Annotated in this window: 54 protein-coding genes (1 of these 54 running past the window's edge); 36 read left to right on the forward strand and 18 right to left on the reverse strand. The window is 71.3% G+C overall.

The annotated features are described in order from the left end of the window. From msrA to AB0878_RS08765, 3 genes are all read right to left on the reverse strand, one after another. A partial coding sequence (gene msrA, locus AB0878_RS08755; RefSeq protein WP_366578704.1) for a peptide-methionine (S)-S-oxide reductase MsrA occupies nt 1-344 on the reverse strand: 344 nt, incomplete at its 3' end. Nucleotides 345-398: 54 nt separating this feature from the next. Beyond that, on the reverse strand, nt 399-863 hold the full coding sequence (gene msrB / locus AB0878_RS08760; RefSeq protein WP_366577930.1) for a peptide-methionine (R)-S-oxide reductase MsrB: 465 nt from the start codon (nt 861-863) through the stop codon (nt 399-401). Nucleotides 864-954: 91 nt separating this feature from the next. Then, the gene (locus tag AB0878_RS08765; RefSeq protein ID WP_366577932.1) at nt 955-1,881 is read right to left on the reverse strand and encodes a LysR family transcriptional regulator; all 927 of its coding nucleotides are present in this window, start codon (nt 1,879-1,881) and stop codon (nt 955-957) included. A gap of 199 nt (nt 1,882-2,080) precedes the next feature. Between AB0878_RS08765 and AB0878_RS08770 the strand changes: the two genes are divergently transcribed. Then, entirely contained in the window at nt 2,081-3,256 is a 1,176-nt protein-coding gene (locus AB0878_RS08770) for an MFS transporter (RefSeq protein ID WP_366577934.1), read from the forward strand. Here the strand turns inward: AB0878_RS08770 and AB0878_RS08775 are convergent. From AB0878_RS08775 to AB0878_RS08800, 6 genes are all read right to left on the reverse strand, one after another. Next, nucleotides 3,228-3,647, reverse strand: coding sequence for an ATP-binding protein (locus AB0878_RS08775; RefSeq protein WP_366577936.1), 420 nt, complete (start codon nt 3,645-3,647; stop codon nt 3,228-3,230). The genes AB0878_RS08770 and AB0878_RS08775 overlap by 29 nt on opposite strands. After that, on the reverse strand, nt 3,644-5,209 hold the full coding sequence (locus tag AB0878_RS08780) for a GAF domain-containing SpoIIE family protein phosphatase (protein ID WP_366577938.1): 1,566 nt from the start codon (nt 5,207-5,209) through the stop codon (nt 3,644-3,646). Before AB0878_RS08780 ends, AB0878_RS08775 begins: the two co-directional genes overlap by 4 nt. After that, nucleotides 5,206-5,586, reverse strand: coding sequence for an STAS domain-containing protein (locus tag AB0878_RS08785; protein WP_366577940.1), 381 nt, complete (start codon nt 5,584-5,586; stop codon nt 5,206-5,208). Before AB0878_RS08785 ends, AB0878_RS08780 begins: the two co-directional genes overlap by 4 nt. Nucleotides 5,587-5,688: 102 nt before the next feature. Further along, complete coding sequence (locus AB0878_RS08790) at nt 5,689-6,135, reverse strand: hypothetical protein (RefSeq protein WP_366577942.1); 447 nt, start codon at nt 6,133-6,135, stop codon at nt 5,689-5,691. A gap of 222 nt (nt 6,136-6,357) precedes the next feature. Next, nucleotides 6,358-6,540, reverse strand: coding sequence for a CsbD family protein (locus tag AB0878_RS08795; RefSeq protein WP_360595731.1), 183 nt, complete (start codon nt 6,538-6,540; stop codon nt 6,358-6,360). 61 nt (nt 6,541-6,601) lie between these two features. Next, entirely contained in the window at nt 6,602-6,757 is a 156-nt protein-coding gene (locus AB0878_RS08800; protein WP_326834498.1) for a hypothetical protein, read from the reverse strand. A 311-nt stretch (nt 6,758-7,068) separates the two neighbouring features. Between AB0878_RS08800 and AB0878_RS08805 the strand changes: the two genes are divergently transcribed. Then, complete coding sequence (locus tag AB0878_RS08805; protein WP_366577944.1) at nt 7,069-8,430, forward strand: PLP-dependent aminotransferase family protein; 1,362 nt, start codon at nt 7,069-7,071, stop codon at nt 8,428-8,430. Nucleotides 8,431-8,434: 4 nt separating this feature from the next. On the opposite strand, the gene AB0878_RS08810 is transcribed toward AB0878_RS08805, so the two are convergent. After that, on the reverse strand, nt 8,435-8,722 hold the full coding sequence (locus AB0878_RS08810) for an antibiotic biosynthesis monooxygenase family protein (RefSeq protein ID WP_366577946.1): 288 nt from the start codon (nt 8,720-8,722) through the stop codon (nt 8,435-8,437). Between the two features lie 116 nt (nt 8,723-8,838). Here AB0878_RS08810 and AB0878_RS08815 point away from each other — a divergent pair, with 116 nt between their 5' ends. Then, nucleotides 8,839-9,588 carry a polysaccharide deacetylase family protein gene (locus tag AB0878_RS08815; protein WP_366577947.1) on the forward strand — a complete coding sequence of 250 codons (750 nt, stop codon included), beginning with the start codon at nt 8,839-8,841 and terminating at the stop codon, nt 9,586-9,588. Here the strand turns inward: AB0878_RS08815 and AB0878_RS08820 are convergent. Then, complete coding sequence (locus AB0878_RS08820) at nt 9,548-10,648, reverse strand: histidine kinase (protein WP_366577948.1); 1,101 nt, start codon at nt 10,646-10,648, stop codon at nt 9,548-9,550. The two genes, AB0878_RS08815 and AB0878_RS08820, sit on opposite strands and share 41 nt — an antisense overlap. A 22-nt stretch (nt 10,649-10,670) precedes the next feature. Between AB0878_RS08820 and AB0878_RS08825 the strand changes: the two genes are divergently transcribed. Beyond that, on the forward strand, nt 10,671-11,267 hold the full coding sequence (locus AB0878_RS08825; RefSeq protein WP_366577950.1) for a response regulator transcription factor: 597 nt from the start codon (nt 10,671-10,673) through the stop codon (nt 11,265-11,267). A gap of 64 nt (nt 11,268-11,331) precedes the next feature. Then, nucleotides 11,332-12,327 carry an NAD-dependent epimerase/dehydratase family protein gene (locus AB0878_RS08830; protein WP_366577952.1) on the forward strand — a complete coding sequence of 332 codons (996 nt, stop codon included), beginning with the start codon at nt 11,332-11,334 and terminating at the stop codon, nt 12,325-12,327. An 87-nt stretch (nt 12,328-12,414) separates the two neighbouring features. Here AB0878_RS08830 and AB0878_RS08835 read toward each other — a convergent pair whose 3' ends face one another. Then, nucleotides 12,415-12,774, reverse strand: coding sequence for a hypothetical protein (locus AB0878_RS08835; RefSeq protein WP_366577953.1), 360 nt, complete (start codon nt 12,772-12,774; stop codon nt 12,415-12,417). Nucleotides 12,775-13,159: 385 nt separating this feature from the next. Here AB0878_RS08835 and AB0878_RS08840 point away from each other — a divergent pair, with 385 nt between their 5' ends. Further along, nucleotides 13,160-13,483, forward strand: a complete 324-nt coding sequence (locus AB0878_RS08840; RefSeq protein WP_366577955.1) for a hypothetical protein — start codon at nt 13,160-13,162, stop codon at nt 13,481-13,483. 569 nt (nt 13,484-14,052) lie between these two features. Here the strand turns inward: AB0878_RS08840 and AB0878_RS08845 are convergent. Next, a complete protein-coding gene (locus AB0878_RS08845) occupies nt 14,053-14,703 on the reverse strand; it encodes an XRE family transcriptional regulator (protein ID WP_366577957.1) in 651 nt (216 codons plus the stop codon). Between the two features lie 216 nt (nt 14,704-14,919). Between AB0878_RS08845 and AB0878_RS08850 the strand changes: the two genes are divergently transcribed. The 11 genes from AB0878_RS08850 to rpmG all read left to right on the forward strand — a co-directional run bounded on the left by AB0878_RS08850 (nt 14,920) and on the right by rpmG (nt 26,499). After that, nucleotides 14,920-15,915, forward strand: a complete 996-nt coding sequence (locus AB0878_RS08850; protein WP_366577959.1) for a 2-oxoglutarate and iron-dependent oxygenase domain-containing protein — start codon at nt 14,920-14,922, stop codon at nt 15,913-15,915. 56 nt (nt 15,916-15,971) lie between these two features. Beyond that, nucleotides 15,972-16,973: a 2-oxoglutarate and iron-dependent oxygenase domain-containing protein gene (locus AB0878_RS08855; protein ID WP_366577961.1), complete on the forward strand. Its 1,002-nt coding sequence runs from the start codon at nt 15,972-15,974 to the stop codon at nt 16,971-16,973. Beyond that, entirely contained in the window at nt 16,970-17,386 is a 417-nt protein-coding gene (locus AB0878_RS08860; protein WP_366577963.1) for a VOC family protein, read from the forward strand. The genes AB0878_RS08855 and AB0878_RS08860 overlap by 4 nt, the downstream gene beginning before the upstream one ends. Continuing rightward, the gene (locus tag AB0878_RS08865; protein WP_366577965.1) at nt 17,383-18,138 is read left to right on the forward strand and encodes an SDR family oxidoreductase; all 756 of its coding nucleotides are present in this window, start codon (nt 17,383-17,385) and stop codon (nt 18,136-18,138) included. The genes AB0878_RS08860 and AB0878_RS08865 overlap by 4 nt, the downstream gene beginning before the upstream one ends. Nucleotides 18,139-18,210: 72 nt before the next feature. Continuing rightward, nucleotides 18,211-19,389 (forward strand): sugar ABC transporter substrate-binding protein, encoded by a 1,179-nt coding sequence (locus tag AB0878_RS08870; protein WP_366577967.1) that lies wholly within the window; start codon nt 18,211-18,213, stop codon nt 19,387-19,389. Then, nucleotides 19,386-20,987, forward strand: a complete 1,602-nt coding sequence (locus AB0878_RS08875) for a sugar ABC transporter ATP-binding protein (RefSeq protein WP_366577968.1) — start codon at nt 19,386-19,388, stop codon at nt 20,985-20,987. The genes AB0878_RS08870 and AB0878_RS08875 overlap by 4 nt, the downstream gene beginning before the upstream one ends. Before the next feature lie 20 nt (nt 20,988-21,007). After that, nucleotides 21,008-22,003, forward strand: a complete 996-nt coding sequence (locus AB0878_RS08880; RefSeq protein WP_366577969.1) for an ABC transporter permease — start codon at nt 21,008-21,010, stop codon at nt 22,001-22,003. A 13-nt stretch (nt 22,004-22,016) separates the two neighbouring features. Continuing rightward, on the forward strand, nt 22,017-23,339 hold the full coding sequence (locus AB0878_RS08885) for an amidohydrolase family protein (protein WP_366577971.1): 1,323 nt from the start codon (nt 22,017-22,019) through the stop codon (nt 23,337-23,339). Nucleotides 23,340-23,457: 118 nt separating this feature from the next. Next, nucleotides 23,458-25,011, forward strand: a complete 1,554-nt coding sequence (locus AB0878_RS08890; RefSeq protein ID WP_366577973.1) for an amidase — start codon at nt 23,458-23,460, stop codon at nt 25,009-25,011. Next, on the forward strand, nt 25,008-26,078 hold the full coding sequence (locus AB0878_RS08895) for an acetamidase/formamidase family protein (RefSeq protein WP_366577974.1): 1,071 nt from the start codon (nt 25,008-25,010) through the stop codon (nt 26,076-26,078). Before AB0878_RS08890 ends, AB0878_RS08895 begins: the two co-directional genes overlap by 4 nt. 256 nt (nt 26,079-26,334) lie before the next feature. After that, nucleotides 26,335-26,499: a 50S ribosomal protein L33 gene (gene rpmG, locus AB0878_RS08900; protein ID WP_220239238.1), complete on the forward strand. Its 165-nt coding sequence runs from the start codon at nt 26,335-26,337 to the stop codon at nt 26,497-26,499. Nucleotides 26,500-26,578: 79 nt separating this feature from the next. Here rpmG and AB0878_RS08905 read toward each other — a convergent pair whose 3' ends face one another. Continuing rightward, nucleotides 26,579-28,087: a sialidase family protein gene (locus AB0878_RS08905; RefSeq protein WP_366577975.1), complete on the reverse strand. Its 1,509-nt coding sequence runs from the start codon at nt 28,085-28,087 to the stop codon at nt 26,579-26,581. A gap of 280 nt (nt 28,088-28,367) precedes the next feature. Between AB0878_RS08905 and AB0878_RS08910 the strand changes: the two genes are divergently transcribed. Then, nucleotides 28,368-31,217 carry a tetratricopeptide repeat protein gene (locus tag AB0878_RS08910; RefSeq protein ID WP_366577977.1) on the forward strand — a complete coding sequence of 950 codons (2,850 nt, stop codon included), beginning with the start codon at nt 28,368-28,370 and terminating at the stop codon, nt 31,215-31,217. A 4-nt stretch (nt 31,218-31,221) separates the two neighbouring features. On the opposite strand, the gene AB0878_RS08915 is transcribed toward AB0878_RS08910, so the two are convergent. Next, entirely contained in the window at nt 31,222-31,839 is a 618-nt protein-coding gene (locus AB0878_RS08915) for a LuxR C-terminal-related transcriptional regulator (RefSeq protein WP_366577979.1), read from the reverse strand. 206 nt (nt 31,840-32,045) lie between these two features. Between AB0878_RS08915 and AB0878_RS08920 the strand changes: the two genes are divergently transcribed. The 13 genes from AB0878_RS08920 to fgd all read left to right on the forward strand — a co-directional run bounded on the left by AB0878_RS08920 (nt 32,046) and on the right by fgd (nt 46,001). After that, nucleotides 32,046-33,077, forward strand: coding sequence for a hypothetical protein (locus tag AB0878_RS08920; RefSeq protein WP_366577981.1), 1,032 nt, complete (start codon nt 32,046-32,048; stop codon nt 33,075-33,077). Nucleotides 33,078-33,170: 93 nt separating this feature from the next. Next, on the forward strand, nt 33,171-34,856 hold the full coding sequence (locus AB0878_RS08925) for a sulfatase-like hydrolase/transferase (protein WP_366577983.1): 1,686 nt from the start codon (nt 33,171-33,173) through the stop codon (nt 34,854-34,856). Between the two features lie 94 nt (nt 34,857-34,950). Continuing rightward, nucleotides 34,951-35,577 (forward strand): TetR/AcrR family transcriptional regulator, encoded by a 627-nt coding sequence (locus AB0878_RS08930; protein WP_366577985.1) that lies wholly within the window; start codon nt 34,951-34,953, stop codon nt 35,575-35,577. Nucleotides 35,578-35,728: 151 nt separating this feature from the next. Next, on the forward strand, nt 35,729-36,568 hold the full coding sequence (locus AB0878_RS08935; protein ID WP_366577987.1) for an alpha/beta hydrolase: 840 nt from the start codon (nt 35,729-35,731) through the stop codon (nt 36,566-36,568). Nucleotides 36,569-36,867: 299 nt separating this feature from the next. Beyond that, nucleotides 36,868-37,587: a class II aldolase/adducin family protein gene (locus AB0878_RS08940; protein WP_366577989.1), complete on the forward strand. Its 720-nt coding sequence runs from the start codon at nt 36,868-36,870 to the stop codon at nt 37,585-37,587. A 207-nt stretch (nt 37,588-37,794) separates the two neighbouring features. Further along, nucleotides 37,795-38,658 (forward strand): ABC transporter permease, encoded by an 864-nt coding sequence (locus tag AB0878_RS08945; RefSeq protein ID WP_366577990.1) that lies wholly within the window; start codon nt 37,795-37,797, stop codon nt 38,656-38,658. Nucleotides 38,659-38,686: 28 nt separating this feature from the next. Then, nucleotides 38,687-39,469 carry an ABC transporter ATP-binding protein gene (locus tag AB0878_RS08950; RefSeq protein WP_366577991.1) on the forward strand — a complete coding sequence of 261 codons (783 nt, stop codon included), beginning with the start codon at nt 38,687-38,689 and terminating at the stop codon, nt 39,467-39,469. A 112-nt stretch (nt 39,470-39,581) separates the two neighbouring features. Beyond that, complete coding sequence (locus AB0878_RS08955) at nt 39,582-40,628, forward strand: ABC transporter substrate-binding protein (RefSeq protein WP_366577993.1); 1,047 nt, start codon at nt 39,582-39,584, stop codon at nt 40,626-40,628. Nucleotides 40,629-40,791: 163 nt separating this feature from the next. Then, a complete protein-coding gene (locus AB0878_RS08960) occupies nt 40,792-41,565 on the forward strand; it encodes a GntR family transcriptional regulator (RefSeq protein WP_366577995.1) in 774 nt (257 codons plus the stop codon). 109 nt (nt 41,566-41,674) lie between these two features. Further along, nucleotides 41,675-42,619 carry an alpha/beta fold hydrolase gene (locus tag AB0878_RS08965; RefSeq protein WP_366577997.1) on the forward strand — a complete coding sequence of 315 codons (945 nt, stop codon included), beginning with the start codon at nt 41,675-41,677 and terminating at the stop codon, nt 42,617-42,619. Next, complete coding sequence (locus tag AB0878_RS08970) at nt 42,616-44,007, forward strand: dihydroorotase family protein (protein ID WP_366577999.1); 1,392 nt, start codon at nt 42,616-42,618, stop codon at nt 44,005-44,007. Before AB0878_RS08965 ends, AB0878_RS08970 begins: the two co-directional genes overlap by 4 nt. After that, nucleotides 44,004-44,987, forward strand: a complete 984-nt coding sequence (locus AB0878_RS08975; RefSeq protein ID WP_366578001.1) for an LLM class flavin-dependent oxidoreductase — start codon at nt 44,004-44,006, stop codon at nt 44,985-44,987. The genes AB0878_RS08970 and AB0878_RS08975 overlap by 4 nt, the downstream gene beginning before the upstream one ends. A gap of 15 nt (nt 44,988-45,002) precedes the next feature. Continuing rightward, on the forward strand, nt 45,003-46,001 hold the full coding sequence (gene fgd / locus AB0878_RS08980) for a glucose-6-phosphate dehydrogenase (coenzyme-F420) (RefSeq protein WP_366578003.1): 999 nt from the start codon (nt 45,003-45,005) through the stop codon (nt 45,999-46,001). 52 nt (nt 46,002-46,053) lie between these two features. Here fgd and AB0878_RS08985 read toward each other — a convergent pair whose 3' ends face one another. Continuing rightward, nucleotides 46,054-47,217 carry an MFS transporter gene (locus AB0878_RS08985; RefSeq protein ID WP_366578004.1) on the reverse strand — a complete coding sequence of 388 codons (1,164 nt, stop codon included), beginning with the start codon at nt 47,215-47,217 and terminating at the stop codon, nt 46,054-46,056. 117 nt (nt 47,218-47,334) lie between these two features. After that, entirely contained in the window at nt 47,335-48,624 is a 1,290-nt protein-coding gene (locus AB0878_RS08990; RefSeq protein WP_366578006.1) for an FAD-binding protein, read from the reverse strand. A 121-nt stretch (nt 48,625-48,745) separates the two neighbouring features. On the opposite strand from AB0878_RS08990, the gene AB0878_RS08995 reads away from it, so the two are divergent. From AB0878_RS08995 to AB0878_RS09015, 5 genes are all read left to right on the forward strand, one after another. Continuing rightward, on the forward strand, nt 48,746-49,606 hold the full coding sequence (locus tag AB0878_RS08995; protein WP_366578007.1) for an NAD(+)/NADH kinase: 861 nt from the start codon (nt 48,746-48,748) through the stop codon (nt 49,604-49,606). 180 nt (nt 49,607-49,786) lie between these two features. Next, a complete protein-coding gene (locus AB0878_RS09000; protein ID WP_366578009.1) occupies nt 49,787-52,633 on the forward strand; it encodes an AAA family ATPase in 2,847 nt (948 codons plus the stop codon). A gap of 89 nt (nt 52,634-52,722) precedes the next feature. Beyond that, a complete protein-coding gene (locus AB0878_RS09005) occupies nt 52,723-52,911 on the forward strand; it encodes a hypothetical protein (RefSeq protein WP_366578011.1) in 189 nt (62 codons plus the stop codon). 28 nt (nt 52,912-52,939) lie between these two features. Continuing rightward, nucleotides 52,940-54,070, forward strand: coding sequence for a hypothetical protein (locus AB0878_RS09010; RefSeq protein WP_366578012.1), 1,131 nt, complete (start codon nt 52,940-52,942; stop codon nt 54,068-54,070). Further along, nucleotides 54,040-57,093, forward strand: a complete 3,054-nt coding sequence (locus tag AB0878_RS09015) for a carboxypeptidase regulatory-like domain-containing protein (RefSeq protein ID WP_366578013.1) — start codon at nt 54,040-54,042, stop codon at nt 57,091-57,093. Before AB0878_RS09010 ends, AB0878_RS09015 begins: the two co-directional genes overlap by 31 nt. Before the next feature lie 61 nt (nt 57,094-57,154). Here the strand turns inward: AB0878_RS09015 and AB0878_RS09020 are convergent, their stop codons facing one another. Further along, nucleotides 57,155-57,671 carry the 3' portion of an acyl-CoA dehydrogenase gene (locus AB0878_RS09020; protein WP_366578015.1) on the reverse strand. 80 nt of this gene lie beyond the right edge of the window, so the window shows 517 of its 597 coding nt (coding positions 81-597); its start codon lies beyond the right edge, outside the window — the gene reads right to left on this strand; its stop codon occupies nt 57,155-57,157.

Below are 57,671 nucleotides of genomic sequence, written 5' to 3' on the forward strand. Positions count from 1 at the left end.
GCCGGGGTGACCTCGGTGACGACCTTGCCGGGCCAGAGGCCGGAGGCCTCGACGTCGGCGATGGTGTCCTCGGCGACCTTCTTCTGCTCGTCGTTCGTGAAGTAGATCGCGGAGCGGTAGCTCATCCCGATGTCGTTGCCCTGCCGGTTCTTCGTCGTGGGGTCGTGGACCTGGAAGAAGAACTCGAGCAGGTTCCGGAAATCGGTCTGCGCCGGGTCGTAGAGGACCTCGATGGCCTCGGCGTGGGTGCCGTGGTTGCGGTAGGTCGCGTTGGGGGTGTCGCCGCCGCTGTAGCCGACGCGCGTGGACACGACGCCGCTCTGGTGGCGGAACAGCTCCTCCATACCCCAGAAACATCCGCCGGCGAGGATCGCCTTTTCAGTGGTCACGTCGTCTCCCTACTTGTCGGTGTTGTCGGTGAAGAGGGCACGGAAGTCTCCATACCCTTCTTTCTCCAGGTCGTCGAGGTGGATGAACTTCAACGACGCGGAGTTGATGCAGTAGCGCAGACCGCCCTGGTCGACCGGGCCGTCGTCGAAGACGTGGCCGAGGTGGCTGTCACCGTGCAGCGAACGGACCTCGGCCCGGATCATGCCGTGGCTGAAGTCGTTGCGCTCGACGACGTTCGTCTTCTCGATCGGCTTGGTGAAGCTCGGCCAGCCGGAGTGGCTGTCGTACTTGTCGACCGACGCGAACAGCGGCTCGCCGGACACGACGTCGACGTAGATGCCGGGCTCGTGGTTGTCCCAGTATTCGTTCGCGAACGCCCGCTCGGTCCCGTCCTGCTGGGTCACGCGGTACTGCTCCGGGGTCAGCCGGGACACGGCTTCCGGGTTCTTGTTGTACTGGGTCTGCTGGGACACAGCTCTCCCTTCGCGGCCTCTCGGCTCGAGCTGGGGAACCAGGTGAAACGCACCTGGACGTGCAGTTATATAGACACCGTACGGGCTCCTTCTATTCCCTCGGACGGCCGCTTGCGCCGTCGTCCGACTTCTGTAAGAAATCGGTCCCCACCAGTAGATCGAGCAGGGTCCGCAGCGCCCGTCCGGGGGCCTTTTCACCGTGGCTCACGACCGAGAGGGGCCACGTGAGCCCGGCGTCTTCCAGCGGCACCACGGCGGTGCCGGGCGCGGTCAGCGGCATGAGGTCGGGGATCACGGCGACGCCCAGCCCGGCGGCGACGTACAGGGGCATCACGCGGAGGTCGGCGACCTCCACCGGGACCCGGCGGGGGACGCCGAGCGACTCGCAGGCCTGGTCGATCGCGATGCGGTTGCCGAAGCCGCGCGGCGCGTCCACGAATCGCTCGCCGGCCAGGTCCCGCAAGGAGATCGACGCCCGGCCGGCGAGCCGGTGCGCGGCCGGGAGCACGGCGAAGTAGGGGACCGTGACGATCGTGCGCACGGTCAGGCCCGGCAGTGCGCTTTCGGGCAGGCCGAGCAGCGCGACGTCGAGCCGGCCGTGGCGCACGTCCTCGGCCAGGCCGGTCGAGCCCGTCACCGACACCGTCAGATGCAGGTCGACCAGCGGGTGCCGGTCGTGGAACGCGCCGAGCACCGCCGGCAGGTCGAGCGCGCCGACGCTCGTGAGCGTGCCCACCCGCAGGCTGCCCCGCAGGCCCGCCGAGGCCTCCTGAACCACCTCGCGGGCGCGCTCCACGGCGTCGAGCGCGGCCTTCGCCTCCGGCAGGAACAACTCACCCGAAGCCGACAGCGCGACCTTGCGCGTGGAGCGGTCGAACAACGTCGTGCCCAGCTCGGTCTCCAGCGTGCGGATCGTGGCGGACACCGTGGACTGGACGGCGAACAACCGCTGCGCCGCGCGCGTGAAGCTGAGCTCCTCGGCCACGGCCACGAAGTACTCGAGCTGGCGGGTTTCCACGCCGCGAATTATCGCATCTGGCGATAACTGTCGCCAAGACTTTTCGTTGGACTAAATGAGTCGCCGAGCGGATGGTTGAAGGCACAACGATCTTCCGGGGAAGGCAGCCATGCTCCACACCGTTTCGCCCGTCCCAGCCCACACAGCCCGAACAGTCCGAACAGCCCGCCCGAGGCTCACCCACGACTGGGGCTTCCGCGTGATCGCCCTCGCGTTCGCCGCGTCGCTCGCGTTCTCCACCGTGCCGACGCCGCTGTACGCGATCTACCAGCGCCAGGACGGGTTCCCGACGTTCGTGGTCACCCTCGTCTTCGCCGCCTACGCCGTGGGCGTGATGGCGAGCCTCTACCTCGCCGGCCACGTGAGCGACTGGCTCGGCCGGCGCCGTGTGATCGTCGTCGCGACCCTCGCCGAGGCGCTGGCGGCCGCGTTGTTCCTGTCGTCAGGCGAGGTGCCGGTGCTGCTGGTGGCCCGGCTGGTCAGCGGAGCCGGCATCGGCGCGCTCACGGCCACGGCCACCGCGCACCTGTCGGAGCTGCGCGCCATCGCGCGGCCCGGCGAGCACGCCGGGCGCGCGGGGCTGATCGCGAGCGTGGTGAACCTCGGTGGGCTCGGCCTCGGCCCGCTCGTCGGCGGGTTCTTCGCGAAGTACGCGACCAGCCCGCTCACCACGCCGTTCGCCGTGTTCCTGGTGGTGCTGGTCGCGGCCGCGGTCGCCGTGGCGCTGGTGCCCGAGACCGTCGAGCCGTGGGACGAGCCGCCCGCCTACCGGCCGCAGCGGCTTTCGCTGCCGGCCGACGCGAAGCCGACGTTCTTCGGCGCGGCCATCGCCGTGTTCGCGTCCTTCGCGATCACGGGTCTGTTCGCGGCGCTGGCCCCGACGCTGCTCGCCCAAGGTCTGCACCAGAGCGGCCATCTGCTCGCCGGGATCGCGGCGGCTTCGCTGCTGGTCGCCGCGGCGCTCGGGCAGATCGTCTTCGCGTGGCTCACCGTCGCGTGGCAGCTGCGGCTCGGCTTCGCGTTGATGGCCGTGGGACTCGTGGTGCTGCCGGTCGCGGCGCTGCTGCCTTCGCTGTGGCTGTTCTTCGCCGGCAGCCTCCTCGCCGGCACGGGCATGGGGCTCGGCTTCCGCGCGTCGGTGACCACTGTGGCCACGCTGGCCGGCCCGCGCTCGCGTGGCCAGGTGCTGGCGGCGCTGTTCCTCGCGGCCTACGCGGGCCTCGTCGTGCCGGTGCTCGCCGTCGGGCTGGCGCTGGTGTGGGTGTCGAGCCCGATGGCACTGCTGGGGTTCTCCGTGGCCGAGCTCCTGCTGCTCGCCTGGTCGGCGAACCGCATCCTGCGGCCCGCTAGCCGGCCGGTTCGAGCTGCCAGCTGAGCGTCACCGTGGTGCCGTCCGGGCGTTGCACGCACTCGCTTTCGTGCGCGAGCCCCTGCATCAGCGGCAGGCCGCGGCCGCGCAGGCCGTTGGTCGGGCGGGGCGGGAGCCAGCGGCCGTAGTCGGTGACGACCACGGTGACCCGACCGTCCACACAGGTCGCGAGGACGTCGAGGACACCGGTTTCCCGGCCCTCGTAGGCGTGTTCGGCGGAGTTGGCCATGGCCTCGTAGCTCGCCATCACCACGTCCTCCTGCTGCGTGGTGCTCATGTCGAGCCCCGCCACCCAGGCGGCGAGGGCGCGGCGCAGCCCGATCAGCGGTTCCGCCGCCGCGGTGACGCGGCGGCGGAACTCCGGTGTGGTGCGGTCTTCGGTCGCTCGCCCGGTCATGCCGCACCCCCGGCCCGGTGGCGCGCGTGGATCACCGCGATGTCGTCGTCGTGGTCGCCGCCGGTGAGGTCCTGGATCAGGCGGTCCCACGCGGTTTCCGCGTCGGAGCCGTCCCGCAGGCCGCCGAGCGCGGCGAGCAGCCCGGCGATGCCGACGGTGAGGTCGCGGGTGCGGCTCTCCACGAGACCGTCGGTGTAGAGCACGAGATCGGTGCCCGGCGGGAAGGCCACCCGCTCCTGCGGGAACTCCGCGCCGACGCCGAGCGGCTGGGCCAGCGCCTCGCCGATCTGCTCGGGAGTCCCGTCGGGGTGGACGAGCACGCCGGGCAGGTGCCCGGCGTTCGCGTACGTCAGCGTGTGGTCCGCAGGCTGGTGCACGGCGTAGAAACAGGTCACGAAACTCGGCTCCGCGAAGCGGCCGGTGAGCTGCGAGACGTTGCGCAGCACTTCCGAGGGCGGCAGCTCCAGCAGCGCGTACGAGCGGATCGCGGTGCGCACCTGGCCCATCACGGTGGCCGCGGTGACGCCGTGGCCGACCACGTCGCCGATCACGAACGCGGTGGCCCCCGAGCCGAGGCGGAGCACGTCGAACCAGTCGCCGCCGACCTTGCTGCCGGTGGCGGCCGGCAGGTACCGCGTGACGAGGTCGAGGCCCGGGATCCGCGGCGCGGCGGGCACCATGCTCCGCGAGAGCTCCGCGGCGAGGGTGCGCTCGCGTTCGTAGAGGCGCGCGTTGTCCAGCGCGATGGCGGCGTAGCCCGCGATGCCTTCGGCGAGGTACTCGTGGCGCTCGGTGAACCGGCCGGTCCCGGGGTGGCCGAAGAAGAACCCGCCGAGCACCTCGCCGCTGGTGGGGCTCACCACCGACACGGCGAGGTAGCTGCGCACGGGCAGGTGGCCTTCGGGCATGCCGTGATACGGCGCGTTGCGGCCGAAGCGCGGGTCGGCCGTGATGTCGGGGCTGCGGACGGTGCCGGTGCCGTCGAAGGTCGGGCCGAACACGGCGGTGTTGCGGGGCATGGGGAAGCGGGAGAACGCTTCGCGTGGCACGCCGGAGAGGGTGTACAGCGTGTAGGACTCGCCGAACTGGTCGACGAGGTTGTAGAAGAACGCGCCGAAGGCCGCGCCGGTCGCACCGGTGGCGGCGTCGGTGGCGTCTTGGACGACGACGTCGAGGTCGAGCTGCGCGGTGAGGCGGCGGCCGATGGAGTGCAGGGCGTCGACGACGCCGGCCTCGGCCCGCAGCCGGCTCACGGTGCCGGTGAGCTCGGCCGTCGCGGCGTCGACCCCGGCCGCGGTCGGCGCGAGACGGGCGCCTTCGGGGGCGTCGGTGTGCAGCAGCACGGTGGCGTCGTCGTCGGCGACGACCACGGCGCCGGTCACGCGCTGGGCGGGCACGAGCTGCGCCACGGTCGCGGCGTCGGGGACCACGATCCGGCCGCGGCCCCGGAAGTCCGCGGCATCGAGCCGGCGGACCCGCACGGCCACGGGCCGGCCCTCGGCGTCGACGAACGCCTTGCGCACGGCCTGTGCCACCGGCCCCAGGCCGTCGGTGGTCGTCATGCGCCCTCCAGCGCGGCGGGCAAGGAGGGGAACAAGGCGAGCTCGTCGGTCAGACGCGTCAGCTCCAGCGGCCGCAGTGTGAGCCGGCTGCTCGCGACCACGCGCACGTCGGCGGGTTCGGCCTGCCGGTGGGCCCACACGAGCACCGCCATCCCCGCCGACGCCAGGAAGTCGACGGCGCTGAGGTCGATCACGAGCACCGGCGCCCCCGTGCGCGCGGCGCGGTCCACGAGCCGGCGCAGCTGGGGAGCGAGTGCGAGGTCGAGGGCGCCGCTCACGGCCAGCACCGTGGCGCCGTCGCTCTCACTCAGCGCGACGGCACCGCCCGTGGTTTCCACCCGGCCCGCGTCGTCGGCGGGGACACCGGACTCAGCCATGCGCCAATACTGCCAAGCCCGCGTCCGTCTCGCCCGGCCATACCCCGTTCGGTGCAGTGCCGGGCGGCCTCGGGGCCGGTGACCAGTTCGGCGACCGAATGATCAGGCGTCGTTCAGCGCCCGCGCGAAGGCGGTGTGCACGCGCAGGTACTGGCGCAACGGAAGGGCTTCTCCGGGGGTGGCGGACGCCAGCCGGCGGGTGGCCCACGTGTTCCACGTGAGGTGCGCTTGCGCGACCGAAAGCCGGGCGGCCGAGGCGACCTCGGCGGGGCTTTCCCCGGCGAGGACGGCTTCGTGCATGAGAACGGGGCTGCTGCGTCGGATCCAGTCCTGCAGCGAAGCCATGGCGGCGAGGCGGTGCAGCTGCGAACCGGCTCCTCGGGTGTCGGAGTCCGGGTCCGGAGCGGTCGTGTGCACACCGGTGAGGTCTGCGGCGGGGGCCTCCGGTGCGGAGGCGGCCGGAGCCGGTGCCGGGCGCGGGAATTCGGGGCGTCCGGCGATTTTCGCGGACGTCTTTTCGGTGATCTCGGGGGTGAGTGAGGTCGTCATGGCGATTCTCCCAGGTCGGGCGGTCAGCCACACCGCGATCGTGGCCGCGCCGGTCGGGACGGGCGGCGTCCCACGGCTACCCTCTCATCCTTCTGGCCAATCCTCGGTTTTGTGAGACTGTGATCTCACTCGTTCGGGGGCGTTTTCCCTTGGGGCGCCTCAACATCCCGGGACACGCGAGCGCCGCCGGGCGGTGCCCGGCGGCGCTCGTTCACCCGCGTGTCAGTCCTTGTTCTTCAGCCCGTCGACGGCGTCCTTGACCTTCTCGCCGGCCTGCTTGAGGGCACCCTTGGCCTGGTCCGCTTTGCCTTCGGCCTGCCACTGTTCGTTTCCGGTGGCATTTCCGAGTGCTTCTTTGGCGCGGCCCTTCAATTCATCGGCCTTGTTCTGCATTTTATCGCTCACGACCGCTCCTTTCGCGCAGGCGGGAGGGTTACCCGTTTTCGGACGGTTCAAACTTCGCGGCTCAGTACCAGTGCGCGCGGCCGCCGACCTTGCGGCCGGTTCCGCCCAGGATGGCCAGGACCGCACCGATGACCAGCAGGACGATGCCGATCGTCCACAGGATCGAGATGCCGGTGATGAAACCGACGACGAGCAGGATGACTCCGAGCACGATCATGGATTCTCCAGCTGTTCTGTAATGGGGACCGATGGATTCGGAGTACCCGCCCGGGCGACGGGGCAAACACTTTCGGGTCCGGTCCGGTGTGGACGTACCAGTGGTCTGATCCGGCGGCCGGATCAGCGGAACCGGTTCCGGGGAGTTCATTCGGTCACCGAAGGAAAGTGCGCACAGGTGGGCGAACCGGCGGTTTTGTACCGCCTTTGCCGGGGCCGACCAGGATGTGAAACCGCTTTGCGGCCGGGTGCGGGCGGCCTAGTTTTCGATCCCGACAGATCGATTTCTCACCGAATGAGGGGAGCCGGTGCGTGGCCTCGGGCGAACTCGCGACGACGGCGCCGGTCGGGCTCGGCTGGCTCGCCGTGCGGATCGGCGAACGCACGGCGCGCGGGATCGCGGGCGCGGTGTCGGGCCTGATCCGCGACGGCGAGGTGCAGCCCGGCACGAGGCTGCCGACCGTGCGCGCGCTCGCGGCCGAGCTGTCGGTGAGCCCCACGACGATCGCGGAGGCGTGGGCGCAGCTGCGCGCGGCCGGGCTGATCGGCACGGGCCGCCGGCGCGGCACGACGGTGCTGGCGCCGCCCGCCGGGCTTCCGCCCGCGCGGATGTTCCCGGGCTGGCAGTCGGTGGACCTGGAGCACGGCTCACCCGATCCCGCGCTGCTGCCGCCACTGGAGGACGCCGTGGCCGCCGGGGTGCGGTCGGAGCGGCCGGCGGTGAAGGAACCGATCAGCGCCCGGCTGCGGGCGGCGGTGAAGCCGGAGTGGCCGTTCGCGGCGGAGGCGTGGACGGTCGCCGCCGGTGGTCAGGAAGGCGTTTCGCTGGCGTGCCGGGCGGTGGCCCGCCCCGGCGACGTCGTCGCGGTCGAGGAACCGACGGCGCCCTGGCTGCTGCGGCACCTGCGGGCGGCGCGCATCCACGTGGTTCCGGTGCGCTGCGACGAAACCGGCCCGCGAGCCGACGCGCTGGAGGCCGCGCTGGCGCACCGGCCCGTCGCCTTCGTCTACCAGCCGCGCGCGCAGAATCCGCTGGGCCACACGGTGGCCGCCGCCCGCGTCGCGGAGCTCGCCGCCGTGCTCGCGCACACCGACACGGCCGTGATCGAGGCCGACGACTTCGGCCCGCTCGCCGCTTCGGCGGGGGCGAGCCTGGGCACGCACCTGCCCGGGCAGGTGCTGCTGGTGCGGTCCTACTGCACCGCGTTCGGCACGGAACTGCGCAGCTGCGTGCTCGGCGGCTCGGCCGCGCTCGTGGAGCGGGTGCGCGCGCAGCGGGCGTTCGGCACGGCGTGGTCCAGCCGGGTGCTGCAGGACGCGCAGGCGTTCCTGCTCACCGACCCCGGCACGGACGCGCTGGTCCACCGCGCGCGCCGGCGCTACGCGGCGCGGCGGACGGTGCTCGCCGAGGCGCTGCGCGACCACGGCCTCGACGTGGCCGCGGGCGACGGGCTCACGCTCTGGGTGCCGGTGCCCGACGAGACCCGCACGCTGGTCACGCTGGCCGCGCACGGCGTCTCCGTCGGCGCGGGCAGCCGGTCTTTCACGGGCCGTTCCGGCGCGCCGCACATCCGCGTCGCCGTGGGCCAGCTCCCCGACGACCCGGCGCCGGTCGCCGACCTGGCGGGCATGATCGCGCGGGCGGCCGGCGTCCGGTCCCGCCGCAGCGCCTGACCCGTCAGACGGCCTCGAAGTGCTCCACCCGCGGTGGCGCCGCGAGGTAGGGCATGAGCAGCGCGCCGTATGCGGCGTAGCGGTCGGTGCCGCGGAAGTTCTCCAGGTGGTGCTTCTTCGACTCCCACTCGACGACACCGACGAAGCGGTCCGGGCTCTCTTCACTGCGCATCATGCGAGCGCGCCGACAGCCGGGCGTGCTCGCGAGCAGCTCGCGGGCTTTCGCATACGCGGCGGCGAATTCGTCCCCGGCGCCCGGTTTCACGTCGATGATCGCGATTTCGGTGATCACCCTTGCCGTTCTACTCCGGACTCGCGGGTGCCGGTACTGCCGGCTCGCCGATCGACCGGAGGGACTAGTACCTCCGCCGCTTCCGGCGCACCGGGCGGGTGGGCAGGGTGGCGCGCATGATCCGTCCCCACCTGTCCCGGCGGGCCCGCCGCTGGACGATCTCGCTCGCCGTCGTCCTCGTGCTGCTGCTCGGCGGCGGGTACGCGCTGCTGCGGGTGGCCGACGCCCGCACGTTCCAGTTCTTCGGCGGCCTCACCGACCGGGTCGAGACGTCGCAGAAGGTCGTGGCGCTGACCTTCGACGACGGGCCCGACTCGGCCGGCGTCGCGCCGGTGCTCGCGACGCTGGCCTCGCGCGGGGTGAAGGCGACGTTCTTCCTCATCGGCCGCGAGCTGGCGGCACACCCCGAGCTGGGCCGCGAGCTCGCCGCGGCCGGGCACGAACTCGGTAACCACACGTACTCGCACGAGCGGATGGTGCTGGTGACGCCCGGCTACGTCGCCGCGGAGATCGAACGCACCGACGCGCTCATCCGCCGGACCGGCTACCGGGGCGAGATCACCGTGCGCCCGCCCAACGGCAAGAAGCTGCTCGCGCTCCCGTACTACCTCCACGAGCACGGCCGGCAGACGATCATGTGGGACGTCGAGCCGAACTCCTACCCCGACGTCGACGCTTCGGCCGCCGCGACCGCCGAGTACGTGGTGACCCACGTGCGCCCGGGGTCGATCGTGGTGCTGCACGCGATGTACCCGGCCCGCGAGGCGACGCGGGAGGCGCTCGGCCCCGCGATCGACGGGCTGCGGGCGCGCGGCTACCGGTTCGTCACGGTGTCGCAGCTGCTGGCGTTGCGGGGCAAGGGATGACGGCCACCACGGACCAGCCGCCGGCCACGGGTCCGGCGGTGAGCGAGCCGCCGCGCTCGGCCAGCTGCGCGCGCAGGCTGGTGAGGCCGTAGCCGGCGCCGGCGGTTTCCCCGACCGGTGGGGTCCGGACCTTCGATGCGACGGTGATCCGGGCCTGCCCGCCGGTCACGGCGACGTCGACGCCCAGGCGCGTGCCCGGGCCGTGGTGGCGCAGGGCGTTGGTGGCGGCTTCGGCGATCACGCGCCCGGCGAGCGGACGGACGGGGCCGGGGAGGGCCGCCGCGTCCGGCACGGTGTCGAGGACCAGACCGGCGGAACGCAGCTGGTCGAGCACATCGGCCAGCGCGGGTTCGGCGGCGGGTTCCTCGTCACCGTGGAGTTCGCGCAGCGTCGCGCGGACCTGGCCCAGTGCGTCGCGGCCGGCCGACAGCATCGCGTCGACGCGCCGGCGGTCGGCGTCGGTCAGGTCGCCGACCGCGCGCAGGGCCTCGGCCTGCACGAGCATCACGGTAGTGGTGCGCGCGAGCGTGTCGTGCAGCCGCCGTGCGGTGCGGTCGCGGCGTTCGGTGGCGAGGTGTTCCAGCCGGTGCCGGGTGCGTTGCGCGGCGAACTCCGCGCGTTCGGCGACGTGGCGTTGGCGTTCCACACCGAGCAGCCAGGCGACGACGCAGATGGCGGCGGTGAGCAGCGCGCCGTCCACGAAACCCTTGGCGGGCACCATCGCCGCGCCGAGGGCGGCCGTCGTGGCGCCGCAGAGCCAGAACCGGACGAGCGGGCGCGGCGACATCGGCGCGGTGTAGAGGGCGAGCAGGACCGGGAGGTAGTCGAGGTTGCGCGGCGCGCTGGTCACGAGGTGGGCGACGGTCGTCGCGGCGACCACGGCGAGCACCCAGCCGGGGAACCGCCGGCGAAAGGGCAACGGCAGCAGCTGCGCGACGACGAGCAGCGGGCCGGCGCCGCCGTGGCCCGGCTGCCACGTGCCGCCCAGCGCGAGCAGGAGGGCGACCAGGAGCGTGGTGGCCAGGTCGGCGAGGAGCCGTCGATCGGCGAGTCGGCGCACGGACCGAGGGTAGACTGCGCCGGTGATCGGGATCCGCGTCGTCGACGACCACGCGCTGGTCCGCGAAGGTCTCGCCCTCATCCTCGCCGCGCAGCCGGACCTCACCGTGACCGGCGTGCACGCCGACGGTGCCGAGCTGCTCGCCGTGCCGGGCGACCTGGGTGACGTGGTGCTGCTGGACCTGAACCTGCCGGGCCTCGACGGCCTCGAGGTGCTGCGCCGGCTGCGGGCGCGCACGTCCCGCCCGCGCGTGGTGATGCTGACGACGATCGGGCGGGCGCGCGACATCCGGCGCGCCCTGGCCGAGGGCGCGGACGGGTTCGTGCTCAAGGACTCCACGGGCGAGGAGCTGGCTGCCGCCGTCCGCGCCGCGCACGCCGGGGTGACCGCAGTCAGCCCGGCCGTCGCCGCGGAGCTCGGGGCCCCGGCCGAGCCGTTCACCCCGCGCGAACGCGACGTGCTGGCGTTGCTCGGCCGCGGACTGTCCAATCGGGACATCGCCGCCGGGCTCGGCCTGGCGGAACGCACGGTCAAGGTCCACGTGGGCAACCTCCTCGCGAAGCTGCAGGTGGGCAGCCGCACGCAGGCGGCGCTGGCGGCGGAGCGGGTGCTGGGCTGAGGGGCGCGTTCGCCCTCCGCGAGACCGGTGGTCGCGCCGTGGCGGGCGGGCCAGGGTGAGGGGCATGAGACTTCTCGTGCTGGGTGGGACGGTGTTCGTCGGGCGGGCGGTGGCGGCGGAGGCACTGAGGCGGGGCCACGAGGTCGTGTGCGCGGCCCGCGGCGAGTCGGGGACGGTGCCCGACGGCGCGCGCCTGATCAAGGTGGACCGGGACGATCCGGACGGATTGGCCGCGCTGCCCGCGTTCGACGCCGTGGTGGACGTGGCGCCGATGTCGTTCCCGTGGGTGGAGCGCGCACTGGCGGCGCTCGCGGACCGCGTGGCGCACTGGACGTTCGTCTCGACGATCAACGTCTACGCCGACGAGGCCACACCCGGCCAGACCCCGGCGACCGGCCCGCTGGTGGAGCCGCTGGCGCGCCACGCCACCCGCGCCGACCTGGCCGCGGAAGGCGGCACCGGGCTGTACGGCGGAATCAAGGTGGCCAGCGAGAACGCCGTGCGCGCCGCCCTGGGGGAGCGCGCGTTCGTCGTGCGGCCCGGCCTGATCACCGGCCCCGGCGACGGCAGCGACCGCTTCGGCTACTGGCCCGGCCGCTTCGCCCGCGGCGGCCGCGTGCTCGTGCCCGCCTCCGACCGGCTCGCCCAGTACCTCGACGTGCGCGATCTCGCGGCCTGGATCGTCACGGCGTCCGAGACGGGGTTGACCGGCACCTTCGACGCGATCGGCCCCGCCGTCGGCCTGGGCAAGCTGCTCGCCGACATCGCCGCGGCCGTCGGCACGGACGTCGACTTCGTGCCCGCCACGGACACCCAGCTGGAAACCGCCGGCGTCGCCCCGTGGTCCGGTCCACGCTCCCTGCCCCTCTGGCTCCCGCCCACCTACGCCGGCCTCGCCTCCCACGACCCGGCCCCATCACTCGCGGCGGGCCTCGACGTCCGCCCCCTCTCCGACGCCGTCACGGGCGCACTGGAGCGTGAACGCGAGCTGGGTTTGGACCGCGAGCGCCGCGCGGGCCTGTCGGCGGCGGAGGAGGCGGAGGTACTGGCGGGGTTGTGATCCGGTGCGCGCCGGGGGAGCGGGCGCAGTAGCCAGGTTGGTAAGGGCCGTGCGGCCGCGCCGGTTGTCAGCCGGCGCGGTGGCGGGTCAGCTCGCGGCGAGCCATTTCGCCGTGCCCGGACGGCCGGGGATCCAGCAGCCGCCCGAGGTGCCGGGGGTGGTGTCGTCCGGGAGGGCGAGGAGGCCGGCCAGCACGTGGGCGGCGGGGCCGCTTGTGCGCCACAGCCAGGTGCTGGGCGTGAAAACGTTTTCTTCGTCCGCGGGCATGCGGATGGCGGTGGCGTCGTCCTCGGCGTCGAGGCGGAAGACGTCCACGACGTCGCCGTGGACGCGGACGCCGACGACCGCGAGGACTTCGCCGGTGGCGTCGCTGGGGTGCACGAACTGGTAGCCGCGGGCGATGAGGGCGCGCAGGCCGGACTCGACGTCGCAGGGTGAATGGTCCATCGTCCCCGCCTTCCGTTGCCAGCTCGGGAATCCGCACGTGCATCCGCACGCTGGCGCGGACGTTAGCACGACCTCCCCCAGGGTAGGACAGACACACTTCTCTTTTCGATCCCGTCTGCGCGCTTCTATAGAAGATGGGGCACCGCGCGAAAGGGTCGTTCGTACCACGGCTTCGTGGCCGACCGGGCAATGGCGACACGGGCATGACGAATCTCCCTCGCCATGTCAAGTGACGTTCACGAGGCGGACGCCACCACGGCCGGGTGGTGATCCTGTTGGCCACGTGGCAACCGGCGCTAGCATCGGCTACCCCGCGAAGCACGGGGGACGGACCGCCGAGCCGAGCGGTCACGGTGCCGGTGTCCGCGCACCTCTGGGGTCGGTGATGGGACTGTTCGCGATGGTGGTCGCCGGCCTGCCGCTGGCAGGCGGGCCGCTCGCGGCGGCGCTGCTCGTACTGCGCCGCCGCCCCGCCCTGCGCCCCGCACCCGCCGCCCGCACGCCGCTGCGGCTCGCCGAGGAGCTGCGCGCCGTCGCCGAGGTCCTGCCCCGCGTGCGGCCCGCGCCGATCGCCCCACCGAAACGAACCGAACCCGCCCTTCCGGCCGCCTCGTGCCGGCCCTGCCTCGCGGCCGCCGTGCCCCGCCCCCGGCGCCCACCGGCCCCGGCCGAACCCGCGGCGCAGACCTGCGCCGCCTGCGCCCACTGACCCGGCGCTCCGACCCGAGCCGGCGTGCCTCAGCGAACACGGAACCGCGCACCGGCTCACCATCACCGCGACCCCGCCCACCTCGCCACAGTGGTTCCGCTCAACGCAACCGAACGCCACATTGGGTGCGTTGAGCGCACCGAATGCCACATTGGGGCGCTTTGGCCCCACCCGACGGTCGCCCGCCGAATCAACTCGCCGCCCACCCGAGCTGGGCGCCGCACCTCCTCGACCGCAGGCCGCCGAACCAACTTGCCACCCACCCGAGCCGCGCGCCGCACCTCGCCAACTGCCGGCTGACAAGCCCCGCACCCAGACCCACCCCGGCACCCCGATCCGAAGCCTCCCTGCGGCCGTCGGACTTCGTTCGAGCTTGCGGGGCGCGCTCCGAGCCCGCCGGCAGCACAAGAGCGGCGAGAAGTCTTTACCAGAAACGATCACCGGGTGTGCGGGATCGCGAGAGCGCACATCCCCCTATCCGCGTCCCAGACCTGGGTCCGACCGGGGACGGTTCGAGTTCGCGACCTGTCCGCGCGCGCGATGAAAGCCGCCGTCTGGATGGACCTGTGCTATCTGGACGGCCGGCTGTGTTCTGGCTGGTCCGGCCCGAGAGTCGCCGTCGCTTCAAGGCTTTCTTGAATGAGAAGCACACGAAGTGAGCCCTTGTTGAGCTGCCGCCATCGGTGCTTGACATGGCCGCCGTAGAAGAGGCTCTCGCCGGCACCCAGCTTGAAGATGCCGTGGCCCTCGACCTCCATCTCGCACCGCCCTGTGGCGACGTAGATCATCTCGCGGGCGGCATGTGTGTAGTACTCCTCGAACTCGCTGGGCCCTGAGCGGTACTCGACCGGCAGGAAGGGCCAGGCTCCGCGGACGAGGAAGCGGGCCATACCAGTGCTGTGCTCGACCTCCAGGGCGGAGCGTCGTTGGACTCCGCCGAAGTCTTCCGCGCTGCCCAACGCGACCAGCGCGTGTGCCGTAGTGCCGAGCACGTCCGCGATCAGCGTCAGCGTGCGCATGCTCGGGCGCGACAGGCCCCGCTCGATCTTGCTCAGAAACGGATGCGACAGCCCGGTGGCTCCCTCGACATCCTTCAGGGTCAGCCCGAGCGACTGCCGACGCTCCCGGATCCCGGCGCCCAGGGCGCCGAGCATCCGGTCACTGCGTCCCTGATCCATCTGCTCCTGCTCTCCGCCATGCGAATCCGTCGTCCTGATCATATCGGCGGACGCTCACCGGCTCGCCCTCGCCCGTGCAACCAATGTTCCCCACGGGAACAGTTCACCCATGCGAAACACGAGCATGCGAAGCCGGTAATAACTACTGGCCATTGTTCCTCGCAGGAACATTCCGCCCCCGGGCCAGGATCCCCGCGACAGCGTGCGCTGCGCGCAACTCCGCCGGCCCCCAGTTCACCCGGACAGGAGCTTCCAGACATGAAGCTGCTTGACGTTCCCGTCATCGACATGAACCCGTTCCTCACCGGCGATGCCGAGGCGCGCGCCAAGGTCGCGAAGAAGGTCGACCGCGCGTGCCGTGACATCGGCTTCCTCGTGATCAACGGGCACGGCGTCGACCCGGCGCTCATCGAGCGCACCAGGGAGATCTCACGTCAGTTCTTCGACCTCCCCGCGGAGCGGAAGCTGAGCGTGGCCAAGCCGCAGCCCGGCGTCCTGCGCGGCTACCTGGGCGTGGCGGGTGAGTCCATCGGCCGCTCTCGTGACCTCAACGCCAAAGCCGGCGATCTGAACGAAAGCATGCAGATCGGGCCGATCGACGTCCCGCCGGACGACTACGCGTTCGCGCCGGCAGCGGGCCGGCACTTCGCCCCCAACCTCTGGCCTGACGAACCGGTGGAGTTCCAGAAGATCTGGACCGAGTACTACGAGGCGATGTCGGAGCTCGCGAACGAGCTGATGCGGGCCTTCGCGCTGGCGCTGGGCGAGGAAGAGTCGTACTTCGAGGACAAGCTCGACCGCCACATCAGCAGGCTCCGCGTCCGCAACTACCCCGCGACCGACAACCCGGCGGAGCCCGGCCAGATCCGGGCCGGCGCCCACACCGACTGGGGCAGCCTGACCATCCTGGCCACCGAGGACGCCCCCGGCGGGCTCCAGGTCCGCAACGCCGAAGGGGAGTGGCGCGATGTCCCCATTCTCCCGGGCTGCTTCATCGTCAACATCGGCGACCTCATGGCCCGTTGGACCAACGACGAGTGGGTGTCCACCCTCCACCGCGTCGTCAACCCCCCGGCTGAGCAGGCGTCGACGAGCCGGCGGCAGTCGCTGATCTTCTTCCACAACCCCAACTACGACGCGGTGATCGAGTGCATCCCCAGCTGCCTGCCGGAGGGTGCGGCGCCCAAGTACCCGACCACGACGTCCGGCGAGCACCTCCTGGAGATGTTCGTTCGCTCCCAGAACGACAACTGAGCACCAGACATCCGAGCCAGATATCCGGCCGGCCGGCCAGAAAGTGAGTGAGCACGATGACGCTTCTTGACGTTCCCCTGATCGATCTCAGCGGATTCCGCGACGGAGACGAGACCACCCGCCGGCGCATCGCCGACGAGGTCGGGCGGGCCTGCCGGGACATCGGTTTCCTGGTCATCAAGGGGCACGGCGTGGCCCCGGAGAAGATCAAGACCGCCTACGACACGAGCCTGGAGTTCTTCTCCCAGGACGTGTCCGCCAAGGCCGCGGCCGGCCGGCCCGACCCCTCGCACATCCGCGGCTACATCGGGCTCGGTGTGGAGTCGCTGGCGCAGCTCGACAACATGGCCGCTCCGCCGGACATCAAGGAGCTCTTCGACGTCGGGCCGTCCGATGTGCCTGCCGACGCTTACCACGAGGCCGGTGGTGCTGCGTTCGCGCCGAACGTGTGGCCGGAGACGCCGAACGTGATGAAGCCGGTCCTGACCGACATGTTCGACACCATGACGGGTACGGCTCAGCTGCTCAGCCAGGTCTTCGCGATGGCGCTGGACCTCGAGCCCGACTACTTCCTCCCGAAGATCGACAAGCACACCAGCATCATGCGCGTCAACTACTACCCCGCTCAGGAGGAGCCGCCACTGGCGGGACAGATGCGGGTGGGCCAGCACACCGACTACACCGCGTTCACGGTCCTGTGGCAGGAAGCGGTCGACTCCGGAGGCCTGCAGGTGCTCAACAAGGCCGGTGAGTGGGTTGATGTCCCGGTCATCCCGGACTCGTTGGTGGTCAACATCGGCGACTCCCTCGCGCGGTGGACCAACGACACCTGGGTCTCCACCATGCACCGCGTCGTCAACCCCGAGCGCACAGTCGTTCCCACCAACAGGCGCATCTCGATCGTCATGTTCTTCCAGCCCAACTACGACGCGGTCATCGAGTGCATCCCCACCTGCCAGGGCCCGGACCGGCCGCCGAAGTACGCCCCGATCAAGAACGGCGAGTACCTCGCCGCCAAGTTCGCGCAGCAGCAGATCGACGAGGAGGAGGTCGCGTGACCACCACCACGAGCGCCGGCGTCCTGAACTGGGTCAACGTCTTCGCCAAGAACCTTGAGGACCTGCCCAGGTTCTACGCCGAGCTGTTCGGCCTGAGTGAGGTCGAGCAGATGCGCAACAACGTCTTCCGCGGCTTCTCCACCGGCGCGAGCGGCCTGGGGTTCCTCTCCCCGGAGGGTTACGACCTGCTTCACCTGGAACCCCTGCGCGAGACCCAAGGCGCGGGCTTCCTGCTCAACTTCGAGACCGGCTCTCACGACGAGGTCCACACCCTGATCGACTCAGCCGTCGCCGCGGGCGCCACCCTGGTCAAGGAGCCCTACGAAACCTCCTACGGCTGGTACCAGGCCGTGCTGACCGATCCGGAAGGCAACGTGTTCCGGATCAACCACATCTTCGGGAGCGTGGCGTGACCGGTCGCATGACCGGTGCGGTCGCCATCGTCACCGGGACCGCGCACCCCAACGGCATCGGCGCGGCCACGGCCCGCCGGCTCGCCGAGGAGGGTGCCAAGGTGCTGATGACCGACCTGCTCGGTGAGGTCGGGAAGCAGACCGCGGCCGAACTCACCGGCCGCGGCCTCGAAGTCAGCTTCGTGATCCACGACGTCACCTCCGAGGCCGAGTGGCAGCAGACTCTGCAGACGTGCCGGTCGACCTACGGCGAGCCGACCGTGCTCTTCAACAACGCGGGCGTCTTCAACGGCGCGCCGATCACGGAGGAGGACCTGCCGGGCTGGAGCCGCACCATCGCCGCGAACCTGACCAGTGTGTTCCTCGGGATGCGCACCGTCATCCCGGCGATGATCGCCAACGGCGGTGGCTCGATCGTCAACACTTCCTCGATCTGGGGGCTCGTCGGTGCCGAAGGTGGCGCGGCCTACCACGCCAGCAAGGGCGGCGTCACGGTGTTGACCAAGCACGCGGCGATGGCACACGTCCGCGACGCCATCCGCGTCAACTCGGTGCACCCCGGCGGAATCGACACCGTGATCATGGAACAGTCCGGAAAGGACAACGCGGACCAGGTGGCGGCCCGTACGCCGATGGGCCGACTGGGCAAGCCCGAAGAGATCGCCGAGGCGGTCGTCTTCCTGTCATCCCCGGGAGCCTCTTACGTCACAGGCACCGCGTTCGCCGTCGACGGCGGATACACCGCCCTGTGAACCACCGACAGGGCTTGGCGCCGACCGCGCCGACGATCGGCGCAAGCCCGACACACCTCCCCGAACACAAAGGTGCGGCTCAACGAGGAGCCGGCGCGCACCTCTGAGCGCCATCCGCACCGTCGTGGCGCGACTCCTCAGCGAGCGAAAGGTCTCTCAGCCATGCCCACAATCACTCCACCGAAAAGCCGACCGGCGACTCGACCCCGTTCCCGCCTGATCGCTGCGGCGATCATCGGATCGCTGGCCGCGGTCAGCCTCGCGGCCTGCGGGTCGTCAAGCTCTGCCGGCTCTTCGGACTCCGGTGCGAGCGGTGGCTCCTCGAGTGGTGCGGTGGCCTTCTTCACCGATGGCCTCGGCAACTCCTACCTCCAGTCGGCGACGAACGCCGCCAAGGCACTGGCGGCGAAGGACGGCGTGAAGATGGACGTCTTCAGCGCCGACTTCGACTCCGGCAAACAACTCACTCAGATCCAGGACGCCGTCTCAAGCGGCAAGTACAAGGCCTTGGTCGTCGAGGCCATCGACGGACAGTCGGTGTGCAGAGCGCTGACCGACGCCGCCCAGCATCTGATCGTCTCCATCTACAACACGCCGATCTGCGGCCACGTGCAGGATCTGTACTCGCCCGGCACCATCGGATTCTTCGGCCGCCTGGAGTCCGAGACCGGCCGGCTCTTCGCCGGGTATATGCACAAGGCGCTCCCGAACGGCGGCAAGGTCGCCTATCTCCCGGGGCCGGCCGGCAGTTCGATCGTCCAGCTGACCACCCAGAACTTCCTCGACGAGCTCAAGAAGTATCCCGGCCTCGACCTGGTCGCCACCGTCCCGGGCAATTGGGACGGGGCCACCGGCCTCGCGGCCACCCAGGACATCGTGCAGGCCCATCCCGACGTCAACGGGATCGTCTTCGGCGACGACAACACCGCCACACCCTCGATGAAGTGGCTCATCGACACCGGAAAGCTGGGGAACATCAAGGTCGTCTCGCTCGCCGGAGCCGCCAACGTGGTCGACATGGTGAAGGCGGGACAGGTCTACGCCGACGTCGCCGGCCTGCCCGTGGAGGAAGCCACCCGGGCACTGCAAGCCGCCATCCAGACCATGCAAGGCGAGAAGATCACCGTCCCCGGCTTCGACCCCACGACGAAGGTCTACAACGTTCTCAAGGACCCGATGTTCCACGGCGGAGACCCGGTCATCACCAAGGCCAACGCCGCCGGCTTCACGTCGACCTGGAGCGTGGGATGAGCATCGCCCGTCCCGATCTGGGTGCCGTCCCGGGCGTGGCGCACGCCCGGGACGGGAGCGAACGCGCTCCGGGGTCCGGGGTGCTGGCTGCGGTGGGCCTGCACAAGGCCTACCCGGGAATCAAGGCTGTCGACGGCGTGACGCTCACACTGCGCGCCGGGACGGTGCACGGTCTTGTCGGCGCCAACGGCGCGGGGAAGTCGACGCTGCTCAAGATGCTCACCGGCGTGGTCAAACCCGACGCAGGCTCGCTCATCCTCGACGAACACCAGGTGCACCTGCACGGTCCTCGCCACGCCAGGAAGCTCGGCATCGCCGCCGTGCACCAAGAGCCCAGCCTCGTCCCCGGTCTGGACCCGGTGGCCAACGTCTTTCTGGGCCGGCAGATGCACGTCCTGGGCATCCGCAGACGGCGCAGGATGGTGTCGGCCTTCACCCAGCTGTGCACCGAGCTGGGGCTGGACGTGCCCACCACCGGCGCCAGCTTGGGGATGCCGGTCGCCGTGCAGCAGCAGATCGAGATCATCCGCGCGCTCCGGCACGAGTCCCGCGTGCTGGTCCTCGACGAGCCCACCGCCGCGCTCGGCGCCCGGGAACGCCTCAAACTCCACGCCATCATCAAGCTGCTTCGCTCCCGGGGCACCGCGGTCCTGCTCATCAGCCACCACCTCGAGGAGGTGCTCGAGCTCGGCGACGAGATCACCGTCCTGCGGGCCGGCGCGGTCGTGGCCCACGGCGAGGCAGCAACCTTCACCGTGGACTCGTTGACCACCGCCATGGTGGGTCGCTCGGTCAACGCGGTGACTCGCAACCGTCCGCGCCTCCCGGACAGCGAGAAAGCCGCTCCCGCGTTGGAGGTGCGCAACATCGTGACACCCGGACGGCTGCGCATCGACCACCTCTGCATCCGCCCCGGCGAGGTCGTGGGCCTGGTCGGGCTGGTGGGATCCGGACGCACCCGTCTGTTGCGAACCATCGCAGGACTGGAGCCTGTGCTCGGCGGGGAGATGCACGTGGACGGGCGTGGCACGGCCTGGCCCCGCACTCCACGCCAGGCACTCACCCGAGGAATCGCTCTCGCACCCGAAGACCGGCGCACCCAGGGCCTGATCCTGCGTCAACTGTCCTGGACCAACATGACTGTCAGCACCATCGCACGGCCCGCACGGTGCGGCCTCGTCAGGCGCAAGCACGCCTTCGCTGCGGCGGCCGACCGCGGTGCCGCGGTCAGCCTCCCCGCTCATCGTCTGAAAGCAGCGGCCGGCACCCTGTCCGGCGGGAACCAGCAGAAGGTCGTTCTCGCCAGGCTCCTCCACGCCCGCCCGCGGGTCCTGCTCGTCGATGAGCCCATGCGGGGCATCGACGTCGGCGCCAAAGACGAGATCTTCCGTGTCGTCGAAGGCGCCGTCGCCCAGGGCACGGCGGTCCTGATCGCTTCGGAGGAGACCGATGACCTCCTCGGTTTCTGCGATCGCGTCCTGGTCATGCGACACGGCCGGATTGTCGCGACCGCCGCCGGAACCCAGGGCCGCGACCAGGTGTACGCAGCCATGCTGCTCGAACCCACCCCCATCGCCGTAACGGAGGGAGCCTCGTGACCTATCTGAACACCATCCGCTTGGCCGGCCGCCGCTATGGCATCGTCCTCGCCCTCGTTGTGATGGTCGTGATCGCCGGCGGGCAAAGCAGCTTCCTGACCGCCGGCAATCTGGTCAACATCAGCGACCAATGGACGCCCATAGCCGTCATGGCGCTCGGCATGACTTTCTGCCTCATCAGCGGCGGCTTCGACCTCTCGGTCGGCGCCACCTACGCGCTCGCGGCGACGGTGAGCTCCGCGCTCGCCCTCCACAACCCGCCACTCCTCGCCATCATCATCACCCTCGCGATCGCCGGGGTCGTCGGGCTGGCCAACGGCCTCATGGTCACCAAACTCGCCATCAACCCGCTGATCGCCACCCTCGGCAGCTCGCAGATCGTCGGTGGCGCAGCCCTGCTCTACTCCGGCGGAGCGACGTACTCCGTCCACGCCGGGCTCATCGCCGACCTCGGCTCCGGCCGCATCGGCGGCGTGTTCCCCGTCAGCGCCCTCGTCCTGGCCGGCTTCACCCTTGTGGCAACGATCGTTCTCACCTTCAGCACCTACGGCCAAGACCTCTACGCCGCCGGAGGCAACAACACCGCCAGCTACATCTCCGGGATCCGGACCGACCTCACCCGCACGCTGACCTACGTCATCACCGCCGTGACCGCAGGAGTGGCCGGCATTCTCTACGTCGGCCGGGTCGGCTCGGGACAGGCCAACATCGGCACCGGCATCGAGCTGCAGGTCATCGCCGCCGCACTGATCGGCGGCGTCTCCCTCATCGGCGGACAGGGCCGAGTCTGGCAAGCCCTCACCGGCGTGGCGATCCTGGCCGTGCTCCAGAACTTCTTCAACCAGGCAAGCATCAACGCCTACTGGCAATCCATCGTCCAGGGCTGCGTCATCGTCGCCGCGGTCGGCTTCGACGCTTTCAGCCGCGGCGAGTCCCTCACCGGTCTGAGGCACCGATTCGCCCGCATCCGCCACAGCCACCGCGCGGAGTCGCTTCCCGCCGCCGAGACATCCTGAGGACGCTGCGAACATGAGCCGTCACGAGGACCACGACTCGATCAAGAACACCGTCTACGACCTGGTCGTCAAGTCCGCCCGCGTCGCATCCGGCGAGGCCCCGATCGACATCGGGATCTCCCGGGGAGTCGTGCGTCGCCTGGCACCCGGTCTCGCGGGCCGAGCAGCACTGAACGCCGGCGGCAACCTGGTGACCCCTGGTTTCGTCGACAGTCACCTGCACCTCGACAAGTCCCGGCTGATGGCTCGCTACCGCCACTTCGACGGCACGCTCGCCTCGGCCATCACCGAGACGGCAGAACTGAAGAAGGGCTTCACCGAAGACGACGTCCACCAGCGGGCCGCGCAGACGCTTCGCGACTGCGTCCTCCACGGCACCACCCGCGTCCGCACTCAGGTCGAGGTCGACGACGTCGTCGCGTTGACGTCCTTCCGTGCCATCAACGCAGTCGCCGAAGAATGGCGCGACTACGTCGACGTCGAGGTCTGTGTTTTCGCTCAAGAGGGCCTCACCCGGTCGGAGGAGACCAAGGCGCTCATCGAGGCCGCTCTGGAACAGGGGGCCCCCGTCCTCGGTGGCGCGCCGTACGCCGACGTGGACCCGCTCGGCCAGCTCGACTGGATCTTCGAGCGGGCGCGGCACTTCGGCGTCCCCATCGACCTCCATCTCGACCTCGCCGAGACCGCCGACGGCATGCTCCTCGAGGAGGTCTGCCGACGCACCGTCCAGCACGGGATGCAGGGCAGGGTGACGGTGGGGCATGTCACCCAGCTCAGTTTCGTGACGCCGCAACGCTTCGCCGAACTGACGGCGCTGGCCGTCGACGCCGACCTCGCCTTCACCGTGCTGCCGGCCACCGACCTGTTCCTCATGGGCAGGGCACTCGGTCACGCCAAGCCCCGCGGAGTGCTCGACGTGAAATCCCTCATCGGCAACGGCTTGCGATGCTCGGTGGCCACCAACAACGTCCTGAACGCCTTCACTCCCTACGGGGATGGGTCGCTGATCCGGATGGCCAACCTCTACGCCAACATCACCCACCTGGCAGGGGAGGGCCTCGAACAGGCCTTCTCACTGGTGACCGGTGGCGCGGCCCGGGTGGTCGACCCCGGCAGCGCGGCAAGCCTGGTCGAAGGAGCGCCGGCAGACCTGATCTGTCTGCCGGCCGACAGCGCGGCCAATGCGGTCGCCACCATCGCCGAGCCCTTGTGGGGCCTCAAGCGCGGGCGGCTCACCTTCACCAGACTCCGCCCCGTACTCCAGACCCCACCCAACTTCGACACGTCCCGGCGGGACATCGGGAGGCCGGATCCGGTGCGAGCCGCTCCCGGCTGAGCGCAGGGCTCGTCACCGCACTGACACCCAGGTCATCGGCTGAGCTCCGAGACGGGATCGAACAGCAAGAGAGGCAACGTTGATATCCAGCATCCCCAATCCTCCCCAGGACGGTCTGGTGCAGGCGTTCTGGAGTTACGAACACGCACTCATGGACAACGATCTGGCCGGCTTGGCTCGGCTCTTCGCTCCGGGCAGCGCAACGCTTCGAGGCGATGCGGCAGGATTGCTGGTCGGTCACCACGAGATCAGCTCGTTCCGAGCCGCGCGTGGCGGTGCCGCACGCCGCTCCATCGTCGGGATCCACGTACGGCCGATCGACGAAAGCCATGCGATGGTCGTGGCCGTCACCGAGTTCGAAGCCGGGGGACGGGGCCAGCAGACTCAATTGTGGCAACGCATCGACGGAGCGTGGCGGGTGACCGTCGCCCACGTCCATCAGCCGGCGCCGGCCCTTGACACGAGGATCTGGCGCATCGTCGGCAATCCGTTGGTCGCTCGCGCGGACGGAAGCGAAGACGGGCCGCTCGCCGGCGAGTCGGTGGCGATCAAGGACATCTTCGAAGTCCGCGGTTTCCCCGTCGGGGCGGGCAACCCCACCAGGCTCGCCCAGGCCTCGCCGGCGCGGGTCAACGCTCCGGCCGTGCAGCGGCTCCTCGACGCCGGCGCCTCTCTCAAGGGGATCGCCCAGACCGACGAGTTCGCGTACTCCATCGCGGGCGACAACCACCACTACGGCACCCCGCCCAACCCCCGGGCGCCGCGTCGACACCCGGGAGGCTCGACGAGCGGGCCTGCGAGTGCGGTCAGCCTGGGACACGCGACCGTGGGTCTCGGGTCGGACACCGCCGGCTCCATCCGGGTGCCGGCCTCCTACCAAGGGCTCTACGGCCTTCGCACGACGCACGGCGCCGTCCCGGTCGAGGGCATGATGCCGCTGGCACCCGCCTTCGACACCGTCGGGTGGCTGGCCCGCGACGCCGAGACCCTGGCCCGCGTCGGCGGCGTGCTGCTGCCACCACGCCAGACCAGGAGTCAGACGCGGGAGCAGGCGACGGGAGAGACGGCCTACGTCGCCGCCACCGCGCTCATCGATCAGGCGGAGCCCAGCGTCGCCGCCGCGGTCCTGGCGGTCCTGCCGAGCCGCGCTCGGATGGACGACGAATGGCGGCCACCACTCGACGTCTGGAGCGAGGCCTTCCGCACTCTCCAGGCGTTCCAGGCATGGCAGTCGCACGGCGACTGGATCCAGGGGCGAGAAGAGCATCTCGGCGCCGACGTACGCGACCGGTTCGCCTACGCGAGCACCGTCACTTCCGAGGAAGCCCTCGCGGCGGCCGAGGTGGTCTCCTCGGCGCGGACCGAGATCCGAGAGACCCTCGCCGGCCGGGTGCTGATTCTGCCGACGACCCCCACCGTGGCTCCGCTCAGGCATGCCGAGATCCAGTCTGTGCGGCAAGCAACGCTCCGGCTCACCTGCCTCGCGTCGATAGCGGGCGCGCCCGCTTTGAGCATTCCTCTGAGAACCAGCGAGGGGTTGCCGTGCGGCCTGTGTCTGGTCGCTTCTCCCGGCCGCGACCACGATCTCTTGCGCCTGGCCCAATCGGTCGACTTCGCCACCGCTGCCGTCGGAGCGACGTCGGGTCAGTCGCGGGAAGGTGCCGGGCGGTGACGGGGGAGCCGATGCCGGCGCTGCAGCCCGGCACGGGCCCGATCCGGGCGGAGGCATACCTGCCGAGCACGCTCGACCACGTCCTGTGGGGCCGGCTGCCGTGCGCCACCGACAGCCCTGTGCTCACGGTCGACAGTGGCTCCAGCGTCACGTTCGACACGATCAGCCACGAGGGCATCCTCGAGGACCAGGGGCGCGACCCGAAGGCGTTCTTCAGTGCGTACGGCGTCGCCGAGGTGCTCGAAGACGCGATTTCGCTCGCGGCCAGTGGCCCCGCGGGAGAGCCCGACCACACGTTCGGCGTCGACGGGCCGCACGTGGTGTCGCGGCCGGTTGCTGTCAGCGGCGCGCTGCCCGGCGACCTGCTGGCGATCACGGTCGAGGACACCCTGCCCCGCGTGCCCTACGGCGTGGTCAGCAACCGCCACGCGAAGGGCGCGCTCCCCGGCACCTACCCGCTCGGCGACCAGCAGGTGCACAGCGTCTTCACCCCCGTCGTCGACGGGAAAGGGGTCATCGGGCCGGCCCGCTTCGACCTCGCCCCCTTCCTCGGGATCATGGGCGTCGCAGTGGCCGGCAACCAACGACCCCACAGCGTCCCCCCGGGGTCACACGGCGGCAACCTCGACATCCGGATGCTCACCACCGGCGCCACCCTCTACCTCCCGGTGCAGGTCGACGAGGCCCTCGCCTACGTGGGCGACCCCCACTTCGCCCAGGGCGACGGCGAGGTCAGCCTCACCGCGCTCGAGGCCAGCCTGCGCGCCACCGTGCGTTTCGACGTGATCCCCCGCGAGAGCGCCGTACGGGACTTCGGCGACCTCGTGGCCCCGATCGCGGAGACAGCGGAGTTCCTCATCCCCACCGGCCTGGACGAGGACCTCGACGTCGCGATGCAGAACGCCGTCCGGGCCGCGATCGCCCTGCTCGGCATTCGCTACGGCATGGACGCACCGAACGCGTACGCCTACCTGTCGGCCGCCACCGATTTCCGCATCTCCCAGGTCGTCGACGTCGTCAAGGGCGTTCACGCCACCATCCGGAAGGCGGACTTCCTCGGCGGGTGAGGGGCCATCGCGGTGGAGTACAGGTGTCGTGGCCGTCAGCACAATCCGGCTTCGGGGTGCTTCCCCAACGCAAGCCGCCCCGCGAGGACCGCATCCCCAGCGCGCGCGTCCGAAATGGACGGACACCAGGCTGCCGCAACGGGACGTGACCCCGCCCACTTCACCCCGGGACTTTTCCGCCCCCTCCCACCGTTACACCCGCTGCGGAAGCCGGACGAACCCGGTGACCGCCACGAGCAGGAAGGGGTGAGAACCGATGGCGAAGAGCGTTTTGCGCCCGGTGATCAAGCTGCGTTCCACCGCCGGCACGGGGTACACGTATGTGGTGACCAAGAACCGCCGCAACGACCCGGATCGGATGGTGCTGCGCAAGTACGACCCGGTCGTCCGCGAGCACGTGGACTTCCGCGAAGAGCGCTGACACCGAGCAGGACCGAGGGCTGAGGGTGGTCGTCACGACCACCCTCAGCCCTTTTTCGCTGTCAGCGCCGGAAGAACGGTCAGCCGCAGTGCCCGAGCGGGGCGTCGAACTTCGCGGTGCCGACCGAGCCGCCCCAGGTCACGCACTTGCCGGCGGCCGAGGCCGTGACCGGGCCGGCGAACCAGGAGAACGAGCCGGAGTCCGTCTGCTTCGTGCTGCCCTGCACCTGCAGGTACGCGGTGGTCTGCGACGGCGTGCCCGCGGCGGCGTTCTTCATCGTGCTCACGCAGTTCTTGCCGGTGGCCGCGTTGTAGGACAGGTACACCGTGCCCGCGGTGCCGAGCGAGCCCTGGTCGATCACGCCGTAACCCGAGCCGCACGCCGGGGCGCCCAGGTTCGCGTCGGTGAACTTCGCCCAGCGGATCGCCGCGCTGGAGTTGCCCTGCGGGCCGCCCTCGAAGAGCACGCCGGCCGAGCCGGTGCCGAGCGAGACGAGGTCGGAGTACGCCGCGTCCTGGCTCCACACCAGGAACCCGTCGGTGTCACCCTGCCAGCTGCCGCCCTCGTCGAACGAGGAACGGATGCGCAGCGCGTGCCGGTGGTCGCACACCGAGGGGCCCGCGAAGATCAGCCGCGTGTAGGCGCCGCCCGTGTCCGTCGCGCTCATCGCGAGCGTGGAGCCCTGCACGTCGGGCGTCTTCGCCAGGCCCGGCTCGGTCACGAACTTCTGGCTGAACGTCTGGCCGCCGTCGGAGCTGATCGCGTACGCGCGTTCGACGGTGGAGCACATCGTGCCCGCGTTGTTGCGCGCCGAGGCGTAGATCTTGCCGTCGGGCAGCTCGGTGAGGCTGATCTCCTGCGGGTTGAGGGTGCTGTTGTTCGTGCTCGCGTCGTGGGCGCCGAGGTGCCACGTCGAACCGCGGTCGTCGCTGTAGACGATGGCGCCGGTGTCGGGCGCGGAGCCGTTGACCTGGTAGCTCATGCCGGCGACCAGGCGGCCCTTGTGCGCACCGCGGGTGAGCACCGAAGCGTGCGACGGCCCGGTCGCCAGCCAGCCCGGCGGCGCCGTGAAGCCGAGCTGCGTGGTCAGGACCTGGGGCGCGGCCCACGTGGAGCCGTTGTCCTTGCTGATGCTCACGCGCGGTGTCCGGCCGCACGAGGCGTGCGGGGCGATGCACTGCATCACCGAGAGCAGCACGACGCGGCCGTCGGGCTCGTCCGCGGTCGGCGGCACGACGACGGGTGTCGGATTGCCCTTCGTGTCGCCGAAGCCCTGGATCACGATCTGCAGCGGCCCCCACGTGGAGCTGCCCTTGGCCTGGCGCTTCATGACCAGGTCGATGTCACCCGCGTCGGCGCAGCTGTTCTTGCGCCCCTCGGCGAACGCAAGCAGGTCGCCGTTGTTGGCCTTGACGATGGCGGGGATGCGGAAGCACGAGTAACCGCCGGTGCCGGCCTGGTACACCACCGTGCTGGCCGCGTCGGCCGATGCCGCGGGGGGCGTGCCCGGCACCACGGCCGCCGCGGCGAACGCCGTCGCCCCGGCCAACGCCGTGAGCAGTCCTCGTGCGACACGTCTCAGATTCACTGTCGGTCTCCGTCCTGGGGGCCGTCCCCGCGATCGCGGGGCGGCTGCCGAAAGTGCTCCCAGGCTCCGGCGCGGTCGTACACACGGCGTACAACCGCACGCACAATCGCTTTTGTACCAAGGAGAACTGTTTGCCCGGCGGTGACCTGGCCGTGATCGTCCCACGTCCTACCTGCGGGACCGGTGTCCTGTCCGCAGGGCGCTCTCGCGGACCCGTGCTGTAGCGGGCGCTACGCTCAAGAGGAGACGTGCCCGCAACCGGTGAACGAGGGAGGAACCGGTGAGCGAACCCGGTGCCCCCGTCGGTGTCCGGTTCGAGCTGCTGGGACCGCTGCGCGCCTGGCGCGGTGGCCACGAGCTCGCCATCGGCTCGCCGGCGCAGAACCTGCTGCTGGCGGTGCTGCTCGCGCGCGCCGGCCAGCCGACCGGGGTCGACGAGCTCGTGGGCCTGCTGTGGGACGACCAGCCGCCGGCCAGCGCCGTGAACGTGATCCAGCGCTACGTCGGCGCGCTCCGCCGGCTCGTCGAGCCCGACCTGCCCGCGCGTTCGCCCGGCCACTGGCTCGTGCGCCACCCCGGTGGTTACGGACTGCAGGTCGACGCCGCGTCCTCCGACCTCGTCGAGTTCCGCACCCGCGTGCAGCGGGCGCGCCGCGCGGAGCACGCCGACGACGCGCTCGCCGAGTTCAACGCCGCTCTCGCGCTGTGGCGCGGCCCGTGCGCGGCGGGGCTGATGATGCCCGGGCGTGCCCACGCGCTGCTGGCCGGCATCGACCAGGAGGGCCTGGCCACGGTCGTCGAGGCCGCCGACGTCGCGCACGCGGCCGGGCGCCCGTTGCAGCCGCTGCTGCTGCACCTGGAGCGGGCCGTGAAAGCCGATCCCTTCAACGAGACCGTGCACGCGCGGCTCATGCTCGCGCTCGACTCGGTCGGCCGCCGGGCCGCCGCGCTCGAGGTGTACCGCGAGATCCGCAAGCGGCTGGTCGACGAGCTCGGCGTCGAGCCCGGCGTGGAACTCACCCGCATGCAGCACGACGTGCTGGCACAGCAGGCCGAAGACGTGCCCGAGATCCGCGCGCCACAGGCCCGGCCCGTGGTGCGCCCCGCGCAGCTGCCGCCGGACCTGCCGACGTTCACCGGCCGCCGCGACCAGCTGACCCGGCTCGCCGGGTTGTTCGACGGCGCCGCCGAGCGCCGGCGCGTCACCGTCGCGGTGATCGACGGCCTGGCCGGCACCGGCAAGACCTCGCTGGCCATCCACCTCGCGCACCAGGTCGCGCACCGCTTCCCCGACGGGCAGCTGTATGTCAACATGCGCGGCTTCGACCCCACGGGCGCCACCGTGGACCCGGCCGACGCGCTGCGCGGGTTCCTCGACGTGCTCGGCATCGAGGCCACTCAGGCGCCCTCCGGTCTCGACGCGCGCAGCGGCCTCTACCGCAGCCTGCTCGCCGGGCGGCACATGCTCGTGGTGCTCGACAACGTCCGCGACTCCGAACAGGTCCGCCCGCTGCTGCCCGGCAGCGCGGGCTCGGCCGTCATCGTGACCAGCCGCAACCGCCTCAGCGCCCTGGTCGCCACCGAGGACGCCGACCTGCTGACTCTCGACACGCTCTCGTCGTCGGAAGCGCGCGAGACGCTCGTGCGCCGGCTCGGCGAGGAGAAGGTGTCGGCCGAACCCGAAGCGGTGGAGGAGATCATCGAGCTGTGCGGGCGGCTGCCGCTCGCGCTGGCGATCGTCGCCGCGCGCGCCCGGACGCACCCGCAGTTCTCGCTCGCCGACATCACCGCGAAGCTGCGCGCCACGCAGGGGACGCTGGAGGCGTTCCGCGGTGACAGCGCGGGCGACGTGCGCACGGTGTTCTCCTGGTCCTACCGCGTGCTCGAACCCGGTGCGGCGCGGCTGTTCCGGCTGCTGTCACTACACCGCGGCGCCGACTTCTCGACCGCCGCGGCCGCGAGCCTCGCCGGCGTGCCGCTGCCGCAGGCGCAGGACCTGCTCGACGAGCTCACGCGCATCCGCTACCTCAGCGAGCACCGCCCGGGCCGCTACCTCGCCCACGACCTCGTGCGCTCGTACGCGATGGAGCTGCGCGAGCAGACCGACCCGGCCGACGAGCAGGCCGACGCCCTCGCGCGGCTGGTGAACCACTACCTGTGCAGCACCCACGGCGCGTACCTCGCGCTGAACCCGCACCAGCTCCCGATCGACCCGCCGGTGCTCGAACCGGGCGTGACCGCCGACCTCGCGCGCGGCTACGGCGAGGCGATGGAGTGGTTCGAGGCCGAGTTGCCCGCGTTGACGCTGCTGATCCGGCAGATCGCCGGGGTGCCGCGGCTGGCCGGGAACGTGTGGAAGCTGGTGCTGAGCCTGCAGCCGTACTACCAGCGCAGCGCGCTCTACCACGACTGGCTCATGCAGGCGGAGCTCGCGTTGCGCGTCGCGGCCGGCACCGGCGACCTGGTGGCGCAGGCCAACGTGCACCGCAGCCTCGCGGGCGCCTACCACTTCGTCGAGCGCTACGACGAAGCGCTCGAGCACCTCAACCGCACCGCTGAACTGTTCGGGCAGCTCGGTCTGGCGGCGGATCAGGCGTACGTGCACAGCAACTTCGGCACGGTGTTCGCCAAGCTGGGCCGGTTCAACGCGGCTCTGGAGCACCACGAGCGCGCGTTCGAACTCTACCGGGCCAGCGGCAACGTCAAGGGCGAGGCGATCGGGCTCGAGGGCATCGGCCGCTGTCTCAGCGAGATGGGCGGCAACGCCGAGGCCGTGCCGCTGATCCTGCGCGCGATGAAGCTGTACGAGGACATCGGCGACCGCAACGGCGAGGGCAACTGCTGGAGCACCCTGGCCACCGCGTACGGCTCGCTCGGGCACCTCGACCAGGCGATCGACGCGTGGCGCCGCGCCGTGACCTACTACCGCGAGCTCGGGAACCGCTCCGACGAGTCCGACTCCCTCGTGGCGCTCGGCGACGCGCTCAGCGCGGCGGGCGACCCGGAAGGCGCGGAGAAGGCGTGGCGCGAGGCGCTCCACGTGCTCGACACGTTCGGCATGCCCGCGGCGGACGAGGTGCGCCTGCGCCTCGGAGAACCGGATCCCCGGGTGGCGTCGCCCGGTTCGTGACCGGTCAGATCAGGCCTTCGCGGATCGCGTACGCCACGGCGTGAGCCCGGTTGCGCAGCTCGAGCCGGACGGTCATCTTGCTGATGATGTTCTTCACCGTGCGCTCGCTGTAACCCAGTTGGTGGGCCACCTCGCCGGCCGACAGCCCGTCGGCCAGGAACCGCAGGATGTCGGTCTCGCGCCGGTCGAGGCGGTTCTGCCGGGCCGCGGCGTGCGTCAGCCGGCGCACCTGCGTGCTCAGCCGCTCGACCGGGTCCGCCGGGTGCGCGCCGGCCGCGTCGATCACGGCCTGCGTGACGGCCTCGCTGCGGCTGGTCGTCTTGTCCAGGATCGTGACCACGCGGTGCTGGGCGAGCTCGGTGATCGGCAGGTCGTCGAGCCGGCCGATGACCAGCACGGACGGGATGTCGAGCGTCGCGGCGACGCGTTCGAGGATGTCGCGGGTGCGCGGGGTGAACCGGTCGGTGACCACGAGCGAGACCTCGGCGCCCATGGGGCGCGTGCGGTCGACCACGGCCACTTCGGGCTTGCCGTCGAAGTAGCTTTCGAGGCACGCGCGCGTGAGCGCGTCCGAGACCGACAGCAGGGTACGCACGGTTCCGGTCCGCAGGGTCTGGTTCATGCTGCCAGCATGCGCGAATGGACTGATCAACTACTCCGGGCGCGTTCAGTCGTCGTTCAGTGGCCGCGCAGCGCACCCCGCGGTGGTGGCCGTTCGGTCACGCGTGCGGGAAAGTCCTCGACTCCCCGGCGGTGATCGAGTTTGATGCGGGCAGGGGGCAGGTGGGTTCTCGAGGGAACCCCGGACGACGAGCTGGTGCGAACAAGATGGACGACGTTTTGGCCGAGGTGGCCGAACTGGGGCTGACCGCGAAGCTGACTCCCGTGGCGGGTGGGATCGCCGCCGTGTGGCGCTGCGATCTGCTGCGCGACGGCGTGGCGCTCTCGGCCGGGCCGGGTTACGGCGCGGGCGAAACCGCGGAACGCGACGCCGTGCTCGATGCGCTGACCCGCCGCTTCGGCGGCGCCGCCTGGCTGCGCCCGGCCGACGTGCGCGCGGTGCCGGCGCCGGAGCTGGCGACGGGCCCGCTGGCCGCGGACGACACCGTGTGCGCGCTGGCCCGCTACACCGACCTGCCCGTCGGCACGCTCGCGTACCGGCGGCTGCAGCCCACCGGCCTCGGTGCGGTGGCGGCCGTGCCGGCCGTGCTCGCGATCACCGACTACGGCCGCGCCGGGCACCTGCTGCTGCGCCACTCCGTGGGCGACGTCGTGGACTACGACGCCCTCGGCACCCGCCCGGCCGCGGCCTCGTGGGGCGCCGCGACGACCAGCGCCGAGGCGACCGTGCGCGCGCTGATCGGCCTGCTCGACCACAACGCCCACGAGTCGATGCTCGCCGGCGCCCGCCCGGCGCTGCTCGACCCGGCCGGCCTGCCCGCGGACCTGGCCGCCCTGCTCGCCTCCGCGTCGCTCGCCGCGGGCGGGCCCGTGCGCGTCGCCGACCTCACGCCCCAGCTCGGCGTGCCCGCCTACCTGGCCGGCGACCGTGCCGCCTGGGGCGCCGGGGTGTCGTTCAGCCGGCGCTGCGCCCTGACCGACGCGCTGACCGGCCTGCTGCGCCGCCGCGCCGCCACCCCCGCCGCCCGCTGCCCGGCCCTGGCCGAGGCCGCGGAGTTCGTGCCGTTCCGCGAGAACAACCTCTCCGGCACCGCGCCGGCGCTGCTGGCCGAGCTCCTGGACAGCCTCGCCGCGCGCGACCTGACGGCCTATCTCCGCGAGCACCACACCGGCCGGGTGTCGGTGGTTCACGTGTTCGTGCCGGGGCTGAGGTGCCGGGAGGGACTCACTTCGGTGTGATCCGGGGCAACCCACTGAACCGCTCGGCGTTTCCGTCCGTGTAAGGAAGAGGAGCACCGGCCGCCGTGCCGGTTTCGGGCGGAAAGGAACCCCGTGTCACTCTTCACGCGCACCGACGACCGCGAGCTGTCCGGAGTGGAGGAACCGGACCCCGCGCCGCCGGAGCGGAGCCGGACGCGGCGCGTGACGGCGGTGGTGCTGACGGTGCTGGCGTGCCTGCTCGTGCTGTTCGCGTTGGTGGCGCCCAACAACCTGGGGGAGCTCTCGCCCGCGGCGTTCGTCCGGATTCCCGTGGAGGCGCTGGTCGTCGCGGCGCTCGCGCTCGTGCTGCCGCCGCGGTGGCGGCGCGTGCTGGCCGGCGTGGTCGGCGCGGTGCTCGGCGTGCTGACGGTGCTGAAACTCGTGGACATGGGGTTCAACGAGGTGCTCTCGCGCCCGTTCGACCCGATCTTCGACTGGAGCTTCGTGAGCGCGGGGCTCGACTTCCTGCGCGGTGAGGTCGGCGGCGCCGGGGCGATCGCCGCCGCGGTGGGCGTGGTGCTGCTGATCCTGGCGGTGGTCGTGTTCACGACGCTCGCCACGATGCGGCTGACGCGCCTGGCCGCCGGGCGGCGCACGGCGTCGACGCGCGTGGTGGCGGTGCTCGGGGTCGTGTGGATCGTCGCGGCGGTGTTCGGGGTGCAGCTCGCGCCCGGCCAGCCCATCGCGTCGCGCAGCGCGGCCGCGCTCGCCTTCGACGACATCCGGCAGGTCGGGACCGACCTGCACGACAAGCAGGATTTCGCCGCGCAGATGGCCGACGACCCCTTCGCCAACACCCCCGGCGACCAGCTGTTGCAGGGGCTGAAGGGCAAGGACGTGCTGCTGACCTTTGTGGAGAGTTACGGCCGCTTCGCGATCGAGGGCTCCGACATCGCGCCGGCCATCGACGCCCAGCTCGACCAGGAGACGAAGAGCCTGCAGGCGGCCGGGTTCGCGGCGAAGAGCGGGTTCCTGGACTCCTCGACCTTCGGCGGCGGCAGCTGGCTCGCGCACTCGACCGTCCAATCGGGAACGTGGGTGGACAACCAGCAGCGCTACAACGACCTCCTGGCGAGCAACCGGCTTTCGCTCACGCGCGCGTTCGGCAAGGCGGGCTGGACGACGGTGCAGGACGTGCCGGCCCACACGATGCCGTGGCCGGAGGGCAAGTACTACGGGTTCCAGCACTACTACGACTTCCACAACGTCGGGTACCAGGGCCCGGGTTACGCGTACGCCACGATGCCCGATCAGTACACGCTTTCCTTCCTGCAGCGCACCGAACTCGCCGCGCAGAACCGCAAACCCGTGATGGCCGAGGTGGACTTCGTGTCCAGCCACGCGCCGTGGTCGCCGCGTCCGTCGCTTGTGGACTGGAACAAGGTCGGCAACGGCTCGATCTTCGACCCGCAGCCGGCGATGGGGGAGGACCCGGAGCAGGTGTGGAAGGACCCGAACGCCATCCGCGCCGCGTACGGCAAGGCGATCCAGTACACCCTCGCGACGCTGACGTCCTACCTGCAGACCTACGGCAACGACAACACGGTGCTGGTGTTCCTGGGCGACCACCAGCCGCCCGTGGTGACGCCGGCCGGCGTGACGCACCAGGTGCCGATCACGATCGTGGCGAAGGACCCGGCGGTGCTGAACCGGGTGTCGTCGTGGAACTGGACCGACGGCATGCGCCCGGCGGCCAACGCGCCCGTGTGGCGCATGGACACCTTCCGGGACCGGTTCCTGACCGCGTTCGCCAAGTAGATCGGCAAAGCGTTCGCCGAGTCGTTCGGCACGTCGTTCGGCAAGGACGAGGCCGGTCGCTGCGCGCCCCGGCGGCATCGGGGAAGCTGTCGGGGTGGACGACGACTCGGCGGAACGGGCGGGCTATCGGCGGTCGGCGGGCTCGCCGCGCGGGGAGGCGCGGCGGCGTGAGCTGCTGGCGCGTGTGACGGACGACCTCGCCGTGAACGGCCTCGTCGACTTCTCCCTCCGGCGCGCGGCGCGGGCGGCGGGCACCACGCACAAGGTGCTGCTCTACCACTTCGCGGGCGCAGAGGACCTGCTTGCCCAGGCCGTGTTCGCGTTGCGCGACCGCCGGATCGCCAACGCGCTCGCGGCCATGGCCGGTGGCGCCGAGCAGCGCACGCTCGCCGGCCGCGTACGCGTGGCGTGGCAGACGCTGCGCGACGAGGAGGCCGGCCTGCGCCGCGTGCTCGACCAGGCCGTCGGGCTCACCATGTACGACCCCGACCGCTACGCCGACCTCGGCCGCGGTTCGACGCGCCAGTACCTGCACCTCCTGGTGTCGTTCTGCCCGGAGCAGTGGCCCGAGCAGCGCAAACGCGAGGTGGCCGAGCTCGTGCTGGCGACGTTGCGCGGGTTCGTCGTGCACCGCCTGACCAGCGACGATCCCGGTGGCGCCGACGCGGGCTTCGCGGCGTTGGAGCGCGCGCTGGAGCGGGAGGAAACCGCGGGGGACTGAGCTGCCCGGGGTGGTTTCCGGGGCAGGGGCACTGGACGCGTTTGCGAACCACGTGGTTCACTTCTGGCGGGGCGAACGACCGGGAGGTCCACATGGGGTGTCGACGAGCGCGGTTCGGGGAGCACGGTCCGTCCACGGGAGAGGCGGGCGCATGACCGAGATCGAGCTGTCCGCCGGGACCATCGAGTACGAGGACTCGGGCGGCGACGGGCCCGTTCTGGTGTTCCTGCACGGGTTGCTGATGGACTCGTCGCTGTGGGCGGAGACGATCGCGGACCTCGCGGGCGAGTTCCGGTGCGTCGCGCCGACGTTGCCGCTCGGGGCGCACCGCAAGGCGATGCCGCCCGACGCCGACCTGTCGATGCCGGCGCTCGCGCGGCTGGCCGGGGAGTTCCTGGCGCGCTTGGATCTTCGTGAGGTGACGCTGGTCGGCGTGGACACCGGCGGGGCGCTCGTGCAGCTGCTGATGGCCGGGGACGCCGGCCGGGTGCGGCGGGTGGTGCTCGCGTCGTGCGACGCGTTCGACAACTTCCCGCCGGGGCTGACGGGGAAGACGCTGTTCCTCACGGGCCGGTTGTCGCCCGGGCTGTTCGGCGCTTTCCTGCAGCAGATGCGGCTGAAAGCCTTGCGCCGCTTGCCGATCTCGTTCGGGTGGCTGACGAAACGCGGCGACGCCGCCGTGGTCCGGTGGCTGCGGCCGCTGCTGGAGCAACCGGCGATCCGCCGCGACACCGTTCGCGTGCTGCGGGCCGCGGCGGCCGAGCCCGGGATCCTCGTCGACGCCGCGGCGCACCTGCCGGAGTTCGACCGGCCCGCGCTGGTCGTGTGGGCGAGCGAGGACCGCGTCATGCCACCGGAGCACGGGCGGCGGCTGGCGGAACTGCTGCCCAAGTCGCAACTGTCCGAAGTGGACGACAGCTACACCCTGCTGCCGCTCGATCGGCCGGCCGAGCTCGCCCGGCTGATCGGCGAGTTCGCGCGCACCACCTGAGCGGCACTGTCCACAAAGATCACTTCGCGGCCATCGGGCCCACGTCGGTCACCGTGCGTGGGCCCGGTGGCCGTGTCCCCTGTTGACGTCTGTCGCGCCAGGACTCGATCGGGAAAATCGGAAGCGTTACCTGAGATGATGGCGCCGGGCGGCGCGGAGGCCTAACCTTCCCGCAACAACAGCCCCACCCCGCGCGCCGGCCGCAACTCCGTGGCCGGTTCGCGACCTGGAGATACTTCCGCTGTGAAAGTGTTTCCTTTATCCTGGATCCAATCGCCAATCCGAGAGGAAGGGCTTTCATGATCGATTCCCAGGCCGACGCCGACCGAGTACGGGCCGATCTCGTCACCTGCACCAGTCTGCTCGTGTTCAAAGGTGTCCTCGACTACAGCGGGCACCTCTCCGCGCGGGTCCCGGGCACCGACGACCGCATCTTCATCCAGCCGCGCGACGCGAGCCGGGCCGCGCTGCGCCCCGAAGACCTGCTGGTCGTGGACCTGGACGGCAACCTCGTCGAGGGCGAGCTCCCGCCGCCGGCCGAGACGGCCATCCACACCGGCGTCTACCGCGCGCGGCCCGACGTGGACTTCATCTGCCACGGCCACCCCACGCTGTCGACCACCTTCACCATGGTCGACCACCCGTTCCTGCCCATGCGCCACTTCGCCTACAAGTTCCCCGACGGCCTGGCCGTGCACCCCGATCCCACGCACATCCGCTCGCGCGAGCAGGGTGACGCCGTGGCGAAGACACTCGGCGACGCCGGCGCGTGCCTGCTGCGCTCGCACGGCACGGTCGTGGTCGCGAACCGCATCCAGGAACTGCTGATGGACTGCCTCGACCTCGAGGAGAACGCCCGCACGCTCCTCCTCGCGCGCCAGCTCGGCACCCCGCTGCCGCTCACGCCCGAAGAGATCGTGCAGGTCGCCGAGAGCTACGACCGCGGCGGGCACCGCCCCGGCAAGCTCTGGGACCACTACGTGCACCTCGGCCGCCGCGCCGGCGTGCTCGCCGCCTGACCACACCGGACAGCTCCACACTGGACAGAACCCCGTCGGCCGCGAAAACCGGCCGGTGGCAGTCGTTGTGCGCACTTCTCGTGTCCACAGTGTACGAATCCACGCTGCACAGGTACGTCATCCCCGAACAGAACAGTTCACGGCCGGACTGCTTGACCTTGATGTCGAATGGATCCAGGCTCCAACTGACAACCGGAGGAGGTCACGGTGTCCCTCACCGAAGACACGAGCTTGGCCAGTTCGGCCCCGGACCGGGCCGGACCGCCGGCCGCACCACCCAGGAAGTTCCGGATCCCGTGGAACGCGAAGGTCCGCCGCCGGGTGCTGCCCGTCGCGTCGGTCGTGGTGTTCCTGGGCGTGTGGCAGATCTTCGGCGCGCAGGTCAACCCGATCCTGCTGGCCACTCCGTCGGCGGTCGCCACGTCCTTTGTGGACATCATCGGCAACGGTGAGCTCGGCGCGGCCTTCCTGCGGGCCATGGAGGTGCTCGCCGCGGGCTTCGGGCTCTCGGCCGTGGTCGGCATCGCGGTGGGCGTGTGGATGGGCCGGCGCGAAACCGTGTCGCGCGTGCTCAACCCCTACGTCAGCTTCTTCCAGGCGACGCCGCTGATCGCGCTCACGCCGCTCGTGGTGATCTGGACGGGCATCGGGTTCACCTCCGAGGTCACGATCACCTTCCTGCTCGCGGTGTGGTCGATCATCATCAACACGGCCGAAGGCACCCGCAACACCCCGGCGATCCTGCTCGACATGGCGAAGGTCTACCGGGCGGGGGAGTGGTCGGTGGTCCGCCACGTCGCGATGCCCAACGCCGTGCCCTACATCTTCGCCGGCCTGCGCATCGCACTGGCCAAGGCCCTGATCGGTGTGATCATCGGCGAGATGGACATCAGCCTCAAGGGTCTCGGCGGGCTGATCCAGAACTACGGCGACTCGTTCCAGACCGCGCCGCTGCTCGCCTCGATCATCAGCTCCTCGATCGTCGGCGTGATCGGGACGATCGTCCTCGAGGTCCTGCGCCGCAAGCTCGCCCCGTGGTCGTCCACCGGCTCGGCCCACACCCGCGTCTGAACCCGGCATCGTCTAGGAAAGGTCCGCCATGAGCGCACCCACGGCGTGCATCGAGATCGAGCACGTGTCCAAGCGCTACCAGCGCCCGGGCCGCAAGGCCGAGAGCTTCCTCGCCGTCTCCGACGTGCACTTCGACATCCGCCAGGGCGAGTTCATCTCGCTGATCGGCGCGTCGGGCTGCGGCAAGACCACGCTGCTGCGGATGATGTCCGGGCTCATCCCGGTCGACGACGGCCAGATCCGCATCAACGGCAACCCCGTGCAGGGCGTGCCGGGGTCGATCGGGTTCGTGTTCCAGGAGCCGGCGCTGCTGCCGTGGAAGACCGTGCGCGAGAACATGGCCTTCGCCTTGAAGGCCAAGGAGCTCCCGCCCGAAGAGGTCGACGCCGCGATCGCCGCGAAGCTCGAGATGACGAGCCTGCAGGACTTCGCGGGCTACTACCCGTCGGCGCTCTCGGGTGGCATGCAGCAGCGCGCGGGCCTGGCCCGGGCCCTGGCCTGCGACCCCGACGTGCTGTTCATGGACGAACCCCTGTCCGCGCTCGACGCCTTCACCCGGCGCCGGCTGCAGCAGGACATCGCCACGATCATCGAAGGCATCGGCGCGACCACGGTGCTCGTGACGCACGACGTCGACGAGGCCGTGTTCTTCTCCGACCGCATCGTGGTGATGGGTACCTCGCCCGGCTCGGTCCGCGATGTCGTCGAGGTCCCGTTCCCCAAACCGCGCACGCACGCGGAGCTGCTCGGCGATCCCGAGGTGGCGAAGCTGCGTGACCACGTGCTGGGCATCGTGCTCGGCCTGCACTGAAGTACCCGCAGTGAAGTCACCGCACTGAAGTCACTGCACTGAAGTTCCTGCTCGAACCGCACTCCCAACCCCCACCCCACCGTCAGATCCAGTCCAGAAAGGAGGGTCCGCGATGTCCGCTCCCTCTTCGCGGCGGCGCCGCACGGCGCTCGTCGTCGGCGCGATCGCCGCGCTCACCGTGTCGCTCACGGCCGCGTGCGGCTCCGGCGACGCGGCCACCGGCACCGGTGACAAGCTGCCGACCTCGGCCGACGGCACGCCGAACCTCAAGGGCACCACCATCCGGATCGTCACCGGTGCCGCCCCCGCCATCGAGGACACCAAGATCGCGCTCATGGCGCAGGTCCTCAAGAGCTGGGGCGCCGACGCGTCGATCGTGAACCAGACCGGCGACCCCGCCGCCATCCGGGTGCTGCTCGCCGGCGACGCCGACATCGGCACGCTCGCCGTCTCGTCGTCGATCAACTCGGGCCTGAAGATCTTCGGGCCGAGCCAGCCGCGGCTGGACTACCACTTCATCGGCGCCCCTTCGCTGACCTCGATGAAGGACCTGCCCGGTCACGTCTACGGCACCTCGAACGTCCACGGCGTCGAGGCGCTGATGTTCGCCGACCTGCTGGCGAAGAACAACATCGACCCCAAGGCGGTCACCACGACCGTGGCCGGTGGCGCGTCGGTGCGCGTGAGCGCCATGCTCACCCACCACATCGACGCGACGTTCGCCCACGCCACCGACGTGTCGAAGCTGACCTCGGCCGGCTTCCACGACCTCGTGACGATGTCGAAGACCGCGCCTGAGCTCGCGGACTCGTTCCTCGCGACCTCACCGCAGTGGCTGGCGAGCCACGGCGCGCTGGCCGTGGCGATCGACCAGGCGTGGATCAAGGCGGCGCAGATCTTCAACACGGACAAGGACCAGTGGGTCAAGGCCGCGGTCGCCTACGCCAAGGCGGACGAGAAGGAAGCGTCGAGCACCTACGACGCCCTCAAGGCGGCGGACACGTTCCCCGCTTCGAAGGACGCCTACTCCGAGGCCTCGGCGAAGGTCCAGGAGGATCTGGCGAACAAGGTCGGCGCGATCACCAAGGCACCGGCGACGTCCGTGTGGGTCGACACCGCCACGTGGGACAAGGCGACGGCGGCCATGAAGCTCGGCTGATCACCTGATCCGCAACGGAAAGATCCGGTGAAAAGCTCCCGTGGGAAAGGACTCGCCGGGGTCGGTCCGATAATGGATCCAGGATACGATTGGCCGGATATTAACGACGAATGGTAACCGCTTGACGGCCGGTGCACGCCGGTCGAGGGGAGGCTAGGTCACGATGGCTCAGCGTCAGTCCGGTGGAGCCGGCGGCGGTACGGGAGGCGGCGCCCCGGAGGGGTCCGCGATCACCGGCCGCGCCAGCTTCGACGAGGTCGTGTCGCGGTTGTCGAGCGGCTACCGTTCGATCGGCGACATGGTCTACGAGGTCCTGCGCCAGGCGCTGCTCTCCGGGGCGTTCGCCCCCGGGGAGCACCTCCGGCAGGAGGCGCTGGCCACCGCGATCGGGGTGTCCCGGCTCCCGGTGCGGGCCGCGCTGCTGCGGCTCGACGCCGAGGGGCTCGTGGAGTTCCACCCGCGCCGCGGCGCGGTAGTCAAGACGCTGACGGCCGAGCAGCTCGTGGAGATCTACGAGCTGCGCGACCTGCTCGAGACCCACGCGCTGCGCAAGTCGATGAAGACCATGACCGCGGACCGGATCGCGAGCCTGCGCCGCAACGCGGAGCTGCTCGACTCCGAGGAGGAGGGCGAAGGCTTCCTCGACGTCCGCGTGCGGTTCTACCGGGAGCTCTACGACGCCGAGCGCAACCCGCGGCTGGTGGAGCTGATCGAGGACCTGCGCAGCAGTGTCGGGCGGTACCTGCTCGGCTGGCGGGTGTCGGGCAGCCGCAGCCACCACGGGCGGCACACCACGCTGGTCGACCACGTCGAGCGCGGTGACGTCGAGAAGGCCGAAGCGGCGCTGCACGATCACCTCCGCGAAGTGAGCGAAGGCGTCGCCAGGATCCTTTCCGGCGAAAGCGATCGCGAACCCGACAGCGAATTCCCCGCGTAACCGAATCCCTTTCCCTCAATCGAATACCGCGTTGTCCGCAAACCCGGCCGAATCGCCGGGCAGGTACCCCCTGCCCGGAAACCGGCGGGCAGGAGTGAACGGAAACGGCATGAGAACTGACGAGGTCTCCTGGTTCAGCGACGGCGAACGCATCAGCGGGCTCTGGCGCACCCCCGACGAGGGCGACGGGCCCTACCGCGTCGTCGTGCAGGGCCCGGGCTGGATGGGCCTGAAGGACGCGAAGCTCTACGTGCGCTACCACCAGGCGCTCACCGACGCCGGGTTCGCCGTGCTGGTGTTCGACTACCGCGGCTTCGGCGACTCCGAGGGCGACCCGGAGCTGCTGTCGCCGGCGCGGCAGCTGGCCGACCTGCGCAGTGCCGTCACCTACGCCGAGGCGCGGCCCGACGTGCTGCCCGACTCGATCGGGGTGTTCGGCAGCGGCGGCACGGGCGGCGGCAACGCGGTGCTGCTCGCGGCCGTCGACCCGCGGGTGCGGGCGGCGGTGAGCCAGCTGCCCGTGGCCGACGGCGGCGACTGGCTGCACCGCATGCGCAGCGAGTACCAGTGGCTCGACTTCCTGGCGGAGCTGGACGCCGACCGGCGCGAGCGGACGCTGCACGGCGCCGGCAAGCTCGTGAACCCGCGTGAAGAGATCATGGTGCCGACCTCGGAGCGCCGGGCCACGAGCGTGAAGTCCGATGTGGACGGACGCGTGCCGAAGCAGGTGCGCCTGGCCGCGGCGGAGGAGATCATCGCCTACCGCCCGGCCGAGGCGGCGGCGACGCTCGACACGCCGCTGCTCGTGATCGGCGTGGAGAACGACGCCACCACGCCCACCGACCACGCGGAGCGGATCTACGAGGCCGCGCGCGGGCCGAAGGAACTGATCATGCAGCGGCACACGAGCCATTACGCCGCCTACGACAAGTACTGGACCGCGACGACGCCCCGCATCGTCGCGTGGTTCGAGGAGTATCTCCGCCCGGCCGATGTGGTCGTGCGTTCGAGCCGGCCGGGCGGACACCCGGCCGTAGTGGAGGTGAAGGCATGAGCATCGATCTGCGCGTGAGCGGCGGCCGGGTGCAGCTGCCCGGCGGCGCCGTGGACGGCGACCTGCTGGTGAACGAGGGCAAGGTCGTCGGGGTCGTGTCCGGCTCCGTCGAGGTCGCCGACGTCGGCCGCACCGTCGACGCCACCGGGAAGCTGGTGCTGCCCGGCATGGTCGACGTCCACGTGCACACCCGTGAGCCCGGGTTCGAGCACAAGGAAGACATCTACACCACTTCGCTGCAGGCGGCCGCGGGCGGCGTCACCACGATCTTCGGGATGCCGAACCTGAACCCGCCGACCACCACCGCGAAGACGCTGCGCGAGGTGTTCGACCTCTACGCCGAGAAGTCCATCGTGGACTGGAACCACAACCCGGCGGCCACGCAGCCCGACGAGATCGCGCCGATGGCCGCGATGGGCGTGAACGCCTACAAGATCTACATGGTCGTGGACACCGGCCGCACCTACCCGCACCCGGCCGGCACCGGCATGCACGGGCACGGCGACCTGCTGCGCATGATGGACACCATCGCCAAGACGGGAAAGCGCTTCATCATCCACCCACACGACCAGTCGCTGATGGACTACATCGAGGGCGAATACCTGGCGCGCGGGGAAAACACGCCGCAGGGGTACGCGTCGGCCTACGCCGCGCGCAACGGCGTCATCTGGGACACCGCCATCGAGGTCGTGCTGCGCCTGGCCGAGGCGTCGGGCTGCAAGGTGCACCTCGCGCACATCCAGACGCGCCGGTCGGTCGAGGCCGTGCGGCGGGCCCGGGAGCACGGCGTGGACGTGACCTGCGAGGTCAACCACTGGCTTCCGTTCCTGTCCACTTGGGACGATGTCGAGAAGCTCGGCCCGTACGCGCTGTCCTACTGGGTGCCCGACGACGGGCGCGAAGCCGTGTGGGAAGGCCTGCGCGACGGCACGATCGACATGTTCTCCTCCGACCACGCGCCGCACACGCGCGAGGAGAAGGAGATCGGCTGGACGCAGATGTGGAGCTCCCACACGGGCACGCCGGGCATCCAGTACTTCTACCCGCTCGCGCTCGACGCGGTGAACAAGGGCCTGCTCACGCTCGACCGCGCGGTGGAGCTCGTCGCCGGCGCGCCGGCCGCGAAGTTCGGCCTGCAGGGTGTGAAGGGCGCGCTGACCCCGGGCTGCGACGCGGACTTCGTGATCGCGGACCTCGACGCGCCGTGGACGATCACGAACGAGGGCGTGCTCTCGAAAATCGGCTGGACCCCGTACGACGGCCGGCAGCTCACGGCCGGTATCGAGCAGACCTACGTGCGCGGCACCGAGGTGTTCGCGGACGGCAAGGTGACCGGCGAGGCCGGGCACGGCAAGCAGGCGGTGTCAGGAAAGGTGCAGAACGCATGAAGTTCGGACTGCTGCTCCCGCATTTCGGCGAGCACGCCTCGCGCGACAACGTGCTCCAGGGCGCGATCATGGCCGAGAAGGCCGGGTTCGACTCGGTCTGGGTGCGTGACCACCTGGTGTTCGAGCCGCACGGCGAGATGGAGAAGCCCAACCGCACGTTCTACGACGCGCTGACCACGCTCACGGCCATCGGCGCCGTGACCGAGCGCATCGAGCTGGGCACGGGTTCGCTGATCCCGTTCCGGCACCCGCTGATCACGGCCCTGATGACGGGCACGATGACGCAGCTGTTCGGCCCGCGCGTGATCCTCGGGTTCGGGGCCGGCACGTTCGACCACGAGTTCGAGGCCATCGAGTGGGGCGAGCGCGACCGGGTGGAGCTCGTGCGCTCCAACGCCGAGATTTTCAAGCGCGTGTTCACCGAGAACGACGTGACCTACTCGGACGCGAACTTCTCGTTCAGCGACATCACGATCGAGCCGAAGCCGCTGGGCGGGCGGGTACCGTTCTGGTATTGCGGCGCCACCCCGCGTTCGGCGCGGCTCGCGGTGGAGTTCTGCGACGGCTGGATGCCGGGCCGGATCTCGATGGCGACGCTGGACAAGCGCGTGACGACGATGCGGGAGCTGTCGGAGACGGCCGGGCGCACGATGCCGACCGTGGCCGTGATCCCGCCCACGTCGATCGAGCGCACGTACGAGGAGGCGGTGAAGCACGTGAACGTCCCGGGCCTGCTGGCCTGGGCGAACAAGGCGAAGTTCGCGGTGAAGCCGCCGTCGGGCAAGTTCGAGACCGTGAAGGATCTCTCAGGGCAGCTCATCGTCGGGACACCGGAGGATGCTCTGGAGGAAATCGACCGCTTCGCCGCGACCGGGGTGGAGCACCTGGTGTTCGACTTCCGGTTCAAGTTCGATCGGTGGTTCGATCAGATCGAGCTGCTCGGGTCGGAGATCATCGGCAAGGTGAACGCGGGCGTCTGAGAAGGGACGAGTCCAGTGGTGAGGTTCGGGTACAAGGCATCGGCGGAGCAGTTCGCGCCGGCGGAGCTGCTGCGCTACGGCGTGCTGGCCGAGGAGAACGGGTTCGACTCGGTGTTCGTGAGCGACCACCTGCAGCCGTGGCGCCACGACGGCGGCCACGCGCCGGCCGCGCTGCCGTGGCTGGGCGCGCTCGGTTCGGCGACGGAGCGGGTGGTGCTCGGCACGAGCGTGCTGACGCCGACGTTCCGCTACCACCCGGCGGTGGTCGCGCAGGCGTTCGCCACGCTCGGGTGCCTGTTCCCGGGCCGCGTGGTGCTGGGCATCGGCTCGGGCGAGTCGATGAACGAGGCGCCGCTCGGCATCGAGTGGCCGGAGCCGAAGGTGCGGTTCGCGCGGCTGAAGGAGGCGATCGAGCTCATCCGCCGCCTGTGGACGGAGGAGCGCGTGGACTTCGAGGGCGCGCACTACCGCACGGAGAAGGCCACGGTGTACGACCGCCCGGAGGTGCCGGTGCCGCTCTACATCGCGGGCTCCGGCCCGGCGGCCACGCGGCTCGCGGGCCGGCGTGGTGACGGGTTCATCACCACGAGCGGCAAGGCGCCGTCGCTGTACACGGACACGTTGCTGCCCGCCGTGCGCGAAGGTGTCGAGCAGTCGGGCCGGGCGGTCGGCGACGTGGACATGATGATCGAGGTCAAGGTCTCGTTCGACGCGGACGCTGCCCGGGCGTTGCAGGACACCCGGTTCTGGGGTGCGCTGGCGTTGAAGCCGGAGGAGAAGACGGGCGTCGAGGACCCGGTCGAGATGCAGCGGCTGGCCGACGCGCTGCCGATCGAGCGGGCCGCGAGCCGGTTCATCGTGTCGTCCGACCCGGACGAGCACGTGGCGGCGATCAAGCGGTACCTCGACCTGGGCTTCACGCACCTGGTGTTCCACGCCCCCGGGCCGGACCAGGAGCGGTTCCTGAAGGCCTACGGCACCGAGATCCTGCCGCGGTTGCGCAAGCTGGTGTGACGGTGAAGCCGCGGGCCCGGCGCGGGTGCCGGGCCCGCGGTGTCCACTGTGGTCAGTGCACGAGTGCTTTCGTGCCGGCTCGGTCCAGCCGGCCCGAGACGACGGCCAGCGCGAGGGCCGCCGCCGTCATGGCGGCGCCGACCCAGTTGGTCGACGCGTAGCCGTACCCCGCGGCGATGACGACGCCGCCGAGCCAGGCGGCCAGCGCGTTGCCGAGGTTGAACGCGCCGATGTTCACGGCGGACGCGACGGTCGGCGCGGCTTGGGCGCTGGCCAGCATCCGCATCTGCAACGGCGGCACCGTCGCGAAGCCGAAGCCGCCCAGCAGGAACAGCGTGACGATCGCGGGCACGGCCGCGTGGGCGGTGAAGGCGAACGCCGCGAGCACCACCGCCAGTGCGACGAGCACGGTGTAGAGCGTGGGCATCAGGGCGCGGTCGGCGAACTTGCCGCCGACGAGGTTGCCCAGCACGAGCCCGACGCCGAACAGCACCAGCAGCCAGCTCACCGCGCCGCTCGGGAGACCGGCGACCTCCGTCATCATGGGCGCGATGTAGGTGAAGCTCGCGAAAACGCCCCCGAAGCCCAGGATCGTCGTGCCGACGGCCAGCCACACCCGCGCGTGGCGGAACACGGCGAACTCCGTCTTGATGCTCGTGTTCTCGGGCCGCGGGGTGTCCGGCACCAGCGCCGCCACTCCGGCCAGCCCCAGCACGCCGAGGCCGGCGACGACCCAGAACGTCGCGCGCCAGCCCAGGCCCTGCCCGATGAACGTGCCCAGCGGCACGCCGAGCACGTTGGCCAGCGTCAGCCCGGTGAACATGAGTGCGATGGCGCTGGCCTTCTTCTCCGGCTTGACCAGGTCCGCGGCCACCACCGCGCCGACCCCGAAGAAGGCCCCGTGCGTCAACGCCGCGACGATCCGGCCGGCCAGCAGCACGCCGTAACTCGGCGCCACCGCCGACAACGCGTTGCCGACGATGAACACCCCCATCAGCAGGAGCAGCAGGTGCTTGCGCCGCATCCGCGTGCCGAGCGCGGTCATGGGCAACGCCCCGGCCGCCACCCCCAGCGCGTAGCCGGTGATCAGCCACCCCGCGGCCGGGATGGACACCCCGAAGTCGGCGGCCACCTCGGGCAGCAACCCGGCGATCACGAACTCCGTCGTGCCGATGCCGAACGCGCCGATGGCCAGCGCGAGCAGGGCGAGCGGCATGGGATCTCCTCTTGAAGCGTGGACAACTACCGTCGCTGGCAATAGTTGCACACGCCTTCTATTGAGGCTGCCGACTGTGATCAGGAGAACGCCGGGGATGGTGCGCTGAGCCGCGCGTCAGTCGGCGAAGACGTGCCGGTCCAGGAACGGGTTGCGGAACTTCCCGGTGGGGTCCAGGCGCTCCGCCAGGGCGCGGAAGTCCGCCAGCCGCGGATAGGCCAGGTCGAGGGCCTCGCCGTGGAAGAGCTTGCCCCAGTGGGGCCGCGGGGCGAAGGGGGCGAGGGTGGCTTCGATGGTGGGCAGGAGGGCCTCGACCTCGGGTTGGCGGGGGAGCCAGGTGAAGTGGAGCGCCACGCTGTCGCGGGCCGACGAGGGGCTGAGCCAGAGGTCGTCGGCGGCGATGGTGCGGATTTCGGACACCAGGAGCAGCGGGGCGATGCGGTGGCCGATGCCGCGCAGCGCCTCGAAGGCGGCGGGGGCGGCGGCGCGCGGCACGAAGTACTCGGTCTGCAGCTCGGCGCCGACGCTCGGGGTGAAGCCGAGGCGGAAGTGAGGGAGGCGGTCGTACCAGGGGCCGGGGGTGCCGAGCTGGGCGGTGGTGTTGCCGGCCGGGACGCCGGCGGCGTGGGCGGGGTGGCGGGGTCCGTCGGCGGGGGCGGCGCCGAACAGCGACGCAGGGACGTCGGCGGGCAGCGCGCCCGGGGCCTCGGCCGGCCCGCGGTTTTTCAGCCAGACCTGGTCGACGACGTCGCGGGCCCAGTTCGTGAACAGGCTGACGCTGTAGCCCGCGGCCTGGACCTCGTCGAAGTGCTCGACGGCGGCGGCCCACGGCAGGTCGTCGAACACGTCCTGGCGCACGGTGAACGACGGGACCAGGTCGAGCGTCAGCCGGGTCACCACGCCGAGGGCGCCGACGCCGACGACCACTCCGGCGAAGTCCGCGTCGCCCCGGGTGAACGTCCGCAGTGAGCCGTCGGCGGTCAGCAACTCCAGCGCGGAGACGGCCGCGGCCAGGCCACGGTGGCGTTCGCCCGAGCCGTGGGTACCGGTGGCGACGCTGCCGGCCACCGTGATGTGCGGCAGTGACGCGAGGTTCTCCAGGGCGAAGCCGGCTTCGTCGAGCTGGGCAACGAGGTCGCCGTAGCGGACCGAACCGCCCACGGTCACGGTGGCGCCGCGGGCGTCCAGCGACGGCGAACCGGACACACCGGAAAGATCCAGCTGCACGCCACCGGGGCTGTCGGCCACGTCGTTGAAGCTGTGGCGGCTGCCGAGCGCCTTGATCCTCGTCGCGGAGGCGACGAGCTCGCGGGCCTCGTCGAGCGTCCGCGGGGTCAGCACCTCGCGGGCGCCGTAGGTGAGGTTTCCCGCCCAGTTGGCGGCCGCGCCGCGCGCACTCTCGATCACGAACGCCCAGCTTAGGCGGGGCTCGCCAAAGCCGTCGGATCCGGGCAGACTTGGCCCATGCTTCCCGAACAGCCAGTGCTTCCCGGATCCGCGGTGCCGCTCGACCAGCGGGAGCGCTGACATGCACTCGGCCGGTCTGGTCCTGCACCCCAAGCGGGACTCCGCCCCGGCGGTCGAGGCCGTCCTCGGGTGGGCCGCGAACCGCGGCATCAAGATCCTCGGCATCGCCGAGGAGATCGTGCGCCTGGACTGCAAGGCGGTGGGGGTGTCGGCGGAAGAGCTCGCCACCCAGTCCGACCTGCTGGTGAGCCTCGGCGGCGACGGCACCATGCTGCGCGCCATGCGCCTGGCCGACGGGCAGCGCGCCCCGGTGCTCGGCGTGAACCTCGGCAAGCTCGGCTTCCTCGCCGAAGTCGACGTGCCCGACCTGCCCGGTGCGTTGTCCATGATCGACGCGCACGAGTTCACCGTCGAGCCGCGCCTGGCGGTCGACGCGGTGATCGGCGGCCGGACGGTGACGGCGTTCAACGACGTCGCCGTGGTCCGCGTGCCCGGCGACGGCTCGGCGCTGGTCGCGGTGCGGGTGAACGAGGAGCAGTTCGTGAGCTACGCGGCCGACGCGGTCATCGTCGCGACGCCCACCGGTTCCACGGCCTACAGCTTCTCCGCCGGCGGCCCGATCACGAGCCCCGCCGTGGAGGCGCTGCTGGTCACGCCGGCCGCGCCGCACTCCGCGTACGGCCGCGGCGTGGTGCTCTCGGTCGACGACACGCTGGCGCTCGAGGTGCTGCCCAACAGCGGCCGGCTGGCGGTGGAGGTCGACGGGATCGTCGAGGGCTACGTGCAGCCCGGCGAGTGCATCGAACTGTGCGCCCGCCCGAGCGCGGCCCGCGTCGTGCGGCTGGGCCGCACCACGTTCTTCCAGCGGGCGCGGCGCAAGCTGCGGCTCAGCGACTCCGCGGAGATCGCGCCCTCGTCCTGAGCGGTCCACTTCGGACGGTTGCGCCGATCGGCCGACGCCGCCTGCGCCACTTGCCCTCGTCGTGTCGGTTTTTGTCGGAAACGTGTGACAGCAGTGTGAATCACGGTCCGGATCGCTTGCCCGCGCGGGGCCGACGTGCCGAGAATCCAGCGGTGATCGGCGAGGCGAGCGGGGGCAGGCGTGGCAGCGGACGGGCGTGATCTCCCCGCGGTCGGCACGCCCCGGCTCATCGGCCGCGACGACGAGCTCACCCGCCTGGCCGCCGCGCTCGCGTCGCCGCCGGGCGTGGTGCTGGTCTCGGGCGAGGCGGGCATCGGCAAGAGCCGGCTCGTGCGGGAGCTGCTGCCGGAGCCCGGCGTCCTCGTCGCGCGCTGCCCACCGCTGCGGGAGGCGCTCACCCTCGGCCCGATCGTCGACGCGCTGCGCCAGGCGCGTCCGGGGGTGGCCGGCCTGCGGCTGAGCCCGCTGGCCGGCACGCTGCGGCCGTTGTTCCCGGAGTGGGACCTGCCGCCTGCCCCGGAGGCGCTGGCCGACGCGGGCGCGGCGCGGCACCGGCTGCTGCGCGCGCTGGCCGAGCTGCTCGACCGGATCGGCGTCGACGTGCTCGTGGTCGAAGACGTGCACTGGGCCGACGAGACCACGTTGGAGTTCCTGCTGTTCCTCGCCGCCCGGCAGGAGCCGCGGCCGGGACTGGTGCTCACCTACCGGCCCGACGAGGTCGGCGACGACAGCCTGCTGCTGCGGCTTTCCTCGCGCTACCCGCGCATCACCCTCGGCGCGCTCGACGTGGCGCAGACCGCGCAGCTGGTCTCGTCCATGCTGGGCGACGAGCGCGTGTCGGAGCCGTTCGCGCGGTTCCTGCACCGGCACACCGACGGGATCCCGTTCGCGCTCGAGGAGTCCGTCCGGCTGCTGCGCGACCGCGCCGACCTCATCCGCCAGGGCGGCGAGTGGATCCGGCGTTCGCTCACCGAGATCGCGGTGCCGCCGACGATCCGCGACGCGCTGGCCGAACGGCTCGTGCGGCTCACCACCGACGCCCAGGCGGTGCTGCGGGCGTGCGCGGTGCTCGCGACCCCCGCGGCCGAGCGCGACGTCGTCGAGGTCTGCGGGCTGCCGGCCACGCGGGCGGGCGTCGCGATCGACGAGGCGGCGCGCAGCGGGCTGCTCGTCGAGGACGACCGCGGGCGCCTCGGCTTCCGGCACCTGCTGGCGGCGAAGGCCGTGTACGACGGCATCGGCGGGCGCGAACGCCGCGAGCTGCACCGGCGTTCGGGCAAGGCGCTGTCCGCTTGGGATCCGGCGCCGGTCGCCGTGCTGGCGCACCACTTCCGCGAAGCCGGCGAGACGGAGAAGTGGTGCGAGTACGCGGAACGCGCGGCGGATCTCGCGCTCGCGTCCGGCGACCACCACACCGCTGTGTCCTTTCTGCACGGCCTGCTCGCCTCGCCCGCGCTGCCGCCGACGGCCGTGGCGCGGCTCACGCGCAAGACGCCGCTGTTCGCGTTCACCGGCTATCTCGGCCGGGTCGATCTCGTGCGGACGGTGCGCGGGGTGCTCGACAGCGCCGTGCTCGACCGGCGCGAGAGCGCGGAGATCCGCAGCCAGCTGGGCCGGTTGCTGATGCACGCCGGCGACTACGCCGAGGGTGCCGCCGAAATCGCCAGGGCGATCCCCGATCTGGCGGACAACCCGGCGGCCGCGGCGCAGGCGATGTCGGTGCTCGGCCGGCCCGCCGGAGCGTCGTGGCCGCTCCAGGCGCACCGCGAATGGCTCGACCGCGCCGACGCCGTCGTGCGCTCGGCCGTGCCGGAGGGCGAGCGGCTGTCGTTCACCGTCGACCGCGCGACGGCGTTGCTCGAGATGGGCGACGAAGCCGGCTGGGCGGTCGCGGACACCCTGCCCGCGGACGACGCCCACGACCCGCTGCAGATCACCCGCGGCCTGCTCAACTACGGCGACGCCGCGCTGCAGTGGGGCCGCTACGCCGACGCGCGCGCCAAGCTGACCCGGTCCGTCGAGCTGGCCGAGCAGCAGGGGTTGCAGCGGTTGCGCGACATGGGGCTCGCCACGCTGATCCGGCTCGACTGGCTGACCGGCGCGTGGACCGGGCTGGCCGCCCGGGTCGCCGAGTTCGCGGACCTCGCGGAGGAACCGCTGATCCAGCTGGACACGACGTTGGTGGGCGCGCTGCTGCAGTCGGCCACCGAGCCCGGCGGCGAGGCCGAGGTCGAGCGCAAGCTCACGCTGGTGCTCGACGCCGCCCGGCAACGCGGGATTGTCGACATGCCGCTCGAACCGGCGGCGGCGCTGGCCCGGCTGCACCTGGCGGCCGGCCGCCCGGAGCGGGCGCTGGCGGTCACCGAGGAACCGATGGCCGTGGTGGTGCGCAAGCAGATCTGGCTGTGGGCGGCCGAACTGGCGCCGGTGCGGGTGGAGGCGCTGCTCGCGGCCGGCCGGGTCGCCGAGGCCTCGGCGCTGGTGGCCGAGTTCGCCGCCGGTCACCCCGGCGGGACGGGCGCGATCCACTGCTGCCGGGCGCTGCTCACGGAGGCCACGGGCGACCACGCCGGCGCCGCGCGCGAGTGGGCCGACGCCGCCGCCGCGTGGGCCGCTCTGCCGCGCCCGTACGACGCCCTGCTCGCCCGCGAGCGCGCAGCAGCGTGCCTGCCGGCCGGCGGTTCTCGCGCCGCCGCGGTGGAGCAGCTGGAATCGGTGCTCGCCGACTGCGTCGCCCTGGGCGCCTCCGCCCTCGCCTCCCGGATCCGCGCCCAGCTCCCCGCGCCCCCCGTCTGGCGCGGCGGCCGTCGCGGCTACGGCGACCAGCTGTCCCCGCGCGAGCTGGAAGTCGTGCGCCTCCTGCTGACCGGTCTCACCACCCCGGAGATCGCCCAGGCCCTGTCCCGCTCCCCGAAAACCGTGGCGGCCCAGCTGAACTCCGCGATGCGCAAACACCGCGTCTCCTCGCGCACGGCGCTGGCCGTGAGCGCCACCCAGGCCGGCATCACCCCGGCGACGACGGACTGAACCAAGGCGTGGACTAAGCAAGCGCGGTCCGCGAGATTAGGTCATCCGCCCAATCGCGAACCGAGCGTGTGCGCCCCGATACTTCGCCGGTGAACGCGACGAGACCCGGCGATGGCTGTCCGGTGGACGGCAGCGCGGAACCCCGGCCCGGCGCGGGAACCGATCCCCACCCCACCACCGAGGATCGCGCCGACGCCGCACCGGCGTCCGGCGATCGGTCCGACCGGGCAGCCGACGAAGGCGGGCGCGACCTGCCCGCGGGGTACGAACCCCTGTGACTGCCCGGGCGAACGGAAAGGTCATCCCTTGAGAGTCCCCCGGGGGCGCCTGCTGGCGCTCATCCTCCCGGTGCTGGCCGGCCTGGCGCTGGTCGTCGGCACCACCCAACCCGGCCTCCAACCCGGCACAACCCCACCGCAGACGTCCGCGGAAGCCCCGGCCCAAGCCGCAGCCGCCGGGCAGGCCGTGCTCGACGCCGCCAACACCTCCGGCGACGCGAAGCCCGTCGCCGCCGACAAGGCCACCCGGACGGCCACGGGCAAGACCGCCGCGAAGGCGCCCAAGGCGCTCTACGCCCCGACCGGCTGCAACCCCGCCAAGCCGAAGCCGCACACCGTCACGTGCAACTCGCTGTTCAAGGCGGGCACGGACCTGCGCCCCCTGACCAGCAACGCCGGCCCGCTGCCGGATTCGCTCGGCCCGGCCGACATCAAGGCCGCCTACGACCTCCCCGACGGCGGCGCGGGCAAGACCGTCGCCATCATCGACGCGCTCGGCGACTCCCACGCCGAGGCCGACCTCGCCGTGTACCGCGCGCAGTACGGCCTCCCGCCGTGCACCACGGACAACGGCTGCTTCCGCAAGGTGGACCAGAACGGCGGCGTGAACTACCCGGCCGACGACGACGGCTGGGCGCAGGAGACCGCGCTCGACCTCGACGCCGTCTCGGCCGCCTGCCCCGCGTGCCACATCCTGCTCGTCGAGGGCGCTTCCACGAGCCCGTACGACATCGTGGTCGGGGTCGACACCGCCGTGCGCCTGGGCGCGAAGTTCGTCTCGAACTCCTACGGCATCGACGGCGAGGACCCCGAAGAGGGCACGCTCGACTCGCACTACACCGTGCCCGGCGTCGCGATGGTCGCCTCCACCGGTGACCACGCCTACGGCCTGCAGGACTGGCCCGCCGCCAACCCCAACGTCGTCGCCGCCGGCGGCACGAACCTCTACCGCGACCCGGCGAACCCGACGCCGGCTCCGGCTGCTCCCCGTACGAGCCGAAGCCCGAGTACCAGCAGGAGCTCGCCACCGGCTGCGCGAACCGCGCCATCGCCGACGTCTCCGCCGTCGCCGACCCGGCGAGCGGCTTCGCGATCTACGACTCCGGCAAGTCCGGCGGCTGGGGCCAGGTGGGCGGCACGAGCCTGTCGTCGCCGCTGATCGCCTCGATGTTCGCCCTCGCCGGCGACCCGCGGCCGGGCACGAACCCCGCGACCTACGCCTACTTCAACCACGGCAACGACCTCTACGACGTCACCCAGGGCACCAACGGTTCGTGCGCCACGGTCCTGTGCACCGCCGGCCCGGGCTGGGACGGCCCGACCGGTCTCGGCTCGCCCCACGGCGTCGCGACCCTCGCCTACACTCCACAAGGGACGGTCGACGGCCACGTCCGCGACACCGCGGGCACGCCGGTCGCCGGCGCCACGGTGACCGCCACCGGCAAGGCCACCGGCAACGTCTACCACGCCACGACCGACGCCCAGGGCGCCTACCACCTGGCCGTCGCCGCCGACTCCTACCAGCTCGCGGTCACCCGCTTCGGCTACGAGAACGGCAGCGGCGAACTGTCCATCGTGGACGGTCAGGCCGCCACGTCCGACTACGCCGTCGCGAAGATCGCCACCCAGGCCGTGTCGGGCACCGTGACCGACGGCTCCGGCCACGGCTGGCCGCTGTACGCGAAGATCACCGTCGACGGCTACCCCGGCGGCGCGATCTACACCGACCCGTTCTCCGGCAAGTACAGCGTCGACCTGCCGCAGGGCGCGGCCTACCAGCTGCACGTCTCCGCGGTGCAGCCCGGCTACCAGCAGATCGACAAGCAGGTGACCGTCGCCGATTCGGGCGTGCGGCAGAACTTCACCGCCGCCGTCGACCCGAACGCGTGCACCGCGCTCGGCTACGGCCACGCCGCGCTGACGCACTTCGACGGCTGGCTCGGCACCACCCCGAAGGACGGGTGGACCGTGACGAACGCCGACCCAGCCTCGACGGGCTGGACGTTCGACAACGGCATCGAGCTGTTCAACTTCATCAGCAGCGGCAACTACGCGCTCGCCAGCCCGATCACCCGCGACGGCAAGGCGGAGGACACCACGTTCCTCTCGCCGGTCCTCGACCTGACCGGCGACGACGCCCCGGTGCTGTCGTTCGGCGGCGTGTACGTGCCGGACGGGAACAGCGCGTTCGACGCCGATCTGTCCCTCGACGGCGGTGCCACGTGGAGCCCGCTGGCGCACCACACCACCGACCTCGTGCAAACGCAGGTGTCGATCCCGCTGCCGCAGGCCGCGGGCAAGGACTCCGTGCGCGTGCGGTTCCACTTCCAGGGTGCCGGGAACTCGCTCGCGGAGCTGGACGACGTGGTCGTCGGTTCGTGCACGGCCGGCGAAGGCGGCCTGGTCGCGGGTGTGGTCACCGACGCCAACAACGGCCGGCCGCTCGACGACGTCACGGTGGCCGACTCGGCCGCCGCGGCCCGCTCCGCGGTCAGCTCGCCCACCCCGGACGACGCCGCCCTGGCGGACGGTTTCTACGAGCTGTTCGACACCACCGGTGCGCACCAGTACACGGCGAGCCTGCCGCGGTACTCGTCACCGGCGCTGTCGACGACGACCGGCCTGAACTCCGTGGCCCGCCTGGACGTCAAGCTCAAGGCCGGGCAGCTGGCGGTCGGTTCGACCGCGCTGACCGTGAGCAAGACGATGGGCCAGGTCGCGAACCAGACGGTGAAGCTCACCAACACCGGCACGGCACCGGTGCACGTGTCGCTCGGCGAGCACGTCACCGGGTTCACCGGGGTCGACCCGTCGGCGGCGGCGGGCTGGCAGCCGATGGCGAACGTCCCGGAGTTCACCTACCAAAGCGCGCTCGGCGGTTACCAGGGCAAGATCTACAGCGCGGGCGGCATGCCCATGCACATGCTCTCGCCCTCGGCCCGCAGCTACGTGTACGACCCGGTCACCGCCGCGTGGTCGCCGATCGCGGACATGCCGGAGCCGGTGATGCGTGGTGCGGCGGCGTTCCTGGACGGTTCGCTGTACGTCGTCGGCGGGGCCGGGATGCCCGGCCTCCTGTCCACGACGTACGCCTACCACCCGCAGACGAACACCTGGTCGCGGCTGGCGGACCTGCCGGCGAAGCTCTACGGCGCCACCGCCGCCACGCTCGGCGGGAAGCTGTACGTGGTCGGCGGCTGCGCGAGCGTGTGCGGCAAGGACCCGGTGAAGACGGTGTTCGTCTACGACCCGGTGCGCAACGCCTGGTCGGCACTGCCCGACTACCCGGAGGCCGAGAGCGACGCGGCCTGCGCCGGTATCCACGGTGAGATCGTGTGCGCCGGCGGGTACCTCGGTGGCGTCACGAACATCAAGTCGACCTATGTGTTCAAGCCGGGCAGCGCCGCGTGGACGAAGGTGGCCGACGCACCGTACGAGGTCTCCCAGATGGCCTACAGCGGGGCGAACGGCCGCCTGCAGCTCGCCGGTGGCGAGACCGGCACCGGCACGGTCGTCTCCCAGGCCGGCGAGACCGCGCACACCATCGAGTACGACCCGGTGAGCGACAGGTGGTCGTCGCTGCCGGACCTGCCGCAGGAGTACTACGGCGGCGGACGCGGGGCGTGTGCGCTCTACCAGGTCGGTTCGTTCGTGCCGGCGCTGCGCACCACGGCGATGCTGCCGGGCTACGACCAGTGCGGTGACGACGACGCCGGCTGGCTCTCCGAAGGCAGCACCGAGCTGGACCTCGCACCCGGCGCCATCGCGAAGGTCGCGGTGACCGTCGACTCCGGCAAGGTCACCCAGCCCGGCAAGTACACGGCGACGATCGCGCTCGACACCGACTCGCCCTACGCGGTGGCGGCCCTGCCCGTCACGCTGCAGGCCGCGGCCCCCAAGGCCTGGGGTGAGCTTTCGGGTACGGTCACCGACTCCGCGTCGGGCGCGCCGGTGGCCGACGCCACGGTGCAGGTGTGCACGATGGTCCACAACGGAGTGTGCGGCGAGGTGTCGTACACCCTCAAGACCGACGCGCAGGGCCACTACCGGCTGTGGCTGGACAAGGGTTACAACCCGCTGATGGTCACCGTGGCCGCCAACGGGTACCAGCCGCAGTTCCGGCAGGTGAAGGTGATGGCGGGCCAGGCCACGGTGAACGACGTGGCTCTGCCCAAGATCTAGGCGCACCAGCGAAAAGCGGTCCCGCCCGGGGAGCCACCCGGGCGGGACCGCTTTTCGCGTGTCAGTACGACTTGGGCAGCCCGAGCACGTGGGTGGAGACGTAGTTCAGCACCATCTCCTGGCTCACCGGCGCGATCCGCAGCAGGCGGGCTTCGCGGAAGTAGCGCTCGACGTGGTACTCCTTCGCGTAACCCATGCCGCCGAGGGTCTGCATCGCGCGGTCGGCGGCCTGGAACCCGGCGTCGGCGCAGAGCCACTTGGCCATGTTGGCCTCGCGCCCGCACGAGAGGCCCTGGTCGTAGCGCCAGGCGGCGTTGCGGGCCATGAGCCCGGCGGCGTCGAGGCGGGTCCGGGCTTCGGCGAGCGGGAACGCGATGCCCTGGTTCTGCCCGATCGGCCGGTCGAACACGATGCGCTCGCGCGCGTAGGCCACGGCGCGGTCCACGGCGGCGCGGCCGAGGCCGAGGGCTTCGTGGGCGAGCAGGATGCGTTCGGGGTTCAGGCCGTCGAGCAGGTAGCGGAAGCCCTGGCCCTCCTCGCCGATGCGGGCCGACGCGGGCACGCGCAGGTCGTCGATC

It is taken from the genome of Amycolatopsis sp. NPDC047767, from assembly GCF_040704195.1.
Classification (GTDB): Bacteria; Actinomycetota; Actinomycetes; order Mycobacteriales; family Pseudonocardiaceae; genus Amycolatopsis.

Bases quoted from the DNA above. Each gene is read 5' to 3' on its own strand.
- AB0878_RS08940 (WP_366577989.1), top strand. From the start codon at position 36,868: ATGATCGATTCCCAGGCCGACGCCGACCGAGTACGGGCCGATCTCGTC.
- AB0878_RS08985 (WP_366578004.1), bottom strand. From the start codon at position 47,217: ATGCCGCTCGCCCTGCTCGCGCTGGCCATCGGCGCGTTCGGCATCGGC.
- AB0878_RS08800 (WP_326834498.1), bottom strand. From the start codon at position 6,757: ATGATCGTGCTCGGAGTCATCCTGCTCGTCGTCGGTTTCATCACCGGC.
- AB0878_RS08780 (WP_366577938.1), bottom strand. From the start codon at position 5,209: ATGACGACCACCGACGGCCTGGGGCCGGTGGCACAGGCCGTGCGCAAG.
- AB0878_RS08875 (WP_366577968.1), top strand. From the start codon at position 19,386: ATGAGCATCGCCCGTCCCGATCTGGGTGCCGTCCCGGGCGTGGCGCAC.
- AB0878_RS08845 (WP_366577957.1), bottom strand. From the start codon at position 14,703: ATGATCAGGACGACGGATTCGCATGGCGGAGAGCAGGAGCAGATGGAT.
- AB0878_RS08915 (WP_366577979.1), bottom strand. From the start codon at position 31,839: ATGAACCAGACCCTGCGGACCGGAACCGTGCGTACCCTGCTGTCGGTC.
- AB0878_RS08920 (WP_366577981.1), top strand. From the start codon at position 32,046: ATGGACGACGTTTTGGCCGAGGTGGCCGAACTGGGGCTGACCGCGAAG.
- AB0878_RS08970 (WP_366577999.1), top strand. From the start codon at position 42,616: ATGAGCATCGATCTGCGCGTGAGCGGCGGCCGGGTGCAGCTGCCCGGC.
- AB0878_RS08790 (WP_366577942.1), bottom strand. From the start codon at position 6,135: ATGACGACCTCACTCACCCCCGAGATCACCGAAAAGACGTCCGCGAAA.
- AB0878_RS08965 (WP_366577997.1), top strand. From the start codon at position 41,675: ATGAGAACTGACGAGGTCTCCTGGTTCAGCGACGGCGAACGCATCAGC.
- AB0878_RS08775 (WP_366577936.1), bottom strand. From the start codon at position 3,647: ATGACCGGGCGAGCGACCGAAGACCGCACCACACCGGAGTTCCGCCGC.
- AB0878_RS08935 (WP_366577987.1), top strand. From the start codon at position 35,729: ATGACCGAGATCGAGCTGTCCGCCGGGACCATCGAGTACGAGGACTCG.
- AB0878_RS08995 (WP_366578007.1), top strand. From the start codon at position 48,746: ATGCACTCGGCCGGTCTGGTCCTGCACCCCAAGCGGGACTCCGCCCCG.
- AB0878_RS08785 (WP_366577940.1), bottom strand. From the start codon at position 5,586: ATGGCTGAGTCCGGTGTCCCCGCCGACGACGCGGGCCGGGTGGAAACC.
- AB0878_RS08835 (WP_366577953.1), bottom strand. From the start codon at position 12,774: ATGGACCATTCACCCTGCGACGTCGAGTCCGGCCTGCGCGCCCTCATC.
- AB0878_RS08960 (WP_366577995.1), top strand. From the start codon at position 40,792: ATGGCTCAGCGTCAGTCCGGTGGAGCCGGCGGCGGTACGGGAGGCGGC.
- AB0878_RS08830 (WP_366577952.1), top strand. From the start codon at position 11,332: ATGAGACTTCTCGTGCTGGGTGGGACGGTGTTCGTCGGGCGGGCGGTG.
- AB0878_RS08840 (WP_366577955.1), top strand. From the start codon at position 13,160: ATGGGACTGTTCGCGATGGTGGTCGCCGGCCTGCCGCTGGCAGGCGGG.
- AB0878_RS08955 (WP_366577993.1), top strand. From the start codon at position 39,582: ATGTCCGCTCCCTCTTCGCGGCGGCGCCGCACGGCGCTCGTCGTCGGC.
- rpmG (WP_220239238.1), top strand. From the start codon at position 26,335: ATGGCGAAGAGCGTTTTGCGCCCGGTGATCAAGCTGCGTTCCACCGCC.
- AB0878_RS08885 (WP_366577971.1), top strand. From the start codon at position 22,017: ATGAGCCGTCACGAGGACCACGACTCGATCAAGAACACCGTCTACGAC.
- AB0878_RS08975 (WP_366578001.1), top strand. From the start codon at position 44,004: ATGAAGTTCGGACTGCTGCTCCCGCATTTCGGCGAGCACGCCTCGCGC.
- AB0878_RS08815 (WP_366577947.1), top strand. From the start codon at position 8,839: ATGATCCGTCCCCACCTGTCCCGGCGGGCCCGCCGCTGGACGATCTCG.
- AB0878_RS08950 (WP_366577991.1), top strand. From the start codon at position 38,687: ATGAGCGCACCCACGGCGTGCATCGAGATCGAGCACGTGTCCAAGCGC.
- AB0878_RS08855 (WP_366577961.1), top strand. From the start codon at position 15,972: ATGACGCTTCTTGACGTTCCCCTGATCGATCTCAGCGGATTCCGCGAC.
- AB0878_RS08850 (WP_366577959.1), top strand. From the start codon at position 14,920: ATGAAGCTGCTTGACGTTCCCGTCATCGACATGAACCCGTTCCTCACC.